The organism is Paenibacillus montanisoli, from assembly GCF_003268025.1.
In the GTDB taxonomy this organism is placed as follows: domain Bacteria; phylum Bacillota; class Bacilli; order Paenibacillales; family Paenibacillaceae; genus Paenibacillus_Z; species Paenibacillus_Z montanisoli.
Window position 1 is genome coordinate 919,319 of record NZ_QLUW01000002.1, and the last position, 56,516, is coordinate 975,834.

General features: G+C 54.1%; 63 protein-coding genes and 1 riboswitch (2 of these 64 running past the window's edge). Of the genes, 4 read left to right on the forward strand and 59 right to left on the reverse strand.

The window, feature by feature from the left end:
* The 25 genes from DL346_RS13670 to ald form a co-directional block, all read right to left on the reverse strand.
* A protein-coding gene (locus DL346_RS13670) for a D-alanyl-D-alanine carboxypeptidase family protein (RefSeq protein ID WP_112882653.1) crosses the window boundary here: on the reverse strand, positions 1-981 show its 5' portion. Its footprint begins 264 nt before the window's first position; only the first 981 of its 1,245 coding nucleotides appear in the window; the start codon lies at positions 979-981; the stop codon falls past the left edge of the window.
* Between the two features lie 127 nt (positions 982-1,108).
* Complete coding sequence (gene ytfJ, locus DL346_RS13675) at positions 1,109-1,561, reverse strand: GerW family sporulation protein (protein ID WP_112882654.1); 453 nt, start codon at positions 1,559-1,561, stop codon at positions 1,109-1,111.
* A 144-nt stretch (positions 1,562-1,705) separates the two neighbouring features.
* Positions 1,706-2,401: a DUF2953 domain-containing protein gene (locus DL346_RS13680; protein ID WP_112882655.1), complete on the reverse strand. Its 696-nt coding sequence runs from the start codon at positions 2,399-2,401 to the stop codon at positions 1,706-1,708.
* Between the two features lie 69 nt (positions 2,402-2,470).
* Complete coding sequence (gene scpB / locus DL346_RS13685; RefSeq protein WP_112882656.1) at positions 2,471-3,100, reverse strand: SMC-Scp complex subunit ScpB; 630 nt, start codon at positions 3,098-3,100, stop codon at positions 2,471-2,473.
* Positions 3,069-3,851: a segregation and condensation protein A gene (locus tag DL346_RS13690; RefSeq protein WP_112882657.1), complete on the reverse strand. Its 783-nt coding sequence runs from the start codon at positions 3,849-3,851 to the stop codon at positions 3,069-3,071. Before DL346_RS13690 ends, scpB begins: the two co-directional genes overlap by 32 nt.
* A gap of 31 nt (positions 3,852-3,882) precedes the next feature.
* Entirely contained in the window at positions 3,883-4,353 is a 471-nt protein-coding gene (gene ribH, locus DL346_RS13695; RefSeq protein WP_112882658.1) for a 6,7-dimethyl-8-ribityllumazine synthase, read from the reverse strand.
* A 45-nt stretch (positions 4,354-4,398) separates the two neighbouring features.
* On the reverse strand, positions 4,399-5,619 hold the full coding sequence (locus DL346_RS13700; RefSeq protein WP_112882659.1) for a bifunctional 3,4-dihydroxy-2-butanone-4-phosphate synthase/GTP cyclohydrolase II: 1,221 nt from the start codon (positions 5,617-5,619) through the stop codon (positions 4,399-4,401).
* 44 nt (positions 5,620-5,663) lie between these two features.
* Positions 5,664-6,356 carry a riboflavin synthase gene (gene ribE / locus DL346_RS13705; protein ID WP_112882660.1) on the reverse strand — a complete coding sequence of 231 codons (693 nt, stop codon included), beginning with the start codon at positions 6,354-6,356 and terminating at the stop codon, positions 5,664-5,666.
* Between the two features lie 38 nt (positions 6,357-6,394).
* Positions 6,395-7,528 (reverse strand): bifunctional diaminohydroxyphosphoribosylaminopyrimidine deaminase/5-amino-6-(5-phosphoribosylamino)uracil reductase RibD, encoded by a 1,134-nt coding sequence (gene ribD, locus DL346_RS13710; RefSeq protein ID WP_112882661.1) that lies wholly within the window; start codon positions 7,526-7,528, stop codon positions 6,395-6,397.
* A 152-nt stretch (positions 7,529-7,680) separates the two neighbouring features.
* Positions 7,681-7,862: riboswitch (FMN riboswitch) on the reverse strand.
* 128 nt (positions 7,863-7,990) lie between these two features.
* Positions 7,991-8,422, reverse strand: a complete 432-nt coding sequence (locus DL346_RS13715) for a peptidylprolyl isomerase (protein ID WP_112882662.1) — start codon at positions 8,420-8,422, stop codon at positions 7,991-7,993.
* Between the two features lie 26 nt (positions 8,423-8,448).
* Complete coding sequence (lysA, locus tag DL346_RS13720) at positions 8,449-9,780, reverse strand: diaminopimelate decarboxylase (RefSeq protein WP_112882663.1); 1,332 nt, start codon at positions 9,778-9,780, stop codon at positions 8,449-8,451.
* Between the two features lie 134 nt (positions 9,781-9,914).
* On the reverse strand, positions 9,915-11,675 hold the full coding sequence (locus DL346_RS13725) for a spore germination protein (RefSeq protein ID WP_240633157.1): 1,761 nt from the start codon (positions 11,673-11,675) through the stop codon (positions 9,915-9,917).
* A gap of 32 nt (positions 11,676-11,707) precedes the next feature.
* The gene (locus DL346_RS13730) at positions 11,708-12,154 is read right to left on the reverse strand and encodes a stage V sporulation protein AB (RefSeq protein WP_112882664.1); all 447 of its coding nucleotides are present in this window, start codon (positions 12,152-12,154) and stop codon (positions 11,708-11,710) included.
* Entirely contained in the window at positions 12,147-12,821 is a 675-nt protein-coding gene (locus tag DL346_RS13735) for a stage V sporulation protein AA (RefSeq protein WP_112882665.1), read from the reverse strand. The genes DL346_RS13730 and DL346_RS13735 overlap by 8 nt, the downstream gene beginning before the upstream one ends.
* A gap of 130 nt (positions 12,822-12,951) precedes the next feature.
* Entirely contained in the window at positions 12,952-13,707 is a 756-nt protein-coding gene (gene sigF / locus DL346_RS13740) for an RNA polymerase sporulation sigma factor SigF (RefSeq protein WP_112882666.1), read from the reverse strand.
* 20 nt (positions 13,708-13,727) lie between these two features.
* Positions 13,728-14,174, reverse strand: coding sequence for an anti-sigma F factor (gene spoIIAB / locus DL346_RS13745; protein ID WP_112882667.1), 447 nt, complete (start codon positions 14,172-14,174; stop codon positions 13,728-13,730).
* Positions 14,171-14,524, reverse strand: coding sequence for an anti-sigma F factor antagonist (spoIIAA, locus tag DL346_RS13750; protein WP_112882668.1), 354 nt, complete (start codon positions 14,522-14,524; stop codon positions 14,171-14,173). The genes spoIIAB and spoIIAA overlap by 4 nt, the downstream gene beginning before the upstream one ends.
* A 164-nt stretch (positions 14,525-14,688) precedes the next feature.
* Complete coding sequence (locus DL346_RS13755) at positions 14,689-15,882, reverse strand: D-alanyl-D-alanine carboxypeptidase family protein (protein ID WP_206098517.1); 1,194 nt, start codon at positions 15,880-15,882, stop codon at positions 14,689-14,691.
* 486 nt (positions 15,883-16,368) lie between these two features.
* Positions 16,369-17,697, reverse strand: a complete 1,329-nt coding sequence (locus DL346_RS13760; protein WP_112882669.1) for a pyrimidine-nucleoside phosphorylase — start codon at positions 17,695-17,697, stop codon at positions 16,369-16,371.
* Between the two features lie 48 nt (positions 17,698-17,745).
* Positions 17,746-17,919, reverse strand: coding sequence for an aspartyl-phosphate phosphatase Spo0E family protein (locus DL346_RS13765; RefSeq protein WP_112882670.1), 174 nt, complete (start codon positions 17,917-17,919; stop codon positions 17,746-17,748).
* Between the two features lie 114 nt (positions 17,920-18,033).
* Positions 18,034-18,858: a purine-nucleoside phosphorylase gene (locus DL346_RS13770; RefSeq protein ID WP_112882671.1), complete on the reverse strand. Its 825-nt coding sequence runs from the start codon at positions 18,856-18,858 to the stop codon at positions 18,034-18,036.
* A gap of 30 nt (positions 18,859-18,888) precedes the next feature.
* Positions 18,889-20,064, reverse strand: a complete 1,176-nt coding sequence (locus tag DL346_RS13775) for a phosphopentomutase (protein ID WP_112882672.1) — start codon at positions 20,062-20,064, stop codon at positions 18,889-18,891.
* A gap of 8 nt (positions 20,065-20,072) precedes the next feature.
* Entirely contained in the window at positions 20,073-20,981 is a 909-nt protein-coding gene (gene xerD, locus DL346_RS13780; RefSeq protein WP_112882673.1) for a site-specific tyrosine recombinase XerD, read from the reverse strand.
* 107 nt (positions 20,982-21,088) lie between these two features.
* Positions 21,089-21,322: a DUF4227 family protein gene (locus DL346_RS13785; RefSeq protein ID WP_112882674.1), complete on the reverse strand. Its 234-nt coding sequence runs from the start codon at positions 21,320-21,322 to the stop codon at positions 21,089-21,091.
* Positions 21,323-21,448: 126 nt separating this feature from the next.
* Positions 21,449-22,591 (reverse strand): alanine dehydrogenase, encoded by a 1,143-nt coding sequence (gene ald, locus DL346_RS13790; protein ID WP_112883114.1) that lies wholly within the window; start codon positions 22,589-22,591, stop codon positions 21,449-21,451.
* Between the two features lie 210 nt (positions 22,592-22,801).
* Between ald and DL346_RS13795 the strand changes: the two genes are divergently transcribed.
* Positions 22,802-24,118: a S8 family peptidase gene (locus DL346_RS13795; RefSeq protein WP_165822504.1), complete on the forward strand. Its 1,317-nt coding sequence runs from the start codon at positions 22,802-22,804 to the stop codon at positions 24,116-24,118.
* A gap of 75 nt (positions 24,119-24,193) precedes the next feature.
* Here the strand turns inward: DL346_RS13795 and fur are convergent, their stop codons facing one another.
* The 4 genes from fur to DL346_RS13815 all read right to left on the reverse strand — a co-directional run bounded on the left by fur (position 24,194) and on the right by DL346_RS13815 (position 27,220).
* Positions 24,194-24,658, reverse strand: a complete 465-nt coding sequence (fur, locus tag DL346_RS13800) for a ferric iron uptake transcriptional regulator (protein ID WP_112882676.1) — start codon at positions 24,656-24,658, stop codon at positions 24,194-24,196.
* Between the two features lie 96 nt (positions 24,659-24,754).
* Positions 24,755-25,399, reverse strand: a complete 645-nt coding sequence (gene spoIIM / locus DL346_RS13805) for a stage II sporulation protein M (protein ID WP_112882677.1) — start codon at positions 25,397-25,399, stop codon at positions 24,755-24,757.
* 63 nt (positions 25,400-25,462) lie between these two features.
* Complete coding sequence (locus DL346_RS13810) at positions 25,463-26,653, reverse strand: endonuclease Q family protein (RefSeq protein ID WP_112883115.1); 1,191 nt, start codon at positions 26,651-26,653, stop codon at positions 25,463-25,465.
* Positions 26,654-26,662: 9 nt separating this feature from the next.
* Positions 26,663-27,220 (reverse strand): NUDIX domain-containing protein, encoded by a 558-nt coding sequence (locus tag DL346_RS13815; RefSeq protein ID WP_420849562.1) that lies wholly within the window; start codon positions 27,218-27,220, stop codon positions 26,663-26,665.
* Positions 27,221-27,316: 96 nt separating this feature from the next.
* Here DL346_RS13815 and mciZ point away from each other — a divergent pair, with 96 nt between their 5' ends.
* Positions 27,317-27,478, forward strand: a complete 162-nt coding sequence (mciZ, locus tag DL346_RS13820; RefSeq protein ID WP_112882678.1) for a Z-ring formation inhibitor MciZ — start codon at positions 27,317-27,319, stop codon at positions 27,476-27,478.
* 84 nt (positions 27,479-27,562) lie between these two features.
* On the opposite strand, the gene DL346_RS13825 is transcribed toward mciZ, so the two are convergent.
* Positions 27,563-28,696 carry a M20/M25/M40 family metallo-hydrolase gene (locus DL346_RS13825; protein ID WP_112882679.1) on the reverse strand — a complete coding sequence of 378 codons (1,134 nt, stop codon included), beginning with the start codon at positions 28,694-28,696 and terminating at the stop codon, positions 27,563-27,565.
* A 77-nt stretch (positions 28,697-28,773) separates the two neighbouring features.
* Here DL346_RS13825 and prli42 point away from each other — a divergent pair, with 77 nt between their 5' ends.
* Positions 28,774-28,872 carry a stressosome-associated protein Prli42 gene (prli42, locus tag DL346_RS29075; protein WP_165822505.1) on the forward strand — a complete coding sequence of 33 codons (99 nt, stop codon included), beginning with the start codon at positions 28,774-28,776 and terminating at the stop codon, positions 28,870-28,872.
* On the opposite strand, the gene lipB is transcribed toward prli42, so the two are convergent.
* The 5 genes from lipB to lpdA form a co-directional block, all read right to left on the reverse strand.
* Positions 28,843-29,562 carry a lipoyl(octanoyl) transferase LipB gene (lipB, locus tag DL346_RS13830; protein WP_112882680.1) on the reverse strand — a complete coding sequence of 240 codons (720 nt, stop codon included), beginning with the start codon at positions 29,560-29,562 and terminating at the stop codon, positions 28,843-28,845. The genes prli42 and lipB overlap by 30 nt on opposite strands.
* 17 nt (positions 29,563-29,579) lie before the next feature.
* Positions 29,580-30,953: a dihydrolipoamide acetyltransferase family protein gene (locus DL346_RS13835; protein WP_206098518.1), complete on the reverse strand. Its 1,374-nt coding sequence runs from the start codon at positions 30,951-30,953 to the stop codon at positions 29,580-29,582.
* Between the two features lie 53 nt (positions 30,954-31,006).
* Positions 31,007-31,990, reverse strand: coding sequence for an alpha-ketoacid dehydrogenase subunit beta (locus tag DL346_RS13840; RefSeq protein WP_112882682.1), 984 nt, complete (start codon positions 31,988-31,990; stop codon positions 31,007-31,009).
* A gap of 1 nt (position 31,991) precedes the next feature.
* Positions 31,992-33,023 (reverse strand): thiamine pyrophosphate-dependent dehydrogenase E1 component subunit alpha, encoded by a 1,032-nt coding sequence (locus DL346_RS13845; protein ID WP_112882683.1) that lies wholly within the window; start codon positions 33,021-33,023, stop codon positions 31,992-31,994.
* A 146-nt stretch (positions 33,024-33,169) separates the two neighbouring features.
* Positions 33,170-34,597: a dihydrolipoyl dehydrogenase gene (gene lpdA / locus DL346_RS13850; RefSeq protein ID WP_112882684.1), complete on the reverse strand. Its 1,428-nt coding sequence runs from the start codon at positions 34,595-34,597 to the stop codon at positions 33,170-33,172.
* Positions 34,598-34,762: 165 nt separating this feature from the next.
* On the opposite strand from lpdA, the gene DL346_RS13855 reads away from it, so the two are divergent.
* Positions 34,763-35,056, forward strand: coding sequence for a DUF2627 domain-containing protein (locus DL346_RS13855; protein ID WP_112882685.1), 294 nt, complete (start codon positions 34,763-34,765; stop codon positions 35,054-35,056).
* Positions 35,057-35,108: 52 nt separating this feature from the next.
* On the opposite strand, the gene clpP is transcribed toward DL346_RS13855, so the two are convergent.
* The 24 genes from clpP to spoIIIAE form a co-directional block, all read right to left on the reverse strand.
* Positions 35,109-35,681: an ATP-dependent Clp endopeptidase proteolytic subunit ClpP gene (clpP, locus tag DL346_RS13860; RefSeq protein WP_112882686.1), complete on the reverse strand. Its 573-nt coding sequence runs from the start codon at positions 35,679-35,681 to the stop codon at positions 35,109-35,111.
* A gap of 20 nt (positions 35,682-35,701) precedes the next feature.
* Positions 35,702-36,388, reverse strand: a complete 687-nt coding sequence (locus DL346_RS13865) for an RNA polymerase sigma factor (RefSeq protein ID WP_112882687.1) — start codon at positions 36,386-36,388, stop codon at positions 35,702-35,704.
* Between the two features lie 92 nt (positions 36,389-36,480).
* Positions 36,481-37,671: an MFS transporter gene (locus DL346_RS13870; protein WP_338066305.1), complete on the reverse strand. Its 1,191-nt coding sequence runs from the start codon at positions 37,669-37,671 to the stop codon at positions 36,481-36,483.
* A gap of 123 nt (positions 37,672-37,794) precedes the next feature.
* A complete protein-coding gene (spo0A, locus tag DL346_RS13875; protein ID WP_112882689.1) occupies positions 37,795-38,613 on the reverse strand; it encodes a sporulation transcription factor Spo0A in 819 nt (272 codons plus the stop codon).
* Positions 38,614-38,841: 228 nt separating this feature from the next.
* The gene (gene spoIVB, locus DL346_RS13880; RefSeq protein WP_206098519.1) at positions 38,842-40,167 is read right to left on the reverse strand and encodes a SpoIVB peptidase; all 1,326 of its coding nucleotides are present in this window, start codon (positions 40,165-40,167) and stop codon (positions 38,842-38,844) included.
* Positions 40,168-40,290: 123 nt separating this feature from the next.
* Positions 40,291-41,991, reverse strand: coding sequence for a DNA repair protein RecN (gene recN / locus DL346_RS13885; protein ID WP_112882691.1), 1,701 nt, complete (start codon positions 41,989-41,991; stop codon positions 40,291-40,293).
* Between the two features lie 43 nt (positions 41,992-42,034).
* The gene (ahrC, locus tag DL346_RS13890; RefSeq protein WP_112882692.1) at positions 42,035-42,484 is read right to left on the reverse strand and encodes a transcriptional regulator AhrC/ArgR; all 450 of its coding nucleotides are present in this window, start codon (positions 42,482-42,484) and stop codon (positions 42,035-42,037) included.
* A gap of 20 nt (positions 42,485-42,504) precedes the next feature.
* A complete protein-coding gene (locus DL346_RS13895) occupies positions 42,505-42,966 on the reverse strand; it encodes a hypothetical protein (protein ID WP_112882693.1) in 462 nt (153 codons plus the stop codon).
* A gap of 213 nt (positions 42,967-43,179) precedes the next feature.
* Positions 43,180-44,007, reverse strand: a complete 828-nt coding sequence (locus DL346_RS13900) for a TlyA family RNA methyltransferase (RefSeq protein WP_112882694.1) — start codon at positions 44,005-44,007, stop codon at positions 43,180-43,182.
* A gap of 16 nt (positions 44,008-44,023) precedes the next feature.
* Positions 44,024-45,922 (reverse strand): 1-deoxy-D-xylulose-5-phosphate synthase, encoded by a 1,899-nt coding sequence (dxs, locus tag DL346_RS13905; protein ID WP_112882695.1) that lies wholly within the window; start codon positions 45,920-45,922, stop codon positions 44,024-44,026.
* A 101-nt stretch (positions 45,923-46,023) separates the two neighbouring features.
* Positions 46,024-46,935 (reverse strand): polyprenyl synthetase family protein, encoded by a 912-nt coding sequence (locus DL346_RS13910; protein ID WP_420849563.1) that lies wholly within the window; start codon positions 46,933-46,935, stop codon positions 46,024-46,026.
* A 12-nt stretch (positions 46,936-46,947) separates the two neighbouring features.
* Entirely contained in the window at positions 46,948-47,193 is a 246-nt protein-coding gene (gene xseB / locus DL346_RS13915) for an exodeoxyribonuclease VII small subunit (protein WP_112882696.1), read from the reverse strand.
* Positions 47,194-48,549, reverse strand: a complete 1,356-nt coding sequence (xseA, locus tag DL346_RS13920; RefSeq protein ID WP_112882697.1) for an exodeoxyribonuclease VII large subunit — start codon at positions 48,547-48,549, stop codon at positions 47,194-47,196.
* Between the two features lie 11 nt (positions 48,550-48,560).
* The gene (folD, locus tag DL346_RS13925) at positions 48,561-49,421 is read right to left on the reverse strand and encodes a bifunctional methylenetetrahydrofolate dehydrogenase/methenyltetrahydrofolate cyclohydrolase FolD (protein WP_112882698.1); all 861 of its coding nucleotides are present in this window, start codon (positions 49,419-49,421) and stop codon (positions 48,561-48,563) included.
* A gap of 112 nt (positions 49,422-49,533) precedes the next feature.
* A complete protein-coding gene (gene nusB, locus DL346_RS13930) occupies positions 49,534-49,986 on the reverse strand; it encodes a transcription antitermination factor NusB (RefSeq protein ID WP_112882699.1) in 453 nt (150 codons plus the stop codon).
* A 129-nt stretch (positions 49,987-50,115) separates the two neighbouring features.
* A complete protein-coding gene (locus tag DL346_RS13935; RefSeq protein ID WP_112882700.1) occupies positions 50,116-50,346 on the reverse strand; it encodes a DUF2273 domain-containing protein in 231 nt (76 codons plus the stop codon).
* Positions 50,347-50,357: 11 nt separating this feature from the next.
* Entirely contained in the window at positions 50,358-50,921 is a 564-nt protein-coding gene (amaP, locus tag DL346_RS13940; protein ID WP_112882701.1) for an alkaline shock response membrane anchor protein AmaP, read from the reverse strand.
* Positions 50,922-51,021: 100 nt separating this feature from the next.
* Positions 51,022-51,429 carry an Asp23/Gls24 family envelope stress response protein gene (locus tag DL346_RS13945; protein WP_112882702.1) on the reverse strand — a complete coding sequence of 136 codons (408 nt, stop codon included), beginning with the start codon at positions 51,427-51,429 and terminating at the stop codon, positions 51,022-51,024.
* Positions 51,430-51,572: 143 nt separating this feature from the next.
* On the reverse strand, positions 51,573-52,928 hold the full coding sequence (accC, locus tag DL346_RS13950) for an acetyl-CoA carboxylase biotin carboxylase subunit (protein WP_112882703.1): 1,356 nt from the start codon (positions 52,926-52,928) through the stop codon (positions 51,573-51,575).
* Between the two features lie 56 nt (positions 52,929-52,984).
* Positions 52,985-53,482 carry an acetyl-CoA carboxylase biotin carboxyl carrier protein gene (gene accB, locus DL346_RS13955; RefSeq protein ID WP_112882704.1) on the reverse strand — a complete coding sequence of 166 codons (498 nt, stop codon included), beginning with the start codon at positions 53,480-53,482 and terminating at the stop codon, positions 52,985-52,987.
* A 191-nt stretch (positions 53,483-53,673) separates the two neighbouring features.
* Positions 53,674-54,372, reverse strand: coding sequence for a SpoIIIAH-like family protein (locus DL346_RS13960; protein ID WP_165822506.1), 699 nt, complete (start codon positions 54,370-54,372; stop codon positions 53,674-53,676).
* 38 nt (positions 54,373-54,410) lie between these two features.
* Positions 54,411-55,046, reverse strand: coding sequence for a stage III sporulation protein AG (gene spoIIIAG / locus DL346_RS13965; protein WP_112882706.1), 636 nt, complete (start codon positions 55,044-55,046; stop codon positions 54,411-54,413).
* A 19-nt stretch (positions 55,047-55,065) separates the two neighbouring features.
* Complete coding sequence (gene spoIIIAF / locus DL346_RS13970) at positions 55,066-55,785, reverse strand: stage III sporulation protein AF (protein WP_112882707.1); 720 nt, start codon at positions 55,783-55,785, stop codon at positions 55,066-55,068.
* Positions 55,786-55,813: 28 nt separating this feature from the next.
* On the reverse strand, positions 55,814-56,516 hold the 3' portion of the coding sequence (spoIIIAE, locus tag DL346_RS13975; RefSeq protein WP_240633158.1) for a stage III sporulation protein AE. 554 nt of this gene lie beyond the right edge of the window; 703 of the gene's 1,257 nt are visible here — the last part of the coding sequence; its start codon lies off the right edge, out of view — the gene reads right to left on this strand; the stop codon is at positions 55,814-55,816.

The window sequence follows — 56,516 nt, forward strand, 5'->3', positions numbered from 1 at the left end:
CAGTCTCGAACGCAGCTGCTCCTTCTCTCCTTCGGCAAACGGATAGCGCAGCGTCCGTCCGACAGCCAGTGCATAACCGTTAATCGGCTGGCCTTTATGAGCGATTTCGCTCAGGTGATAGTTCCTAAAGCCATAATCAAGCAGCTTCCGGTGATCATTCCAATCATCGCCGTCGTTGAGCGTAACCGCTACAAGCTGCTGGCCGTTACGCGTTGCGGAGGTAACCAGCGTCCGCAGCGATTTCTTCGTATACCCGGTCTTTACGCCGTCAGCGCCTTCGTACATGGCCAGCATTTTATTTTTGTTGCGCCACTGATAGTCCCATTCTTCGATCGGATTCGGCGCCTTCTTCTCCTTGGTCTTTACGATTTCTTTAAACACCGGGTTTTTCAGAGCGTAAGCCGTTAATCTAGCCAGATCATTCGCTGACGAGTAGTGGCCTTCCGCATCCAGCCCGCTTGGATTCATGAATTGCGAATTCGAAAGTCCCAGCATTTGCGCCTTCTCATTCATCATGTGGACGAAGCCTTCCTCCGAGCCCCCGACGTGCTCGGCAATGGCCGTTGCCGCGTCGTTGCCCGACCTGAGCATCAGTCCGTAAAGCATATTATGCAGACTCATTTCCTCGCCGAGGCGCAAATAAATGGAGGACCCTTCTTTGCCGGCGGCCCGCTTGCTCGTCTTGACCATATCGGACAAATTCCCGTGCTCGATGGCGACGATGGCAGTCATAATCTTCGTCAAGCTGGCAATTAGCATCGGCTTGTCCCCGGCATGGCTGTAAAGGATCCGTCCGGACTCGACATCGATAAGCGCCGCGGCTTTGGCATGTGTAGCGACGGTTTCCTTCTCGTCTTCTGCTGCCGCAGGAGCTTGCAGAGCCGATGCCGATGCCGCTGGAACTACCAAAGGCAGAAGAAGCAGGGCCGCGGCAAATCCGGCAAACAGCCGGCAAAGATTGCGGGTAAACCTGAACCTCATACATTTCCTCCTTCGAAACATAAGGACAAGAGCATGGTCTTGTACCAGTATATGAACCGGGACAGGAGATATACTGGCCCGTCCCTAAAAAAAAGAAACCGCCCCGCAGGGACGGTTCCAGATGCAATTAGTGGCCATCCATACTTTCGATGAGGACTGATTCCAGTCCGCTGTCACTGCTTTGCGAGCTTTTTTTGAACATGGTTTGAATTTTATCGAAAACCTGAGGCGCAGAATCGATTACGCGCTCAATCAAATGCGTTTGGTTGTCGAGCGGTACGACACGAACGCCGTGCGTGCCTACAACCAGAAAGGCGATCGGCGTAATGGAGACGCCGCCGCCGCTGCCGCCGCCGAAAGGCAGCTGCACCGAGGCATTGTGCGCATCCCCCTGCTTATGTTCGTCAAATCGGATATCGCTTCCGCCGGCGACAAAGCCGAATCCTACTTTTGAAATCGGCATGATGACGCTGCCGTCCGGCGTCTGGACCGGATCGCCGACGATCGTGTTTACGTCGACCATTTCTTTAATGTTTTCCATTGCCGTTTGCATTAAGCCTTGAATCGGATGGTCTGCCATCTTAATTACGTCCTCCTTGGTTCAAAATCGTCAGCTGTACCTTGCCGTTCATATCGTTCCCCCGGTTGAACCTCATTATGTAATTAAGCTGTGAGTCATAATGCGGTTCACCCCGGACAACCTCATTATGTAATGAGGCCCTAATCAACCGCGAAGCAAAATGCGCTGCAGGCCGATCATCCCGCCGGGAACCCCCTTTGCCCGCTTTATGCGGATGAACAGCAGCATGATCGCGATGATCGCATAACCGAAGGAGACCTTAGCCGTAAATTGGCCTTCCGTAGCGAAATACGTTTTCTGATACACCGGCTCGACGGTCAGATTCGGTTCCGCCGTCAGCCTTACCAGCTGGGAGATAATGCCAAGCGCTGTCGTTTTCACCGACCACACCATGCCTGTCAGCATCGCGGTCCACATGGCATCGTCCGTTCCGACCGCCGTTTTCCAGCGCAGCTCCGTTAGCTGAATATGGTTCAACGTTTTGCGAACCCAACCGAGCAAATCGTCCGTATGCTTCAGCATCATTTGCGTCATGTCAATGGAGCGCATGATGGTCTGAGCGTCCATGCGCTGCATTTTCACGTCGCTGCTGCCGCCGCCCGCATTTTCCGCGGTCATTTCTTTCTTCAATTCGACACTCATGCCTTTGAACCGCATTACCGGCAGCTGCCAATGGTAATGAATAAGCCCTAGCAGCGCACGGATGCGCAGCTCGGCGTCGTCGTCGGTTCCGATTCGCTTCATATGTCCCTTTATCACGACGGGAGACAGCATTATAATCAGCAAAAGCAAAAAAAAGAGACCTGCCCCGATCATCCATCCGAGCGGGTAGCCAAGCATGGCGATTTCCCCCGTTTCCCTAATTTGGTCGGATATAGTATGACCTTGCGGACAAATCTCATTCTTTTCTTACTCTTCATTCGCGCTTTCTTCAAAGAGCGGTTCCGGCATCTCCTCGATCGTCAATTGACGGTTTTCAAGCTTCTCGAAGAGCGCCTCGGTATGCTCATCCAACGAATCGACAGTGACAGCAGACGGCTCCGGCAGCGCATCCAGCCCGGCGAGCCCGAAATAATCGAGGAAGGACTTCGTCGTCCCGTATAGAATCGGCCGCCCGATCTGTTCAGCACGGCCCACTTCCTCGATCAAATCTTTATTTACTAGCGATTGAATGGCCCTGTCGCTCTTCACGCCGCGGATTTCTTCAATCTCGACCCGCGTAATCGGTTGCCGGTAGGCAACGATAGACAACGTCTCCAGTGCTGCTTGCGACAAGCTTGACCGTGTCGGCGAATGAGCCATCCGCTCGAAATAGGCGGCATGCGCAGGATTCGTCGTAAGCCGGTATGCGCCCGCAACGAAGGACACCTGGATGCCTCGCTTCTTGCTTTTCAATTCCTTCGTCAAATCTTTTACGATATCCGAGGCAACAGCCGCATCGAGCTCAAGGATGTCGGACAGCTGCTTTGGCGTCAGCCCCTCATCCCCGGCCATGAATAGCAAACCCTCAATAATCAACTTCAGTTTCGAGAAATCCACCTTCGACTGCTTCTCCTCTCCAATGCACAACGATATCTTCAAACAGGCTGTGCTGATAGCAGCGGATATGCTTCATCTTCATCAGCTCGAGCAGTGCCAGGAAGGTTACGACCACCTCGTGCCGGCTCATGTCTTCACGGATCAGCTTGGAGAAGCGGACCGTTTCGTTCTCGCGCAGCACCTCGATAATATCGCGTATGCGGTCCTTGACCGAGATTTCGTCCCGCTGAATGGTCGCGACGACATTCCTTCTTGCCGCTTTGCGGAGCGCCTTCTGGAATGCCGCGATCAAATCGGAAACATTCAGCCCTTTCACGGGATTTTCCGGAACGGCTTTCATGAAAGGGGTCAGGTCCTCCGGCTCCTTCGTATAAACCAAGCTCCGCTCGAACTCCTGCTCGCGCAGCTGTTCGGCAATTTGCTTGTATTTCCGGTACTCGATCAGCTTTGCGATGAGCTCGTCACGGGGATCCAGCCCTTCATCGGACCAATCATCGTAATACTCGTCCTCAATGACAGGCGGCTTCGGAAGCAGCTGTTTGCTCTTGATGGACAGCAGAGTGGCCGCCATAACGAGAAACTCACTCGTTACCTCCAGCTCAAGCTCTTGCATCGCATTCAAGTAGTCCATATATTGATCCGTAATTTCGCTGATGGACACCTCGTGAATGTCGATTTCCGCCTTATCGATTAGATGAAGCAGAAGATCGAGCGGTCCTTCGAACGTTTCCAGCTTATACGTCACCGCCATGGTGAGAGCCAACTCCTACATCGATGTATTCTTAACCTTGAAGCACTTTCGTTAGGTTCGCCATTTCGATAGCCGTTACTGCCGCTTCCCAGCCTTTGTTGCCGGCTTTCGTCCCTGCGCGCTCGATAGCCTGCTCGATGGAATCTACGGTGAGGACGCCGAAAATCGTCGGTACGCCCGTTTTCAGGCCAATCGCGGCAACGCCTTTCGCAGCTTCATTGCACACATAGTCGAAGTGAGGCGTTGACCCCCGGATAACGGCGCCGAGCGTAATAACGGCGTCGTATTTGCCGCTCTCCGCCAATTTTTGCGCGATCAGCGGGATTTCGAATGCGCCCGGCACCCACGCGACGTCCACTTCGCTGTCGGCTGCGCCATGGCGCTTAAAGGCGTCAAGCGCGCCGCCGAGCAGCTTGCTGGAAATAAACTCGTTGAACCGTCCAACGACGACTCCATATCGTAATCCTTCGGAAATTAAGTGACCTTCAAATACTCGAGGCATTGATTATTCATCCTTTCGGTAGTCCTTGCTGGCAAGGGAAGTTAGTTATTGCGGCATATCATCAAACTTCAGCAGATGGCCGAGCTTTGATTTCTTGGTATGCAAATAGTTGTTGTTGCTTTCGTTGGCGTCCATTTGAATCGGCACGCGCTCGACAACCTCGATTCCGTAGCCTTCCAAACCGCGGATCTTGCGCGGATTGTTCGTCAGCAGGCGCATTTTGCGGATGCCAAGATCCTTCAAAATTTGAGCGCCTATGCCATAATCGCGCAAATCGGGCTTAAAGCCCAGTTTAATATTCGCGTCGACCGTATCCAATCCCTGCTCCTGAAGCTGATAAGCTTTCAATTTGTTAATAAGACCGATGCCGCGGCCTTCCTGGCGCATGTAGAGCAGAACGCCTTTGCCGGCTTCGTTGATCTGTCTTAGCGCCGCCTCCAGCTGAGGGCCGCAATCGCACCGGTGCGAATGGAAGACGTCGCCGGTTAAGCATTCGGAATGAACGCGCACGAGCGTCGGCTGCGCGGGATCGATTTCGCCTTTCACGAAAGCGACATGCTCCTTGTTGTCGACTTCATTCGTGTAGGCAACCGCGCGGAATACGCCAAAATCGGTCGGCATCTTCACATCGACAACGCGCTCCACCAATTTCTCTTTCTCATTGCGGTAGTGGATCATCTCTTGAATGGAAATCAGCTTCAAGCCATGCTTCTCTTTGAACTCAATCAAATCGGGCAGACGAGCCATCGAGCCGTCTTCTTTAATGATTTCGCAAATGACCGCTGCCGGCGCGGAGCCGCACATGCGGGCCAGATCGATTGCCGCCTCCGTGTGGCCGGCCCGGCGCAAAACTCCGCCTTTCTTGGCGATCAGCGGGAAAATGTGACCCGGACGCCGGAAATCATCCGCTTTCGTATTCGGATCGATCAGCGCTTGGATCGTTTGCGACCGTTCATACGCAGAGATGCCTGTCGTCGTCGAAACATGGTCGACGGACACCGTAAACGCCGTACCGTGGTAATCGGTATTGCGCTGCACCATCGGCGGCAGATCGAGCTCCTCGGCTCGATCTGCCGTAATCGGCACGCAGACGAGGCCGCGGGCTTCCGTTATCATGAAGTTGATGATCTCGGGCGTCGCTTTGCTGGCCAGTGCGATCAGATCGCCTTCGTTTTCCCGATCCTCGTCATCGACGACAATGACCGCTTTGCCCAGGATCAAATCATAGATCGCTTCCTCGATCGTATCAAACGCTTGGCTATTCATCGTCTCTCACTCTCCTCGTTAAGGATTATCCGCATTCCTGCCGGTTAGAAAAAGCCGTTCTCCGCCAGAAACGCTGCCGTAATGCCGCTCTTAGCCGGGGCGGATCTCCCGCCTCCGCTGCTGTCGACGCCTGGCCCGGCACCTCTAAAATGAAGCAGATGGTCTACATATTTGCCGAGCACATCGCACTCCACATTGATGACGCTGCCCGCTTGCTTGACCTGCAGCGCCGTCTCGCGGAGCGTATGCGGAATGATGGAGACGGAAAAGCTCGCATCGCTTGCGTGTACGACCGTAAGACTGATGCCATCGAGCGTGATGGAGCCTTGCGGGATGATATAACGCATCAGGCCGACGTCGTTCGGCCTGATGGTAAATACGACCGCGTTGACATCGTTCTCCCTCGCAAGCACTTCGCCCGTGCCGTCGACATGGCCTTGCACGATATGGCCGCCGAAGCGCCCGCCCGCCTTCATGGCGCGCTCCAGGTTCACCCGCTCGCCCGGGCGGATATCCCTCAAGTTCGTATGGCGAAACGTTTGCGGCATGACATCGACCGTGAAGACGGAAGAGCCGTGCAGCTCAGTCACCGTCAAGCAAACCCCGTTGACGGCGATGCTGTCGCCGATCGCGGCATCCTTAAGCACATGCGGCGCTTCTATGGTTAGCACCATGGCCTCGCCTTGCTTGTGAGCCTTCTTCAACGTGCCGATCTCTTCGATAAGTCCGGTAAACATTCCATTCTCTCCTCCTCTCCCCTAGCCCTTTCGCACGTTTACTCGGCTCCACCGGAGTGGTCGCCGAAAGGGCTGCGAAAGTATCCGCTGATCAGAATGTCGCTGCCAACCTGCTCGACCGACATCTCGCGGAGCGGGATGGCATCAGACATCTTCTCGAAGCCGCCGAATTGAAAAACACCTGGTGCGTCGGTCCCGCCGATCACCTTCGGGGCAACGAAGATCATGACCTTATCAATGAGTCCAAGCTCCAGCATCGCACCGTTCAGCTTCCCGCCGCCCTCGAGCAGAATGGAGCCGATTTCGCGCACGCCCAGCTCCTGCATCGCAAGCTTCAAGTCGACTCGGGTTCCAGCGCCGCAAGCTAGCACTTCTGCACCGGCTTCCGTGAGCGCGTTTCGCTTCGCTTCATCAGCGCCGGCAGTCGTCAGCACGATAACGCGGGACGTACGGTCTTGGAGCATTCGGGCTTGCGGGGGCAGCCGCAAGGATGAGTCCACGATAATGCGGACGGGATGAACAGCCGGCACGGATAGCCGTGTCGTCAGCTCCGGATCGTCCGCGAGCGCCGTTTCAACGCCGATCATGATGCCCATGTGGCGGTGACGCAGCGAATGCGTCAGCTCTCTTGCCGCCGGACCGCTCACGTACCGGCTGTCGCCTGTTTTTGCCGCCAGCTTCCCGTCGAGCGTCATTGCCGATTTCATCGTGACGAACGGCAGCTTCGTAACGATGTATTTGTTGAACATTTCGTTCATCCGCATCGACTCTTCGCCTAGCAGACCTACGTCGACGGCAATGCCCGCCTGTCTGATCCTCTCGATTCCGCGGCCGGCGACCTGCGGGTTCGGATCTGTGCAGGCGACGACGACCCGTGCCGCCTTCGCCTCTATAATCCGTTCGCAGCAGGGAGGCGTTCTCCCGTGATGGCTGCAAGGCTCCAGCGTCACATAGACCGTCGCGCCCTCCGCCTGCTCGCCAGCCATCTTCAATGCATGAACCTCGGCATGGCCTTCACCGCGCCGAAGATGGGCGCCGAGACCGACGATGCGGCCTTCCTTGACAACGACGCAGCCGACGACCGGATTGATCTCCGTCTGCCCTTGTGCCTTAGAAGCCATATCCAGTGCCAGCCGCATGTACATTTCATCGTTTAGGATTGCAATCGACATAATAAAAAATCACCCCTCGGCAGTCAGCCAACGGGGTGATGGGTGCATGAATCATGAAAGGGACGCATACGAAGACACATTCAAACAGACTCAGCAACAATGTGAAAAAAAGAACAAAGTTGGCGAGACATGAAAAAATGGAATTCGCGCAAAATCTCCTTCTCCCATCCAGACTGTACTGTCGGTCCCGGATTTGCACCAGGTCCACCGCTTCGCATGCCGTACGCCTCTCGGCGCTACACCAATGCGAATCGGGTCACGGACTGACAAAGCGGGCTTAGCGCCCCCTTTGATCACCGCCGGTTGGGAATTTCACCCTACCCCGAAGGAATAACGCAAATACTTTGAAGAAATGTTACCATTTCACCATGGAAATTGCAACTTGTTTTGTAGGCATTAACCGGACAGCTAGAAGAAAACCCGCAAACCGGTGCAGGTTCACCGATTTGCGGGTTCCTTGTCTTACAGTTCTTTTACTTCAACCTTGCTCATTTTGTCGCGGCCTTTGAAGGCATCGATATGCTCCATGCCTTTTGCCACTTTGCCGAAAACGGTATGTTGGCCGTCCAGGTGCGGCTGCGGCTGGTACGCGATGTAGAATTGGCTGCCGCCGGTGTTGCGGCCGGCATGCGCCATTGCGAGCGATCCGCGCTCATGCTTGTTCGGGTTGATTTCGCAGTTGATTTGGTAACCGGGACCGCCAGTGCCTGTCCCGTTCGGGCAACCTCCTTGCGCTACGAAACCCGGAATGACGCGGTGGAACGTCAGACCGTTATAGAAGCCTTCGTTCGCCAGCTTCTCGAAGTTTGCAACCGTGTTCGGCGCATCCTTGTCGAAGAGGTCAAGAACGACTTCGGCGCCGTTCTCCATTGTAATGAATGCTTGCTTTGCCATTGAATTGCTGCCTCCTCAAAACACAATTATTTAGCAGCCGACGTTTGCTGCATGCGCGCAGGAATGACGTCATTGCCGATGATATCGTCAAGCGACTCCCGTTTGACAGCTAGGTCAGCCGCGCCGTCTTTAACGAAGACGACTGCCGGACGGCGAATGCGGTTGTAATTGCTCGCCATAGCATAATTGTACGCTCCCGTGCAGAATACAGCAAGCAAGTCGCCGCTTTCCGATTTAGGCAGCTCAAGATCGATAATCAATTTATCGCCGCTCTCGCAGCATTTGCCCGCAACCGTAACCGTTTCTTCGAGCGGAGCATTAGCGCGGTTGGCAAGAATCGCTTCGTATTTCGACTCGTACAGAGCCGGACGCGGATTGTCCGTCATGCCGCCGTCAACGGCAATGTACTTGCGCACGCCCGGAATCTCTTTGCTTGTCCCGATCGTGTACAACGTTGTACCTGCATCGCCGACCATGCTGCGGCCCGGCTCAACCCAAATCTCAGGAAGCGGATAGCCCGCGTTCGAGAAGTTTGTTTTGATGGAATCGGTGATCGCCTTCACGTATTGCGAGATCGGAAGCGGCGTATCGCCCTCCACGTAGCGGATGCCGAAGCCGCCGCCAAGATTGATGACGCGGAACGTAATGTTCAGCTCTTCGCGAACTTGTACCGCGAAGCCTGCTACTTTATCTACAGCCATCTGGAAGCCTTCGACCTCGAAAATTTGCGAGCCGATATGCGAGTGAACGCCAAGCAGCTCAAGATTCGGTTGCGCATCCGCTTCTTGGATGGCTTTATAAGCTGTGCCGTTGCCCAGGTCGAAGCCGAATTTGGAATCGGTTTGACCAGTCGAGATATATTCATGCGTATGTGCTTCCACGCCAGGCGTGATGCGAAGCAGTACGTTAACTTTCTTGCCTTTGTCGCCTGCCAGCGCGTTCAGAAGGTGCATTTCATCGAAGTTGTCGACTACGAAGCAGCCGATGTTCGCGTCAAGCGCCATGTTGATCTCTTCCGGCGTTTTGTTGTTGCCGTGGAAGTGGATGCGTGCAGCCGGGAAGCCGGCTTTAAGCGCCGTATACAGCTCGCCGTCGGAAACGACGTCAAGGGACAGCCCTTCCTGCTCGGCGATGGCGCACATCGCCATAACGCTGAATGCTTTGCTTGCATAAGCTACTTGGAATTTCAAACCGGAAGCACGGAAAGATTCTACGTACTCACGCGCTCTTTGGCGAACGAGCGCCTCGTCGACGATGTAAAGAGGTGTTCCGAATTGTGCCGCCAGATCGGCCGTGTCGCAGCCGCCGATTTCAAGATGGCCTTGTGCGTTGATTTTGCTGGTACCGTGTAAGTACATTCAATTGCCCTCCATATTCTCCCATGAGTTTCCCAATCATTATGTTTTGCACCATTTAACATCAGTATAGCGCTTTTCGTCAATGGCCGAAATGGATAAATCCACATTTCATTTGCATTTATTGCAAACCAGCATCAGCGATGCTTCCCGTTCGGCATCCGGTCACGCTGCTGCGGCTTGAGCAGATTCGGCCGAGTACGGTTCGATAAAACCGGCACACGGAAGAGGATGCTCATGAGGCCCCGCAGGTCAAACGGAATCAGCGGCCACATATAAGGTCTGTTGAAGGAACGCTCCTTGACCAGCATAATGAACACGACCGTAGTCGCGATCATGAATCCGGGAACTTTAAACACGGCCACGGCGACGATCAGTAAAAGCCGTACGATCCGATTGGCGAGACCAAGTTCATAGCTTGGCGTTGCAAACATTCCGATTGAGGCGATCGCCATGTACAGAATGACCTCATTGACGAACAGTCCCGTTTTGACCGCGATATCACCGATCAATATCGCGGATATCAGCGCCATTGCGGTTGCCAGCGGGCTCGGCGTATGAATCGCCGCCATCCGCATCAAATCGACCCCGATCTCCGCCAGCAGAAACTGTACCACCATTGGGATCCGCCCGGCCTTCTGCGCGCCGATGAAATCCAGTGCAGGCGGTTTGAGCTCCGGTTTGAGTGTAAACAAAAACCACAACGGAAGCAAGAACAAGGATGCTGCAATGCCGAAAAATCGGACCCAACGCAGATACGTACCAATAAAGGGCGACTGCCGATTCTCTTCCGCGTGCTGGACGAGATTGAAGAAGGACGTCGGCAATATGATAACGCTCGGTGTCGTATCCACGAATAAAGCGATATGGCCCTCCATTAGGTGAACAGCCACCGTATCTGGTCGCTCGGAATACCTCACGAGCGGATACGGGTTCCATCCGCGCTTCACCGTCGCTTCCTCCAGCTGTTTATCGGCAAGCGGCAGACCGTCCAGCTTGATCGCTCTGATCTTATCTTTAATGCCCTTCAGCATCTCTTTATCGACGATATCGTCGATATAGGCAATACATACATCGGTCTGCGTACGTTCACCTACACGCATGATTTCGTAACGGAGCTGCTTGTCGCGCAGCCGGCGGCGGACTAAGGTTACGTTGACGAGCATCGTTTCCACGAAACCGTCCCGTGCGCCGCGGACGACACGTTCGAGTGACGGCTCATCCGGACTCCTGGCAGGAAAAGCCTTTGCGTCGATGATGAGCACAATCGGTTCCCCTTCGATATACATCGCAGTACCGCCGGCCAGAACAGCCGACATCATTCTATCCCAATCCGACTCCTGCGCCACTTGAATGGCAGGCACATAAAGATCGAGAAAGTCATGCATGACATGCGAGGAAAGATCGTCGGTCTGCAGGTAGGTCAGCCGCTTTAACACCTCGGTCAGCATCGTTCCATGGGCGAAGCCGTTCATGAATAAGAACGATACCCGCTTGTTGGCGTAGGTCATTTCGCGCACGACCACATCAAAGCTTTTCTTATAGCCGAGCTCTTCCTCCAGCTTCTGCAGGTAGGCTTCCATTTGAAGCGGGATCGGCACCTTCGGCTTCTCATTCTCTTTGCTAGGCTGCTTGCGGTGTCCCATAATCGGCTGCTGATCCTCATCGTGAGGGAATTCGGAGATTCGGATGTCTTCGTACTCCTCCGCCTCCTGCCCCGCTCCCGCGCCCGCCTCCAAGCCGGCATCAGCGCTTAGAATCATCTCGGATTCCAAATCAGCATCATCGATCTCCGGCGTGTTCTTCAATATTCCTTCACTGTCGTACCAAAAAACATGAACGGGCTTCTTAAATCCCGATTCCGGATGATTGTCTTTGCCATGCTCACGTTCGCTCATCGCTTCTCGATCCTTTCCTCAGCATAGATTTGTTACGATCCGTCATCCATCCACTGAAACACGAGCCAATCAAACAAGGACCCCGTCACTTTCCCAAGCACCATAGCATAGACCAGGCTGACCAAATAATTGCTGAGCCGCAAACGCTTTGCCAGGATCGGCAGCACATTCATCACTTCGGTCAAGGCAGCGCCGAGCATGCCGACAAAAATGCCGTCGAATGTTCCGATCAATGGCAATGTCAGCCATTTCGGCAGCCAAAAGCGAAACTCCAGAAAATCCGCAAACGACCAGAAAACCGCCCCGCTCACGACAGCCGTTTCAAACCAGATGGATTTGCGGTACGCGTAGGCAATTTGCGCCAATCTCGGAATGAGGTCCAGCACAATCAAGAGCGCGACGAGCGCACTGCCTACGCCGAGACCGCCGGCAAAGCCGAGTATCGCGACAAATAGGTTCGCAGCGTACGTTCTAGCCATCGCTTGTCTCCGCTTCCGGCCGCTTCTGTACCTCTGCCGTCCCGCCGGATGCCGTTTTCTTGCGCATTTCGTCGGCGATCACATAGGCGTTGACATTTTCCTCGTACATATACAGCTCAACCTCCAGCGGATTGGGCTCCTCATTGAATCGTTTGCGGAACAGATGGTTGAAAAAAATTAGCATGCCGACACCGATCCCAACGGAATACGGGACCTGAAACCAGAGCGGATGCTTCGTCTTCTTGCCGGTGACCAGCTCCGTGATCCGCACATGGACCTCCTTCATGCTGACATCGGTATGGAAATTCATGATCGCGAGCCCGGAGCCGAAAAACAGCAGCAGCCACGTGGTGAGGAGCAGCGCGAGCCTTGGCTTTTTCGGCGCATCCGCGACAATGACGAGCACCTCTTGGTCACCGTAGGTGTCAATGACAATCTCCGGTTCCGCTTCTCGGACCAGCTTCACGATCTGGAGCAAATCGATGACAACCCGATTGCCGTCCTTCTGGGTGTGGCGGTGAAGCACTAACGCCGACAGCCGCTTCTCCGTCTCGGGGTTGCTGGCAAATAATCGAGCTGCCCGACCTAAAGTGATATGTTCTCCGGGTTTGATGCCTATGCGCTTTCGCAGCCGCAAATGAAGACTGGATGGCATATTGGAGCTCATGCGGCACTCCCCCCTTGCAGTCATGATTTCCTTGTTAGTATGATTAAAGGAGCGCAAGGATAAACAGAGCAAACACAGCAAAAAAAGCCAAATCGCCCCGAGGGACAATTTGGCTTTTTCGCATGAACGTTCACTGCGCAATTTGATTGCGTATGAGCTGCAATATTTTTTTCTCCAGCCGAGATACCTGCACCTGTGAGATGCCCAGCCGGGCCGCGACCTCCGATTGGGTCTGGTCACGGTAATACCGGAGAAATACGATGAGCCGCTCCCGCTCCGATAACCCGCCGATCGCTTCGTTCAACGCAAGCTTATCGAACCAGCGCTCCTGCGAATCGTCGGCGATTTGATCCATCAGCGTAATGGGATCACCGTCGTTCTCGAACACCGTCTCATGAATGGACGTTGGCGGCTTGTTCGCTTCCTGGGCGAAGACGACGTCCTCGGGCGTGATGCCGAGGTGGTCCGCCACCTCTTTGATCGTCGGAAGACGGCCAAGCACCTTGGACAGCTCGTCCTTGGTCTTGCGCACCTTATTCGCGGTTTCCTTAAGCGAACGGCTCACTTTGAGCGTGCCGTCGTCCCGAAGAAAACGCTGAATTTCGCCAATAATCATCGGGACGGCATAGGTCGAGAACTTCACCTCATAGGAAAGATCGAATTTATCGACTGACTTGAGCAAGCCGATACAGCCGATCTGGAACAAATCTTCCGGCTCGTAGCCCCGGCCCATAAACCGCTGAACAACGGACCAAACAAGCCGGATGTTGCATTGCACGAGCGTGTCGCGCGCGAGCGTGTCTCCCGATTGACTTAGCGCAATGAGCCGCTTGACCTCGGAATCATCCAAATAAGGCTGCGCCGTTTGTTTCATATCGACTTCCATGCGGTCCAACCCCTATGCGCCTAATTAAAAAGCGCTTTTTTCGATTCGATGCGCTTCGTCATCGCAATAGACGTCCCTTGGCCCGGCTCGCTGCACACGTCGAAGCCGTCCATGAAATTTTCCATGATGGTAAAGCCCATCCCGGAACGCTCCATATTCGGTTTAGAGGTGTACAGAGGCTGGCGCGCAAGCTCCAAGTCCTCAATGCCTCTGCCCTTGTCTCTCACCGTAAGCTTCACGACATCGCCTTCGATAACGCCCTCGATCGTTACCATACCGCTCGGATCGCTGTCATAGCCGTGAATAATCGCATTGGTCACTGCCTCGGAGATGGCCGTCTTCAAATCATTCAGCTCATCCATCGTCGGGTCCAGCTGGGATACGAACGCGGCAACCGCAACACGCGCGAACGCTTCATTTTCCGAACGTGCGGAGAATGAAAGTGTCATCTCGTTTCTACCGTTCATGAAACGACCTCCAAACTTGTGAGCGCGAGCCGCTCGTTCTCGTGAATCGGCAATATTTTGAACAAACCAGACAGCTCGAACAGCCGGTAGACGCTTTGGTTCACGTCGCATACGACCATTTTGCCGCCTTTGGCTTTCAACTGTTTGTACCGGCCGAGAATCACGCCAAGTCCTGAGCTGTCCATAAACAACAGGTCTTTCAGGCTGAGAATGACATGGGCGCTGTTGCCGTGCAATATCGCTTCTTCCATCTTGAAACGGACAACATCCGCGGTATGGTGATCAAGCTCGCCCCGCAGTCTGACGATGAGTACATCACGGTAATGCTCTAGTTCAACCTGAAGGCTCATACTCTTGTTCACTCCTAAACTTCAATTTTTCGGAGCACAAGCTATCCTCGGAACACTCGGATAGGTTAGTGTTGAACAAGCAATTCTACGCCTTGGCTTTCTTTTCCTGCCACCCGACAAAACTAGAAGCAGAGCGCTAAGAGCAGACAAAAACCATCAACTTTCTAGCTGAACAAACTGCCGCAAGACCGCTTGAACAAGGTCCACCAGCCGGCACGTTTGACCGATGCAGGGGAATCGACCGCAAACTCGGTCAGCACCTGATCGCCCTGGAACACAATCAGCTTGCCGATCGGCTCGTTGATCGTAATCGGCGCTTTCAGCGGCTGAAGCTGCAGCTCATAGCGGATGTCTTTCACGGAGCTGCCTTTCTTGAGCAGAACGCTGTAGGAATGCTTCGCCGTCAGCTGAAGCTTCGGCAAGACGCCTTTTTCGACCGAAACGACGCCCATCTGGTCGCCCTTCTTGAAGATCGTGTGGTTCATATATTGCGCGAACGAATAATCGAACATTTGGGAAACTTCGGCGTTGCGTGTCTTCGTATTCGGCTCGCCCATGACGACGGCGATTACGCGAAGGTTGTCCCGGCGTGCAGTTGCGGTCAAGCAAAATTTCGCTTCGCTCGTAAAACCGGTTTTCAGCCCGTCGGCACCCGTATAGAAGCGGACCAGCTTGTTCGTATTGACGAGCCAGAACGGCTTCTCGCTCGATTTGCGCAGGTAATCCTGGTAAAGGCCGGTATATTTCGTAATTTCGCTATGCTTCAGCAGCTCTCTCGACATGATGGCGATGTCATGCGCCGAGGAGTAATGATCGGTTGCCGGAAGCCCGTTGCAATTGGCAAAATGGGTATTCTTCAAGCCGAGCTCCTGCGCGCGTTTATTCATCATGTCGACGAATGCCGCTTCGGTGCCGGCGATTTTTTCAGCCATCGCGACGGATGCGTCGTTGCCGGAGGCAAGCGCGATGCCCTTCAGCATCTCTTCCACGCTCATCTGCTCGCCCGGCTCCAAAAAGATCTGCGAACCTCCCATAGAAGCGGCATATTCGCTCGTGGATACTTTATCCGTCAGCTTGATGCGGCCTTCATCCAGCGATTCCATAATGAGCAGCATCGTCATGACTTTCGTGATGCTGGCCGGCGGCAAGGCGGCATGGCTGTTTTTCTCGTAAATGATCGTACCGCTGTCCGCATCCATCAGAATCGCGGATCGTGCGGACGGCGCCAAATCCGCTGCGCTTGCGGCCTGTCCCGCATTCGGAGCGGCTCCTTCTTTGGCCCAAGCTGCGGCCGGTGCTGTCAGAACGAATATCGCCGTTATACTTGCGGCGAGCATTTGCTTCCATTTGCTGTTCATCGATTGTTCTCCTCCTGAAAAGATGCCCGCGGCAAAGCAAGGCCGCAACTCGGCTAATATCTCATTCCTATTGTGGACTAGTGGCGTGCAAAATATTCCAATTTTTTCATTGAAAATGAAAACGGTGGGGAAACAGATGTAGTACTCACAGGACACCTCTTACGTCGTTTCCGCGTAAATCGATCCAATGTAGTGCTCTCAGGGCACCTCTTGCGTCGTTTCCGCGTAAATCGAGCCAATGTAGTGCACTCAGGGCACCTCTTGCATCGTTTTCGCGTAAATCGAGCCAATGTAGTGCTCACAGGGCACTACTTACGTCGTTTTCGCGTAAATCGAGCCAATGTAGTGCTCACAGGGCACTACTTACGTCGTTTTCTCCTCCAATAGAGCAGATGTAGTGCTTTCTGGGCGCTCCATGCGATCTGTCAAACAAAAAAAGACCGAACAGGACATCAGCCCTGTTCAGCCTCTTTCAAAAACACCTGTTTAAAACCGCTGCACGCCCTGCTCCGTCACGACGGACAATAGCAGCGGCGAAGGCGACACGGGCTCGCCGCTGAACGTGTACGCGCTTTGCACGCGCCGAATGACGTCGCGGACGGATGCGTTGTCCTCGCGTACATGAAGCAGCGCAAGCGTTTCGCCTTTCCGCACGTGATCGCCGACTTTACGCTGCAGCACAACGCCTACGGCATAGTCGATGACCGACTCCTTCGTCGCGCGGCCGGCGCCAAGCAGCATCGCCGCAAGCCCCAGCTCCTCGGCTTGGATGGCCGCTACATAGCCGTCCGCCTCGGACGGCACCTCGAGCACGAGAGGTGCCTGCGGCAGCAGCGACGGATCATCCGCTACGGCCGGGTTACCGCCCTGCGCCGCTACGAACACCTTAAACTTCTCCAGCGCTGCACCGGAATACAACCGGTCACGCAGCATCGCATCCGCTTCCGCCAGGCTGCCTGCCCGCCCGCCCAGCACCACCATGTGCGAGCTGAGCGCCAAGCAGAGCGTTGTCAGATCCTCCGGTCCTTTGCCATGCAGCGTGTCGATCGCCTCCTGCACCTCGAGCGCATTGCCGATCGCGTAGCCGAGCGGTTGATCCATGTCGCTGATGAGCGCCGCCGTCTGTCGGCCAACCTCCGTTCCGATCTCGACCATCGCCTTGGCCAGCTTCTCGGAATCCTCCAGCGTCTTCATGAAAGCGCCGCTGCCTGTTTTCACATCGAGCACGATGGCATCCGCGCCGGCTGCAATCTTTTTGCTCATTACGGAGCTCGCTATAAGCGGAATGGATTCCACGGTTGCGGTTACATCGCGAAGCGCGTACAGCTTCTTGTCGGCAGGCGTCATGTTGCCGCTCTGACCGACAATCGCCAGCCCGATGTCATTCACTTGCGCGATGAACTCGTCCCGAGTCAGCTCGGTGCGGAAGCCTGCCATAGCCTCCATTTTGTCGATGGTACCGCCCGTATGTCCAAGGCCCCGGCCGGACATCTTCGCTACAGGAACGCCGCAGGAAGCGACAAGCGGGCCGATAATCAGACTTGTTTTATCGCCGACGCCGCCGGTGCTGTGTTTATCGACCTTAATGCCGTGAATCGGGGACAAATCGACTTGATCGCCCGACTCCGCCATCGCCATGGTTAAATTAGCCGTTTCCTCCGCGTTCATGCCGCGAAAAAAAACAGCCATTGCCCAGGCCGAGAGCTGATAATCAGGGATGTCGCCTTGGCAATAGCCTTTTATAAGAAATGACAGCTCGTCCTTCGACAAGGCGCCGCCATTTCGTTTCTTGTGGATGATATCGACTGCTCGCAAGCGGATGAGCCTCCTTATGTATTCACCATATCTGTAAACGGCCCCGGATCATCGCCTGGCACTCAAAGCCTTGGTCTTTTCTGTCTGCACCTTGACGATCAACTGGTCAAGCGTTTGGGAAAGCTGGATGACGTCCCGGTCCAGAAACGAATCCTTTCTCATCGCAGCGTCAACTAATTGCCCGCGGAGTCGTTCCAGGCGGCGATAACTATGATTGTCCATGAAATTCCAATCCCCACTTTTATAGTGTACTTTCAGTCACGGACATTATACGACGACAAGCGGACAAAAGAATGTCACAATCAGTCGAGGCATTTGTTACAATTTTGTTACAACCTACAACAACGAAATAACCCCTTTTACGAGACCAAGGAACTGGGTTTTCACGCGCTCCGTCGTTTCCATCACCTCATCATGCGACAGCGGCTGATCCAAAATGCCCGAAGCCATGTTGCTGATGCAGCTAATGCCGAGAACTTCCATGCCGGAATGGCTGGCCGCGATCACCTCGGAAACGGTCGACATCCCGACGGCATCCGCGCCTAAAATACGCATCATGCGAATTTCCGCAGGCGTTTCGTAAGACGGTCCGAGCACGGCGATATAAACGCCTTCTTGCAGCGAGAACCCTTGCTCCGCGGCAACGCCTCTCGCAAGCTCGCGCAAACGTTTGCTGTACGGCTGCGACATATCCGGAAAACGGGCGCCAAGCTCCTTGTCGTTTGGTCCGACAAGCGGGTTGCGGCCTTGGAAATTGATATGGTCGCTGATGAGCATCAGATCGCCCGGGTTATAGCTGGTGTTGACGCCGCCGGCGGCATTCGTGACGACGAGCTTCGAAGCGCCGATCGCTTTCATGACGCGCACCGGAAAGGCGGTCAAATCCGGTCCATAGCCTTCGTACAGGTGGAACCTGCCGCGCATCAAGACAACCGGACGGCCGGACAGCTTGCCGATCATCAGCTCGCCCGCATGGCCTTCAACCGTCGATAGCGGAAAGTGCGGAATTTCATCATACGGAATCGTAACCGCCTCTTCGATGTGATCGCCAAGAATGCCAAGCCCGGAGCCCATAATGAGGCCGACCTCCGGTTTTATCGCGATTTTCGAATTGATATAGGCTGCTGCTTCTTGAATATGGGATGCTTTAAGATTGTTCATCGACGAACCTCCTGTAAATGGGATTAAGACTTATACGAGCTGATCCAGAAACGACTCGCCGTTGTCCGGACGTTTAACGCCAAAATTGTCGGCGATGGTTGCCGCCACATCCGCGAACGTGGAACGGACCCCGAGCGAGCCAGGCGACTTAAACGACGGCCCGAACGCCAATAGAGGCACGTATTCCCGAGTATGATCGGTACCTGAATAGGTCGGATCGTTGCCATGGTCAGCCGTAACTATTAGCAGATCCCGATCGCCAAGCCGTTTCGTCAGCTCCGGTATGCTCCGGTCGAACGCTTCGAGCGCGCCGGCATAACCCTGCGGATCGCGGCGATGGCCGTACAGCGAATCGAAATCGACAAGATTCGTGAAGAGCAGCCCTTTGAACGGACGATCTAACGCAGCGATCGTTTTCTCCACGCCATCGTCGTTGCTCTTCGTGTGCAGCGCCTCCGTTATGCCTTCGCCGACAAAAATATCATCGATCTTCCCGACTGCGATGACGTCGAAGCCGCCGTCCTTCATCGCGTTGAGCACGGTCGGCGCAGGCGGCTTTACGGCATAATCATGCCGGTTCGGCGTGCGCTTGAAGGAGCCGGGCTTGCCGACGAACGGCCTCGCGATAACCCTCCCTACCGCATAACGCTCGTCCAGCGTAAGCTCCCGGGCAATTTCGCAGGCGCGGTAAAGCTCCTCCAGCGGAATGATTTCTTCATTGGCCGCGATCTGAAAGACGCTGTCCGCGCTGGTATAGACGATCCATTTGCCGGTGCGCAGCTGTTCTTCACCCAGCTCGTCCATAATTTCCGTGCCGCTGGCCGATTTATTGCCGAGCACGCCGCGGCCGGTTCGATCTTCAAATGCCTCCAGCAGCTCGGCGGGGAAACCGTCCGGGAACGTCCGAAACGGCACCGTTACTTTCAGCCCGGCGATTTCCCAGTGTCCGGTCATCGTATCTTTCCCGACGGACACCTCAGCCATTTTCCCGTAGTAGGCGAGCGCCTCCCCTTCCGGCTTCCAGCTGCCGAGCTCTGCGATGCGGTCAAGCCCCCAGCTGCGAAGATGCGGCAGCTGCAGCTGCGGAACCTCCTGCAAAATATGCCCGAGCGTGTGAGAACCGGCATCCCCGAAGGACGGGGCGTCCGGCAGCTCGCCGATGCCGACGCTGTCAAGCACGATAACTGCGATGCGGTCAAACTTCATACCTTTAATCACTCCGAATTCATAGGTTTACTTCTAGCCCGCGGATGCGCCAGGTTGTACATTTCCTTAATGCGCGGCTTCGTCACCTGCACGTAGACCTGGGTCGTTGAAATGTCGGCATGTCCCAGCATCTCTTGAACGGAGCGCAGGTCTGCGCCGTTCTCGAGCAAATGCGCGGCGAAGGAATGACGTATCGTATGCGGGGTGATGTCTCCTTCGATGCCCGCCTCCGCTGTGTATTTCTTCATAATTTTCCAAAAGCCCTGTCTGGTCATGCGCGATCCTTGCTGATTGACGAACAAGGCCGGTTCGCCGTCGCTCCTAAGCTTCTCCCGAACCTTCTCCAAGTAGACGGTCAGCGCTTCTTTGGCGACAGCGCCAATCGGAATAATCCTTTCCTTGGCCGCAGAACCGATACAACGGATAAAGCCCATAGGCAAATTGACATGTTCAGCATCTAATGAAATGAGTTCCGATACGCGGATTCCCGTTGCATAGAGTACCTCCAGCATAGCAAGATCGCGGATGCCGGCATTCGTGCCGGAATCGGGCGCGGCAAGCAGCTTCTCCACGTCATCGATAGGCAGCACCTTCGGGATTCGCTTCTCTTGCTTTGGCATCTTCAGATGCATGGACGGATCGCTCTGCACGTGCCGCTCCATAATCAAATAATGAAAGAAGGCGCGAATCGATACCATATGCCTGGAGACAGTCGCAGCCGCCCTGCCCTGCTGCTTCAGCTGAAGCATGTAGAGGGAGAGGTGGTGCTTCTGAATGCTGTCCACGCCTGAAATGGCCTGATTCTCCGCATAATCGAGAAACAAGGACAAATCTCTTTCGTAAGAGGACAGCGTATTGGCAGACAGTCTTCGCCCTTCTTGTAAAAACTGAATAAATGCTCGCAGATGCGCTCTCATAGGTCGTTCCTTTCCCGGATCACAAATGAACAGCTTCGGCAGGTTTCCCTGCTATATTCCACAAAGCCGTCCATTCTCCTGCCAAAGGAAGCCAATTTTGTCGAACCCTATTCGCCGTACCAATAAAATAACTTAAGCCGGTCATAAATGCTGCCGGAATCGCTTTGAAACGGTTCCGTCTTAAAGACCTTCAGCGCCTGGCCCTGAGGCACGCGATAGGGATTTTCAGGCGCAATCCACACCGCGATAAACCGGCAGCCGCCGTACATCGTGATCGTAAAGAAACTGAGCAGCAATACGAAAAAGATCCGTCTCAGCCACTTGCGAACCGATACTACCATCGACACGCAGCCCCTTTCCTAAGCGAAGAAAAACGGACAGCCGCCGCCCGAATCGCAGGTCAGGCCTATGGTTGTCCTTTACAACACCATATGAAAGAGGGGATCGATTCATGCCTGGGCGGCAGGCTAGCTCAATTTATCGAAGGCAACGCTCTCCAGCAGCTGATCCATGCTGATATAAGGCATATTGACGGCCTGTGCGACCTGCGGGTGAGTGACGCGGCCTTTATAGGTGTTAATGCCTTTGCGCAGCGGCTCATTTGCTCTGACCGCATCCTCCAGTCCTTTGTTAGCCAGCTCCAGCGCGTACGGCATGGTCACGTTCGTGAGCGCCAGCGTCGACGTGCGCGGAACGGCGCCAGGCATGTTGGCAACGGCATAGTGAAGGACGCCGTGCTTCTCGTAAACCGGACTCTTGTGCGTAGTAACGCGGTCGATCGTTGCAATCGTGCCGCCTTGGTCAACGGCTACGTCCACGATGACGGCGCCCTTCTTCATCGTTTTCACCATCTCTTCGGTAACGAGATGCGGTGCTCGCGCGCCTGGAATGAGAACGGCTCCGATCAACAGGTCCGCCTTCTTTACCGCACACGCAATGTTGTACGGGTTGGACATCAGCGTCCGGATCCGTCCATTAAAGACTTCGTCGATATAACGCATCCGATCCGCGCTGCGCTCCAATATAACAACGCTCGCTCCCATGCCAAGCGCGATTCTAGCCGCGTTCGTCCCTACAATGCCGCCGCCTAGAATAATGACCTCCGCCGGGGGGACGCCGGGAACGCCGCCAAGCAGAATGCCTCGTCCGCCGTAGAACGCCTCCAAAAATTGCGAGCCGACCTGAACCGCCATTCTGCCGGCGACCTCGCTCATCGGCGTCAGCAGCGGCAAGCTGCCATTCGGCATTTGAATCGTCTCATACGCAACGCCTGAAACATCTTTCTCGACGAGCGCTTTCGTCAGCTCCGGCGCCGCCGCCAAGTGCAGATAAGTGAACAGCAGCAGCCCTTCGCGGAAATAACCGAACTCCTCCGGAAGAGGCTCCTTCACCTTCATAATCATTTCCGCCTTGGCCCAGACCTCGCTGGCCGTAGCGGCGATGGCTGCGCCCTCCGCCGCATAAGCGTCATCCATGAAGCTGCTGCCTTCGCCGGCGCCGCTTTCAATCAGCACCTCGTGTCCGGCCGCCTTCAGCATTCCCGCCCCTGCCGGGGTAAGCGCAACCCGATATTCGCTAGCTTTGATTTCCTTCGGCACGCCGATAATCATATGCATCTCCCTCTCCGTCTCCTTGATTCTTCATATGCAGGCAGAGGACGGGTTGACAGTCCTCCTTGATACTTTCTCTCTCCGTACGGAAAATATGTACCGGCGTATCAGCGTCTACCCATGCCCTTGTACGAATGTCTCCATACACTGGAGTATTGGTGCAGACATCGAAACGAACGCCAGAGTCTATCGTTAAAGGAGGAGCATCTTTTGCCAAACGTTGAAAGGCTGCTGCTCAGCTGCTCAAAAGGCAGATCGTCCGATCACACCGCGCGCAAGCTGATCGGGCTCAAGAGCCAGTCCCAATACGCGCAGTGCCTCAAGGAGCTTGCCAAATACGGCATTCGGCCGGTAAAAAGCATTCGCCGCAACCGGGTCATCTGCTGCCATGTAGACAGCCGCCGGACGCAGCAGCTTCAATCGCTAGCCGAGCATCCGAATGTCAGCTATGTCGAGCCGGATTTTAAACTCCATGCCCACGGCTTTCCCGCGAAAGGGGCGTTTAAAATCCCGAAGCGCCGCATCAAGGCGAAGTCCGCTCCATACATGAAGAAAAGATTGCGGACTCAAAGCATCGGTAAAGGAAGGCTGCTCTCGGATACGTCATCAAGCGGCGTCAGCTGGAATATGGCGCAAATCGAAGCGCATAAAATATGGCCGATGACCAAAGGCAAAGGCGCCGGCATTGCGATTATCGATACGGGAATCTCTAAGCATGCGAATTTAAGCATATCCGGCGGCGTCAACACGATGGGCGGCTCGACCTACTATGATGATAACGGTCATGGCACGCATGTCGCCGGCATCGCGGCAGGGATCGGCTATAACGGCGCCAGGCCAGGCGTTGCGCCGCGCGCGAAGCTCTATGCCGTCAAAGCGCTGGACGCGAACGGAGCCGGCTACGTCTCGGACATTATCAAAGGCATCGACTGGTGCATTAATAAGAAAATTCCGGTTATCAATATGAGTCTCGGCCTCGAAGGCGAAACAAGCAGCGCGCTGAAGGAAGCGGTTCAGCGGGCCCGCCAGAACGGCGTTATCGTCGTCGCCTCGGCCGGAAACAGCGGCTCAGGCACGAAGCAGATCGATCAGCCGGCCCGGTATTCCAGCGCTATCGGCGTAGGCGCTTCCACGCGCAAAGGGAAAATCGCCGAGTATAGCAGCCGGGGCTACGGCGTTGATGTTACCGCCCCTGGAAGCTACATCAAATCGACATGGCCCGGAGGGAGCTACCAAGTCTTGTCGGGCACCAGCATGTCGAGCCCGCACGTGGCAGGCGGCGTCGCGCTGCTGAAATCGCTCAACCCTTCGCTCAGTCCGTCGACGATCACTAAACGTCTGCGTGCCTCCGCCAAAAAAATATCAAGCTGTTCCTCTAAATTGCAAGGATACGGCGTCATGCAACTTTCGGGGGCAGCCGCATATTCCTCCTACGAACAGCCCGCGGAAGCGGCATCCCGCTCCTCATCGAAATCCCGATCTTCATCGAAATCCCGCTCTTCATCGAAATCCAGAAAGTCGAGATAGGTTTACGGCAGCACAAAAAACTCCCTTTTACAGCGTGCTCGGCAATCGTGCCGAGTACACTGCGGAAGGGAGTATTTATTGTTCGATTTTTGGCTGATCGTTCTTGGCCTTGCAATCGGCGCAAATCCCCTGAAAGTCCAGCCGGTGATCTTTTACCGTGAAGCCGTATTCCTGCTCAATTCGTTCCTCGAGCGGTCCGAGCCAATCCTCTAATATTTCACTCATGGTGCCGCACTGCAAGCAAATGAGGTGGTGGTGATGATGCTTGTTGTTGTCCGCGCGCAAATCGTACCGCGCAACGCCGTCCCCAAAGTTCATCTTCTCCACGACATGCAGCTCGCTAAGCAGCTCCAATGTCCGATATACGGTTGCCAATCCGATCTCCGGCGCGATGTCCTTGACGAGCATGAACACGTCTTCCGCGCTTAGATGATCTTCTTCGTTTTCCAGAAGCACGCGAACTGTAGCTTCTCGCTGCGGGGTGAGCTTGTACCCCTGCGACTGCAGCTGCTGCTTGATCTTATCAATCCGGGATTCCATGGCTTCCCCCCTCACACCTGACTTGTGCTATCACGGAATCGGTTTGACTTCATTATAGGTGCAGTTTGCGAGCAAAGTCAATTTTTTTTAGAATGATTACAATCCAGCGGAAGCCTCCAAGATGAGGGGCGCGGCCCATTGCAGCAGCAGCGGGGTTACATAGCATTCCACAGCCGCAGCGCCGAGAATTAGCAGCAGCATCCCGACGGCGCTTGAAGTAAACGTTAGCAGCGGCTGACTTAATGTGCCGAACCGGCCGAGAAGCCGGTTTTTCACGACGTAGAGCCCGAACGAAATCGCCGAGACGCTAATGATGAGAAAGGCCGGAACCGCGATTAAGTTGGCCGGGGCAACGGAAGCCAGGGAGAATACCAAGCCCTTCCAGGCAAATTGCCTTACCAGCGTGCCGATGGCAAACCCTACCAGAACGCCTTTGAGAAAATCGAGCGCCAGCACTAGCGGCATGCCGACGACCGTTAAGCCGAGCACCCAAATCAGCAGCAGCCATTTGGCATGGAACCAGGCCCGGTCCCAGAACGTGTCCGCTCCGCTTTGCACGATCCCGTCTTGGATATTCTTAATAAACTGCTGCAGGTCGCCGGCTAGATTTTGCTGCTGATCCAGCGTCAACGCATTCACGAGCAAGGCGCCGAACACGACGCCTACGACAAAAAGCACCGACACGAATACATATAAGGTTAATTGGTCCTTCATAAACGGTTGAAGCGCGGATGATCGCATGGCACATACCTCCAAAAACCAGGGTGGTACAGTTTATGTCCAAGCCTCTCCGGCTATGACCCCTTAGTTCCGTTGTACAACCTTCCCGTATCGGCCTCCTCCGCCGGCCTGCAGCTCTATTGACCCTCCTCGTGCGGCTGCTATGGCAGCCGCCGGCGTCTCTCCGGCTATCTCCGCAATCGCTTCGCGCGGCGCATTGTGGAGGATGTTCATCTCCGTCCCGAAGCGGTCCAGCAGCTTGCCTAACGTCACTTTGCCGATGCCGGGAATAAATTCGAGCGGGACTTGATAAATATAGCGGGGACGATCCTCAGGCACATGGGGCACAGTACGTCCCGCTAACGCCCCAAGCTCTGCAATCCGCTCCATGACGCCCCGCACCTGCTTCAGGCTTCCGCACTGTTGGCATCGCTCGGCATCCCGATCCCCTTCCGCGAGCGAGCCGCAATTCAAACAATACGTCCGATGGTATTTGCCAAGTGCGGGATTCAAGCCATAATTCGCCGCGATCGCCCGGCCTTCCGCTGCCGTAAGCGCAAGCTTCAGTTCCCGGAAAGACGGTTCCTGCAGAAGCAGCTCATTATATTCGCGTCCGATTTTCGAAAGCGAATGGGCATCCGAGTTCGTCAAAAAAGGCAGCTTGTCCAAATCCGGGATAAGCCCCGCCATCTCGCTGTCCGCGCTGAGCCCCAGCTCCACCGCATCGACAAGCGCCGGATCCAGCGTATCGCCAAGACGGTCGGAGCAGCTGCCGAACAAGCTCTTATGGGGCGTGAAAATATGGGCGGGGATAAACAAGCCGCCTCTCCCCTTGACCTCCTCCTGCAGCTCGCGTGCCGGTACATAGAGGCGCTGCGAGCTCAGCTGCACGTTGCGCATCGATTTGGACAGCCACATTGTAAAGGACTGCATTCCGGCGAAATCCGGCAAATAAACAAGATGGTGCGCCGTGCCGAAGCCGGCATCACGCACCTCGATTTCGGAACCGAGCAGTATCGTCGTATTCCGGTAGCGGATGCCCCCGCCGCTGATTTCCTCCATCTCGCCGGCATCGAGCAGCCCCGCAATATCCCGCTGCACGCCGGGGGAGTGGCAGTCGATTACCCCCAGCAAGCCGATTCCTTTGCGTACCGCGGCCTCATGCGCGATATTGCGGAACGTCAGATCGCGGCTGCCGCTTATTTTGACCGGCACCCCCCGCTCCGTCCGGCCAATATGCAAATGCAGGTCGGCGAACACCCTATTCAGCTTCAGTGCCACTTTTTAAATCTCTCCCGTAAGTCTATAAATGTGCCATGCGTATACAGCCAGGATCGTTTTCGCGTCGCTGATCCGCTCTTCCTTCATGTACTGCTGGGCCTGGTCGAAGGTGATCGCTTCGACGGCCAAGTATTCGTCCTCATCGGGCGAGCTTTCCCCTTTGACGAGATCCTCCGCGATGTAGATGTAAAGCTTCTCGTCGGCGAAGCCTGGCGACGTATAGAACGCGCTTAAAGGGCGTAGCTTTCCCGCGCGGTACCCCGTTTCTTCCTCCAGTTCGCGAGCGGCAGCCACCATCGGATCTTCGCCCGCATCGAGTTTGCCTGCCGGAATTTCAACCTGAAACTTCTCCATCGGCTTACGGTACTGCTCCACGACCAGCATTTTATCCTCGATCAACGCCAGCACGGCTGCGGCGCCCGGATGTCTGACAATTTCCCGGGTCGCGGTTTTGCCGTCCGGCAGCTCTACCGTATCCACCTGCAGCGAAATGATTCGGCCTTCGAATATTGGTTCGGTCTTAATCGTCTTCTCGCGGAACTGTTCGGTTTTCTCCATCATCCATCTTCATCTCCTTGGCTTAAAAATGATGTAAGCATATCCGGCCTTGTCCCCACATATCTATCTATCAGTCTAGCAAAAAAGGGGAGAACCACTGTGAAACAATATACAGTGAACGGTAAATTGACGCTCGTCGGCAAGGCTTGGGAAATTCGCCACCAGCTGAAGCTAATGGCCAAATCCAGTTCAAAAGGCCGCACGCTTGCCGGCAAATCCGGCAGAACGCTCGGCGATTACTTGCGCTCGTCCGCTGACTAATGCACACCGCCGCAGGCTGGCTCTCGAACGATAGAAAGGGTTGCCACGGTAGATCCCTCTACGCCGGCAACCCTTATTTGTTTGTTACGCAGTCTTCTCCGCTGCCTGCGCGATGATTTCCACAACCAGCTCCGCTGTTTTTACGAGATCATCCGCTTTAATTTGTTCGTTCGTCGTATGGATATGCTCGTAGCCGATCGCCAGATTGACGGTAGGAACGCCATGGCCGTTGAAAATATTCGCATCGCTGCCGCCGCCGGAATGGAACAGCTTCGGCGTTCTGCCCATCTTGACGATCGCCGCTTTCGCCAGCTCAACGACCTCGTCGCCGTCCGTGAAGTTGAACGCCGGGTAAATCAGCTTGCTCTCGAACTCCGCCTTCGCCCCGAATTCCGATGCTACCGCCATAACGGCTTCGCGCATCGACTCCACCTGCTTGTCCAGCTTTTCCTGCACGATGCTGCGCGCTTCGGCGTCCAGCTTGACGAAGTCGCAGACGATATTCGTCGCGCCGCCGCCTTCGAATCGGCCGATGTTCGCCGTCGTTTCGTGATCGATCCGGCCTAACGTCATCCGGGAAATCGCTTTGCCCGCAACCTGGATCGCGCTGATGCCGTCCTCCGGATTCACGCCGGCGTGAGCCGATTTGCCATGGATTTTAATCGTAATCTTCGCTTGCGATGGAGCCGCTACGGCAATATCGCCGATCGGACCGTTGGAATCGAGCGCGTAACCGAACTTCGCCTTCAGCTTTTTGCTGTCGAGCGCCGCAGCGCCAACCAAGCCGCTCTCCTCGCCAACCGTAATGACGAGCTGGATCGGACCATGCGGAAGGTTCTGCTCTTTAATCACTTTGATCGCTTCGAACATGGCGGCAATCCCGGCCTTGTCATCGCTGCCGAGAATCGTCGTGCCGTCGCTTCTTATGTATCCGTCCGCATCCAAACGCGGCTTAATGCCTTTGCCCGGGACGACCGTATCCATGTGCGAAGTGAAGAAAATGACCGGTGCCCCCTCCTTGCCGTTCGCCTCAAGCATCGCGATCAGATTGCCTGCGCCATGCCCGGTAATGCTTGCGGCATCGTCTTCTTCCACCGAAAAGCCGAGCTCCTTCAGCTTTCCTGTCAGTACATCGCAAATCTCCCGCTCATGCTTCGTCTCGCTGTCGACCTGGACAAGCTCCATAAATTCATCAATTAGTCGTTGATTGTTAATCATCGGCTTTCCTCCGTTCATCGGTTTCGATTACAATAAGGACATACTTGTTTTATCTTGTACGAAAGGAGCATGCCAACATGCGTCCCAACCGGATTATGAAAGTATTTATTTGGGTGCTGATCGCTTCGCTGTTGCTCTCTACGCTATTAATGGGCATCGGCTGGATTTTCCAATAACCCGGAAGACTCCGCAACCTCGCAGCCGAACTGCCTGCAGAAATGAGGCAGCAGCTCGACAGCCGTTTGCTCGACCGTCAAGTGAATGCCGGTTACGTCGGCGAACGAAGTCACCGCATAGTCTTGAATGCCGCAAGGAATGATCCCCCGAAATCCATCCTGTGCAATGCCCGCCTTAATATTCAGCGCAAATCCATGGCTCGTCACAAATCCCCGGCGAGTTCTGGCTTTATTGAATTTCACGCCGATCGCCGCGATTTTCTCGTCGCCTACCCATACGCCGGTATATTCCGGCTTCCTTCCGCCCTCGATGCCATAGCCTGCAAGCCAGTCGATGATGGCTTGCTCCAATTGACGCAAATACCCATGTAAATCAAGGTTCGCCCCGTCGAGGTAAAGAAGCGGATAACCGACCAGCTGACCCGGGCCATGATAGGTAATATCCCCGCCCCGGTCGATTTGAAACAGACCGATGCCGCGGGCCGCCAGCTCTTCCTCGGAATAGAGCAGATGCTCGGGATGGCGCTGGGAGCCGACCGTGTACGTCGGCGGATGCTGAAGAAGGAGCAGCGTTTCACGGCGCTCCTCCTTGTCGATTTGTTTCACATATGCCTTCTGCAAATCCCATGCTTCGGCATAGCCGAGCATAGGCGTATAGCGGACATCAATCCGTTTCGCGTCCGTTGTCATTGCATGCAAGCCCCGTTTCAATACAGCTTCGTATCCAGATTGAAGCTTTCCAAATTTTCTTTTACCCGCTGCAAGAACCGTCCGCAAATAACGCCGTCGAGAATCCGGTGATCCAGCGACAAACAAATATTCGCCATCGAGCGGATCGCGATCATGTCGTCTATGACGACAGGACGCTTCACGATCGATTCGCAGGTGACGATGGCCGCTTGCGGATAGTTGATGATCGGATAGGAAAGGATCGAGCCGAAGGAGCCCGTATTGTTCACGGTGAACGTGCCGCCTTCCATATCGGAGAGCGTCAGCTTGCCATCGCGCGTTTTGCGGGCAAGATCCTCGATCTCGCGGGCCAATCCGGCGATATTTTTTTGATCGGCGTTTTTGATGACCGGTACTTTAACGGCATCTTCCGTTCCAACCGCAAGGCCGATGTGAATATCGCGCTTGACGATAATTTTGTCTACGGCCCATACCGAGTTCATGATCGGGAAATCCTTGATCGCGTTGACGACGGCTTTGACCCAGAAAGCGAGATAAGTCAGGTTGACGCCTTCCCGCTTCTTGAAATCGTCCTTCAGCTTGTTGCGCAGGGCAACCAGGTTCGTTACGTCGACTTCCATCATCATCCAAGCATGCGGAATTTCGGTGACGCTCTGGCGCATGTTGCGCGCAATCGCGTTTCGGACCGGCGTTACGTCGATGAAATATTCGCTTCTTCCCGGCACCTGCTTCTCGACGTCGACGCTCGGAATGCGCGGCGTTTCGGACAGATGCAATCCGGACGAACGCACCTCGCCGCCGCTCTTATTCCCCTGCAGCGCGCCGCCGCTGGTGTTCCCGTTACCGTTGGCAGGACGCGACGCACGACCCGACTCCACGAACGCCAGCACATCCTTACGGGTAATACGACCGCCAAGCCCGGTTCCTTCGATCGCGGACAGGTTGACATTATGCTCTGCCGCCAGCTGCTGAACAGCGGGGGAATACCGGTAGCGCATGCTGTCGTTCCCATCGCCGCCGGATGCGGCTGCTGCGCCTTGGGCGCGGACTGCCGCGCGCTCATGGCTGCCAACGGAAGATGCAGGCGCTTTCGGGGCACTGCTGCTTCCGGCAGCAGGCGAAATGCCTGGCGTCCCGGCTTCCACCTCATCGGCTTCGACGAGGCAGATCGGCGTGCCTACTGGGACCGTTTCGCCTGGGCCGACCAGTATTCGAATCAGCTTCCCTTGAATGGTCGCGGGTAGTTCTGCATTTACTTTGTCTGTTAGAATTTCACAGATCGGCTCATACATTTCGATGACATCGCCAGGCTGCTTGAGCCATTTGTCAATCGTCGCGGAAACAAGCGATTCTGCGAGCTGTGGCATGACGACTTCCGTCACTTTTTTCATTCCGACCACTCCTAAAACGTTTTGCGAAGCCTTTCACCGCTTCTGCTGCGTGCTTAATACAATGCCAGCTTCTTCATGGCTTCCTTTACTTTATCCTTATTCAGCATAAAGAACTTTTCGCCCGGTGGATTAATCGGCATCGCCGGCACGTCAGGTCCGCACAGGCGCATGATCGGCGCATCCAGCTCATAGAGCATTTCCTCCGCGATAATCGCCGATACCTCTGCGCCGATGCCGCCGAACTTATTATCTTCGTGTATGATCAGCACCTTGCCTGTACGGCGGGCCGCTGCCAGGATCCCTTCTTGATCAAGCGGCTGAAGCGTGCGAAGGTCGAGCACATGCGCCGAAATGCCCTCTTCTTCAAGCTCCTCGGCTGCCTCCATCGCGAAATGAAGCGGAAGGCTGTAGCTGATGACGGTAATATCGTCGCCTTCGCGAAGCACGTTGGATTCTCCGATCGGCACGACGTAATCGCCGTCAGGCACGTCGCCGGATACGAGTTTATAGCATTTTTTATTTTCAAAATAAATGACTGGGTCCGGATCGCGGACAGCCGCTTTCAGCAGCCCTTTCGCATCATAGGCCGTGTATGGCGCTACGATCTTGAGGCCGGGCGTTCCGAAGAAAACCGACTCCGGGCACTGCGAATGGTACAAGCCGCCGAAGATGCCGCCGCCGATCGGCGCGCGGATGACAAGCGGGCATGTCCAGTCGTTGTTGGAGCGGTAACGGATCTTGGCCGCTTCGCTAATAATTTGGTTCGTAGCCGGGAACATAAAGTCGGAATACTGCATTTCGGCGATCGGCTTCATGCCGTACATTGCCGCTCCGATTGCCGCTCCGACAATCGCGGATTCGGATAGCGGCGTATCAAGCACGCGCTCTTCGCCGAATTGTCCGATCAGCCCTTTGGTGGTCGTAAATACGCCGCCTTTATGGCCGACGTCCTCGCCCAAGACGAAGACATCGTCGTCGCGTTCCATCTCTTCCTTCATAGCCAAGCGGATCGCATCAATATAGTCCATTTTCGGCATGTTAGCGTCCTCCTTCGCTATGATCGTCGGCATACACATGCTTCAAAATATCTTCCGGTTCCGGGAACGGCGCACGGTCGCCATAGGCCGTCGCCTCGTCGAGTGCCGCCTTGACCTGCTGCTGCATCGCTGCATCGCGCTCTTCGTCCCAAATGCCGCAATCGATCAAATATTGCTTGAATTTCGGCAGCCCGTCTTTGCCCCGGTGCTCATCCACTTCTTCTTTCGTGCGGTACGCCAGATCCTCGTCGGATGTGGAGTGCGGCGACAGCCGGTACATGACCGCTTCAATGAGAGTCGGACCTTCGCCTCTCGCTGCGCGCTCGCGCGCTTCCTTGACGACGCGGTACACCTCGAGCGGGTCATTGCCGTCCACGCTGTAGCCTGGGAAGCCGTAGCCGAGGGCACGATCGGCGATTTTGCCGCCGACCTGCTTGTGAAGCGGTATCGAAATCGCATATTGATTGTTTTCGCACATGAAAATAACCGGCAGCTTATGAACGCCGGCAAAATTGGCGCCCTCGTGGAAATCCCCCTGATTGCTGGAGCCGTCGCCGAAGGTGACAATCGACACGAAATTTTTCTTCTTCATCTTGGATGCCAACGCGAAGCCGACGGCATGTGGAACCTGGGTCGTAACCGGGCTGGATCCTGTAACAATGCGCAGGCGCTTGCAGCCGAAATGACCTGGCATTTGGCGTCCGCCGCTGTTCGGATCCGCGGCTTTCGAGAATAGGGAAAGCATGAGCTCGCGCAAAGTCATGCCGCAAGCTAGAACGAATGCATAATCACGATAGTAAGGCAAGAAATAATCGTTTTCGCGGTCAAGAGCGAATGCGGCGCCCACTTGAGCGGCTTCCTGACCGATACCGGAAACGTGAAACTTGATTTTGCCTGCCCTCTGAAGCAGTAGGCAGCGTTCGTCATAACGACGGGCGGTCGTCATAAACGTATACATTTCGATGGCTTGCTCGTCCGTAAGCCCAAGCGCAGCATGTCTGGATTGCTGCACGGCGGATTCGGATTGTGTCATGAGGGATGCCCTCCTTTTAGCTGCTATTATAACCAGGTACTAAGACTTGACTATACCCATTATAACCGACTTTTACCGAAAAAGAAATGCTCCGTCAAATGCCGCGTCTTGCGATCTGGCTTACTATATAAAGATGCAGCTCCGGGCTAAAATGCGATTGATTTTCCGTTAACCGCTAACATTGCTTCACCCATGACCTCGGACAGCGTCGGATGCGGATGAATCACTTGTCCGACTTCCCAAGGCGTCGCATTCAGCAGCATCGCCAGCGATGCCTCGGACAGCAAATCGGTTGCATGCGGCCCGATCAGATGAACACCCAGCACATCATTCGTTTTCTCATCCGCGATCACCTTCGCGAATCCTTCCGTTTCGCCCAGCACATGAGCTTTGCCAATCGCTTGGAACGGAACTTTCCCGACTATAATAGCATGCCCCTGTTTGCGCGCTTCGTCTTCGGTCAGCCCGATTGAAGCAATTTCCGGCTTCGAGTAGATCGCTCTCGGTACGCGAGTATGGTCAGGCGCCTGTTCCTTCCCGCCTAGAATATGGTCAACGGCTACGATTGCCTCATGCGCTGCCGCATGGGCCAGCTGTAACCCGCCGTTTACATCGCCGACGGCATAGATGTGCGGCTCGTTGGTTTGAAAATAACCGTTTACGCGAATTACGCCCTTCTCGACGCGCACATCCGTATTTTCGAGTCCGATGCCTTCCACGTTCGCTTGACGGCCAACGGATACGAGCAGCCTTTCCGCATTCAAAATAACGGAGCCGTCCGCCGTATCCGCCGCAATCGAAGCTTGTCCTTCCGTATAGGTATACGTATCAAGCTTCAATTGGATGCCGGTTAGGATCCGAACCCCTCTTCTTCTTAGCTGCTTCGTCAGCTCAGTAGACGCTTCGGCGTCTTCGCCGGGAAGCAGCCTGGAAGCCGCTTCGACGAGCGTGACTTCCACGCCGAAGTCGATGAGCATTGACGCCCATTCGACGCCAATCACGCCGCCGCCGATAATCAGCACCGACGCCGGCAGCTCGTCCATTGCAAGCGCTTCGTCGCTGGTCATGATTTCATCCGGCTTCGGCTCCAAGCCCGGAAGAAACCGCGGGCGCGAACCTGTCGCGATGATTAGATTTTTCGGCACAATGGTTTCCATTTCGCCGTCCGGCAGCTCCACCGCCACGCTGCCGCTCTTAGGCGAGAATATCGACGGGCCGATTACTCTGCCGCTCCCACGCATCACGGTAATCTCATGCTTGCGCATCAAATATTGCAGCCCTTTGTACAGCCCTTCGACCGTATTGTCCTTTCTGCGCTGCACCTTCGTAAAATCTAGCGATATCGCGCCTTCTTCCACGTTGATGCCATATGTATCTGCCTTTAACATCGTTGAGTACACTTCTGCGCTGCGAAGCAGCGACTTGCTCGGAATACAGCCTTTATGTAAACATGTGCCGCCCAGTTTTTCTTTCTCTACCAATATGACTTTCATACCAGCTTGAGCCGCTCTAATGGCAGCCGTATATCCAGCAATGCCTCCGCCGATGATGGCTATATCGCATTGAATCGTCATTGCACGTGCTCCTCTCCGTTTCGTTACGCCTGTACAGTTCTATTGTACCTTTTTTCGATGCGTATTGAAAACAGCCGCTTTGGCCGCGAAATGGACAGCACTGCGGGAAAAAGGTATGATTAAGGCATACTTGTCGCGTTTAGCATACAGGAGGATTTTATTCGCATGAAGCAAGTCATCGCCCGTTTTATTGCCGTTTTATTGCTTGTCATTCCGGGCTTAGCCGCCACTTACGGATTTCTTCTTATGAAGGATGCCATTTTTCATTATTTTTCTTCATTCGGCAACGAGACCGCCGTACGCGACTTCGAATGGTGGACGTTTATTTTGGGCATGGCGCTCTTCCTGCTTGGCGTTGGTTTTATCGGGGGATGGACGTTCTTCCGTGACCGCAAGCGCAATTATGTATCCGCCCGCTTCCGGGAGAAGCGGCCAAGGCCGCCGCGTCCGGGCGTCTAAGACGAAATAAGGCAGGCTCTCCGATCTCTGGAGATGCCCGCCTTTTTTGCTTTTATAGAACGCGATCCGCTAGCCCGTAAGCCACCGCTTCCTCTGCGCTCATGAATCGATCCCGGTCCGAATCCCGCTCGATCTGTTCCTTCGATTGGCCCGTATGCTCCGCCAGCAAAACATTGATTTTCTCGCGCGTCTTCAATATCCAGCTGGCGTGGATTTGAATATCGGATGCCTGGCCGCGCGCTCCGCCGAGCGGCTGGTGAATCATCACTTCGCTGTTCGGCAGGACGAACCGCTTTCCTTTGGCCCCTCCCGCAAGCAGAATGGCTCCGAAGCTTGCCGCGAAGCCGGTACAAATCGTCGAGACATCCGGTTTTATAAATTTCATCGTGTCGTAAATGGAAAAGCCCGCCGTAACGGAGCCGCCTGGACTGTTGATATAGAGCTGGATATCCTTTTCCGGGTCATCCGCAGCGAGGAACAGCAGCTGAGCGACGATCGCATTGGCCATCTGATCCTCGATTTCCCCGCTGACCATGACGATCCGATCCTTCAGCAGCCTGGAATAAATGTCGTAGCTCCGCTCTCCCCTGTTCGTCGACTCGATAATATAAGGTACTAAATTCATGCCGGTGCCTCCTTATTCGTTTATGCGGCATACAGCATGCTAACGGTTGAGCGGTTGCCCTGCGACTTATGAAGCTGACCGATCGCCTGAACGGAATCCATTAACTGCTCCTCGGCATTGGCTAGAACGATTAACGCTTGCGAATCGCCGTCGCGAACCGCATTGACATATGCATAGAGCAAGCTTTCGTCAACCGGCTTTTCCGCTTCCCGCGATAGCTGGGCACGCTCCGATTGCTGCTTGAGCTTGGCGATTGCCGCTCTTGCCCGATGCAACGCCGCTTTTACGGCTCCTTCGGACATCGACAGCTTTGCCGCCACGTCTTGGCCTTTGTATCCGAACAGCTCTCTCAGCAGATAGACCGTTCGTTGGAGCGGCGACAAATGGTGAAGCAGCAGGCGAAGCGCATATTCCAGTTCGTGCTGTTCATGCGAATCGCTAAACAAACGGCCTAAAGCAGCTTCTTGCAGCTTTAGCGTTTGGCTTGCCAGCCGCTTTCGGCGTAACTGATCCACTGCGATGTTCTTCGCAATCCGCAGCACATAAGCTGTCGGATTCGGATGAGTAATAGCGCCGTTCATGACCGGCAATGCCTTTAAGCATGTTTCCTGAGCAAGATCCTCCGCATCCCACGTCGAACGGGTCAGCGATAAACAGTATCGGTAGAGGACAAATCTCATTTCCTCAACATCCGGCTTCGTCGTCATTGTGGCACCTCCTCACTGTTAGCGTTCTGTTGTCATGACGTAAACGAATGAAGCGGCATAAAGGATACGCATGATTGAAAATTATTTTGATATCAGGCAGATGCAGCCTCTTCCGGCCGAGGCGGGGCTCCTCTCGTAAGTAACCCGATGACCGCGAACAGACTAAAGGCACAGCCGAGCATGATAAACATACTGTTGGTCGATACATATTGTATGCCGAAACCGCTTATGCCGGGACCAAGCAAGCTGCCGACGCTGAAATGAATCGAAGCTATAATGTTAGCTGCCGGCAGAAGACCGCGTGGCAGGAGATCCGCCGCGTAGGCTAAACCGAGAGAGAAGAACGAGCCGATGAAGCCGCCGATAAAAGCCAACAAAACGAGCAATAAGAATACGCGATTGCCTGCAAGCGGAATGATCAGGAACATCAGTCCCGCGAACAGCGCACAGCTTATCAGTACCGGTTTGCGTCCTATTCTGTCGCTCAGCATCCCTAGCGGAAACATCAGCAGCAAGCTTCCGACGCCTAGCGAGGGCAATAGCAGCGCGATCGATTCTTTGCTTAGCCCTACGCGCAATCCGTACAAAGGGAAGTTACTGTTCATCGTTGCTTCCATGAGACCATACAGGATAGCTGGCAATAAAGCGAACCATGCCAGCCGGTACGTAGCCGCATAACGGTTCGAAACTGCAGCTTGCTTGGCTGCTTGTTCAGGATAGGCCGTTTTAAGTGAGCTGACGAAAAGCAACACCAGCAAGAACAAGACGGCATTTAAACAAAATGGCGCCCAGTTCGCGATCGTCAGCAGATGGATGCCGGTTGGTCCTAAGCTGAAACCTATCCCGTATGCCATTCCATACAGAGAAATATATCGGCCGCGAGTTTCCGCCGGACTGCTGCTGACAATCCAAAGCTGCGTGCAATAATGAAGTGCGCTGTCTCCAATTCCAACGATGATGCGAAGAATAAACCAAACCCCTAATGAAGTTAGAAAAGGGAACAAACTGGTCCCTACTGCCGCGAGCAGGATGCCGAAAATAATCCCTTTCTTATAACCAAGCGTTCGGATCGGCTTCTCGATAAAGAACATTGTGCTGAAAGTGCCGATGTACAAGGCCATCGAATTAATCCCGTTCACATCCGAGGACACGCCGCGTTGATCAAGCAGAATGGCAAGCAGCGGCAATACCAGGCCTTGATTAAAGCCGGACACTAACGTAACGGACAATAAAATAAACAATCGCTTATGTGAAGGAGCGGCTGTTAATGCAATAGGTGACAAAACAATCCTCCTGTACCGTCTATAAGATAAAAGCAGAGCAAGAAAAGCGCCACATTCGCAGCTTACACGAAAGTGGCGCTCCCCGTATCGTCGATCCATCGTTGTGCTTTATTTCGGATCCTCTCAAGAAACTTTATGTTCAATGCGCAGCTTGTCGGCAACCATTGCAATGAACTCGGAGTTGGTCGGTTTCGACTTGCTGATATTGATCGTATAGCCGAACAGATGCGAAATGCTGTCGATGTTGCCGCGCGTCCAAGCGACTTCAATCGCATGGCGGATTGCACGTTCGACGCGAGAAGGCGTCGTTTTGAATTTTTCGGCAATTGCAGGATACAACGTCTTCGTAATTGCGCCAAGAATTTCGATGTTGTTATACACCATTGTAATCGCTTCGCGCAAATACTGATAGCCTTTAATGTGGGCAGGTACGCCGATTTCATGGATGATGCTCGTAATATTGGCATCCAGGTTTTTGCCTTTTGCGAGTGGCACAACATTCGATTTCGCTGTCGTTGCGGCTGCCGTCGATGTGGAATACGTTGACGAAATAACGGTCGGATTTCCAACCAACTGGCGAATGCGGTTCGCTAAAATCTCCATGTCGAAAGGCTTCAATATGTAATAAGAAGCGCCAAGCTGAACAGCCTTTTGGGTGATGTTCTCTTGACCGAATGCCGTAAGCATGATGATTTTCGGCATGGATGGCAGATTCATCTCACGAAGTCGCTCAAGTACGCCAAGTCCATCGAGATGAGGCATAATAATATCCAAAATCAAGATATCAGGAATTTCACGCGTTTCTTCCAATAAGCGAAGCACTTCCTCGCCGTTATAGGCGACACCGGTAACGACCATATCGTTTTGTTCCGAAATATACTCCGACAGCAAATTCGTAAATTCCCGATTGTCATCAGCCAACAACACTTCAATTTTTTGCAAGGTAAAGTCCTCCTTAGACTAAGTAATTCACGCTATTGTTAAGCAACGCTAAAATCCTATGCGTTCTCTTGTTTGTCTAATTTAAGTTTTCGACACAAGGAATGAAATTCCTTCTGTCGAAAAATTTTTTTCTTTATTTTTATTTTGATCTGATTTATAATGGATAATTTATTACAGTTTCTTTCAGAATTCGTTTATTTTCGACAAAAAACAAAAATCTTAAGGTGGCTAGGCCGCCTTAAGATTTAAGCTTGCCGGTTTAAGTAACACTCCTGCATCCTGCAGCATCCATTCAATGAAGCAGCCATAACCGGATGTTGGATCATTGACGAATACATGAGTGACTGCACCGATCAATTTACCGTCTTGAATGATTGGACTGCCTGACATCCCCTGTACGATTCCGCCGGTTTGTTCAAGCAAACGCTTGTCCGTAATCTTGATGACCATTCCCTTTGTTGCCGGAGATTGCTGACGGGTTACATGGACGATCTCGACGTTGAACCGTTCGACTTTCTGTCCATTGACCACTGTAAGCAGCTGCGCCGGTCCTTCCTTCACTTCTTCAGCGAACGCAACAGGAACCGACTGCTGATTGTAGCTATGAGACGGAAGCTCCTTCATTTTACCGAAGATGCCAAACGGAGTATTGCGTTCAATATTGCCAAGCACTTTGCTTTCCTTGATGAAATGCGCTCTTTTCTCGCCGGGTTCGCCGTTTTGGCTTTTGTTGATGGACGTCACATTGGACTGCAAAATCTGACCTTCACCAACTTCGATCGGTGTTTGCGTGTCCATGTCCGTAATGACATGGCCCAACGCTCCGTAAACCCCTTGATCAGGCGCGTAGAATGTTAGCGTTCCTACCCCTGCCGCTGAATCCCGGATGTACAGTCCTAACCGCCAAGCCTGGTCCTCCGAGTCGAATACAGGAGCTAGCTTTGTTTCAAACAAACGTGTACCGCGTTTAACGGTTAGATGTAACGGCTGCTTGGAGCCGCCCGCTTCTTCGGCCAATTGGGCCACTTTATGAACTTCATTTACATATTTCCCATTAATGCGGACGATCAGATCGCCAAGCTGCAGGTTGGCTTGTTCGCCAGGCGATACTTTCGTGCCCTTTCCATCGACAACTTGATGATGGCCTACAACCATAATACCGGCAGATTTCACTTTAACGCCGATGGTTTGTCCGCCCGGAATGACACGTAAGTCTGGCACGACGTTCACTTTCACGGTCTTAAACGGAATTTTGCCGAATAATTTCAATTTCATCGTGGTCTTACCGCTATGCGACGATTGAATGGAAAGCGGCTTGTTTAAATTAATGGAAAGCGAACGGTCAGTTGACCCGTTGACCTGCAGCATTTGTGGATCAACGGTCACTTGAGCATGTACAGGCATACCATAGTCTAATTGCTTCAACTGGCCGGAAAACAAACGAACTTCGTTCGGAAATGCGGCGAAATGTTGAATTGGAGAGGATAGACCAAGCATGCAAACGATGATAACGAGAAGTAGACCCAGCCACCGTTTCCGCTGATTGGCATTCAATGACTTCACGCTCCCTGTTGCAAAATCGCTTGACGAGAAAGGTGGTTCGCCATTTGCGTACCTTTAAGGTATCCCTGCCCCTAATGTTTTATGTCGCCAAAAACATTCCCTGAATGCCTTCCATTACGCCCCCTTTTGTCTGTCAGCCAAGTCAAGCATTTCTTGTGCATGATGGCGGGTTTTTTCCGTTACTTCCACGCCGCCCAGCATGCGGGCAAGCTCTTCAATTCGCGTCGCCGAGCTCAGTTCCGTTACCATTGTAGAGGTTCGTTCAGCCACGATCGATTTCTTAATTTCATAATGATGATCTGCCATGCATGCCACCTGCGGCAAATGCGTTATGGAGAATACTTGGCAATGGGTGGACAGCTTGGACATCTTCTCGGCAATCGCTTGAGCCGCCCTGCCGCTTACGCCGGTATCAACCTCGTCGAACACAAGGACAGGCACTTCATCGATTGATGCGAAGATGGTTTTGAGCGCCAGCATTATACGTGACATTTCCCCGCCGGAGGCAATTTTACTGATTGGTTTGAGCGGTTCGCCCGGATTGGGCGCGATAAGGAAAGCCGCCTCGTCAAATCCGGTCGCATGCAGCTTATAGGATTCCCCATCACGGCTTTGCTGCAGCTGTACATGGAATGTCGTACGCTCCATTTGCAGTTGGCGCAATTCGCTTTCGATCGCACTGGATAAGCGGTCCGCCGCTTCTTTCCGCAAGGAAGAGAGCTTCATTCCAAGCACGACCGCCTCCGCAAATAAGCGCGACAGATCCGCCTGCAGGCGGGTCAAATGCTCGTCACGATTCTCGATCTTGTCCGTTTCCGACTGAATACGGCTCAAATAGGATAAAATATCAGGAATCGTTTCCCCGTATTTACGCTTCAGGCTGTTGATCATATCCAATCGGTCATCGATATAAGTAAGCCGTTCCGGATCGGATTCAACGCCGTCCCGGTAGTCGCGGATTTGGAATACGGCATCCTCAAGCTGGTAAAAAGCCGATTGCAGCTGTTCCAATAACGGGTCAAGTATGGCCGGATCATATTCGCGAATATCCGTCATCCGGTTCACAGCCCGGCTTACGGCATCCAAGCCCTTGCTGCCGTGCAGCAAGCTATAAGCCTCCGAAGCGGAGTCTCTGCGCTTGACGGCATGCATCAGCTTCTGCTTCTCCTCCGCCAGCGATTCATCTTCTCCTGCCTTTAGACGGACTGCTGCAATTTCTTCGATTTGAAATCGGAACAAGTCGAGCATCTGCATATTTTGCCGGGAAGAATCTTCAAGCTCCTTAAGATGAACGCGCGCCTTCTCGTACTCTCTGAATGCACCGCGGTAAGCATTTAACGTTTCTGCAACGGCCCCGCCTGCATAAAGATCAAGCCATTCCAAATGCTTCTCCGTGCGTAGCAGCGATTGATGCTCATGCTGCCCATGTATGTTTACGAGACACTCTCCGGTTTCGCGAAGCATCGATAAGGTTACGATATGCCCATTGACGCGGCTGATGCTCTTGCCTTGGGAGGAAAGTTCCCGCCGAATGACGAGCCCTTCTTCCGGCGAAGCATGAATGCCGAATGATTTCAACGTGTACCAGACCGGATGCGTGGCCGAAAGTTCGAACATCGCTTCAATCTCAGCCTTATCGCAGCCGTATCTGACCATGTCGGACGCGCCTCTTCCGCCGACGACTAAGCTCAGCGCATCGATTAGAATCGATTTGCCGGCACCGGTTTCGCCCGTCAGTACATGAAACCCGTCGTGAAATTTCACCGAAACATTCTCAATAACAGCCAGATTGCGTATAGACAGCTCGCTTAGCATAGTTGCTCTCCCCCTTATAGATTCTCCGCGCCCGTCAAACTTATTAGTTCATCAAGCCAAGCAGCCGATCGACGATATCGCTGCTTTGCGGCTTCGTGCGGCAGATTAGCAGAATCGTGTCATCGCCGCAAATCGTTCCCATGACCTCAGGCCATTCCATATTGTCGATCATGGCGCCGATTGCATTAGCGGTACCCGGCAAGCATTTCATGACCACTAAATTATCCGTAAAATCAATATGCAGAAAGTGATCGGACAACGTCCGCTTCAGCTTATGGATAGAATTCGATTTTGTCTCTTGCGGCAGCGAATATTTATACCGGCCGTCTTCGATCGGTACTTTGATCAGCTGCATCTCTTTAATATCACGCGACACGGTCGCTTGCGTGACTTGAAGGCCTTCCGCTCGCAGTGTATCCACCAGCTCGTCCTGTGTTTCGATGATCCCGCTTGATATTAGCTCACGAATTTTCATTTGCCGTACGCTCTTCATAATTTCCTCCTATAAATGGGTTAGGAACCGTATCGAAAAGTAATGGTGCGTATCGTAAGCTCCTTATGGTCAACGAACAAAATGCCATCGCATTCGGGCATCATCAGCGCGTATACGAGCAATCGGTCACGAACACCGCTGCCTGTCCAATCTATAGGCGTACGCTCGCGCGCTGTTTTCACAATATAATGTTTGCCATCTTTCTCCGCAAATAAATCGATAATTAATCGGCTGTTTAAGATGGAGCCGTCCAAGTCAATCGTGAGCGGTATTCGGTATTTGCCATGCGTTACCTCATAGCCGGCATCCTCAAGAAACTGCACCGCTACATCATCCTCAGGCACATCATCCGCATCGCTAAGCACCAGCTTAGCTTTCATCCCCGGCGGCTCATGCAGCCAGCGATAGTAGACGCGATACAGCCAAAACAAGATCAGCCCGCCGGCAATGAACATGACCAGCCAGTCCCCGAAATTTCCCATCCGGATCCCTCCAGCAGCTTGATAAAGGCATTCCTTAATCATTTCGCTTTCCGGAATAATTATCCTCTACCTGCTTGTCCATATCATACCGAACGTTTGTTTGGTTCCGTTCTTAGTGTACCAAATAATGCTCGTACTGCAAAGAGCCCTCGAGAAAAAACATAAAATAAAAAAGTCTTTCCTCCCGGCATTATGCCTGGACGAAAGACTTCTTTATACACCTTGGGCAAATGTCGCCGCGGCATCTCCCACTACGGCAGCGATCGTTTCCTCACCGGGAGGCTCGGACCGGCTGCCCGGCTCCCAACGCCAGAAAGCCAAAAATTCAATGTTACCTTCTCCGCCCGTAATCGGCGAGAAGGTCAGCCCCTCGAGGACAAAGCCTTCCCCGGCAGCCATCCCCAGCACGTGATGCAACACTTCCCGATGCACGCTTGATTCGCGCACGACGCCGGATTTTCCAACCTTCTCCCTGCCTGCCTCGAATTGCGGCTTGATCAACGCAACGACGCCTGCTCCTTGTTTAAGGAGCGTGCCGAGCGTAGGCAAAATCAGCTTCAAGGAAATAAACGATACGTCGATCGTGGCGAATGTCGGCTGCGGCCCCTTCAAATCTTCCGGCACCGTATACCTAAAGTTCGTACGCTCCATAACGTTGACGCGTTCATCCTGGCGCAGCGACCAATCCAACTGATTATAACCGACATCGATCGCGTAAACGTAAGCTGCGCCATGCTGCAGCGCGCAATCGGTAAAGCCGCCCGTGGAAGCGCCGATATCAAGCATGACCGCACCTTCCAGCCGCAGCTCGAAATGCTTGATTGCCTTCTCGAGCTTCAATCCTCCGCGGCTCACATACGGATGCACCGCGCCTTTTACGACGATCGAAGCCGTTCTTGGCACTTTCATGCCGCTCTTCTCGATCCGCTCCCCGTCAACCAGGACGAGACCGGCCATTAAAGCCGCTTTCGCTTTGACCCGGCTGTCGTAGAAGCCTTGCTCGACCAACAATATATCGATTCTTTCTTTCGCAATCGTCATCGATTTCTCCCGCTCTTTACACTTGGCCCGTTACGCGCTTGCGCAGACGCGGCAAGAGCGTACGCAGTTCGGCTGCAACACGATCCGCCGTGAGGCCGACTTCCTGCCGCTGCTCTTTTATGGAACCGTGTTCGATGAACTCATCCGGCACACCCATAATGCGAACCGAAATATTATGTTCTTTATGCATCGAGTAGAATTCCAGCACCGCGCTCCCTAGACCGCCGAGAACGGATCCTTCTTCCAGAACGAGCATGCTCAGGCCTTCCTTGGCAATTTGCAGCAGCATCGCTTCGTCCATCGGTTTGATAAACCGAGCGTTCACGATGCGAACGTTAAGTCCTTCCCGCTTAAGCAAATCCGCCGCTTCCTCGGCAACCTGTACCATAGGCCCGATTGCCGCGATGACTGCCGAATCGCCTTCCCGCACCGTTTCCCACGTGCCGAACGGAATCGGCTTCATGTCTTTCTCAATCGGTACGCCAAGCCCGTTGATCCGCGGATACCGGATGGCAATCGGGCCTTCGTTATAATCGATCGCCGTCTTCATCATGCGGCGAAGCTCATTCTCATCCTTCGGCATCATCAGCACCATATTCGGGATATGGCGCAAATACGGGATATCGTAAACCCCGTGATGCGTCTCGCCATCCGGACCGACGAAGCCGGCGCGGTCAATCGCGAATACGACATTCGTGTTCTGCCGGCAAATATCATGCACCACTTGGTCGTAAGCGCGCTGCAGGAACGTCGAGTATACCGCGTAGACAGGCTTCAGCCCTTCCAGCGCCATCGCTGCGCACATCGTTGCCGCATGCTGCTCGGCAATGCCGACGTCAATCATGCGATCCGGATATTTTGCCGCGAATTTAAGCAAGCCGGAACCTCCGGGCATCGCTGGAGTCACGGCAACGATTCGCTTATCCTCGTCAGCCAGGTCCATCAGAGCATCGCTGAACACTTCCGTATACATCGGCGGGCCTACCGCCTTAAGAACTTGGCCGGATTCGATTTTGTACGGCGAAATGCCGTGCCATTTATGTGAATCGGCTTCCGCCGGCGAATAGCCCTTGCCTTTGACCGTAATGACATGCACGAGTACGGGTCCCGGCACATTGCTCGCCTGCTCCAGAAGCTCCGTCAATTGCGCCAAATCATGACCGTCTACCGGTCCGAAATAAGTAAAGCCGAACTGTTCAAACAAAATACCGCTCATCAGCAAATACTTCACGCTGTCTTTCAGCCGTTCCGCCGTCTTGGCGAGCTTGCCGCCGATCGCCGGAATTTTGTTCAGCAGCTGGTTCAGTTCTTCCTTGGCCTTCTGATAGTGACGGTCCGTTCTGATCTTGCCGAGATAATGATGCAGCGCACCGACGTTCGGCGCGATCGACATTTCATTATCATTCAAAATAACCATGAGGTTCTTCTTCTCATGCCCAATATGATTAAGCGCCTCAAGCGCCATGCCGCCCGTTAAAGCGCCATCGCCGATAACAGCGATCACTTTATTTTTCTCGCCCTTCAAGTCGCGCGCAAGCGCCATGCCCATCGCGGCGGACAACGACGTGCTGCTGTGACCGGCCTCCCACACGTCATGGGGACTTTCGGAGCGTTTAACGAAACCGCATAGTCCTTTGAATTGGCGAAGAGTATCAAATTTATCCATGCGTCCGGTCAGTATTTTATGGACGTATGATTGATGTCCTACGTCAAACAGAAACTTATCCTTCGGGCTGTCAAATAAATAATGCAGCACAAGTGTAAGCTCGACGACGCCCAAATTCGGCGCAAGATGTCCACCCGTCTCCGACAGCTTTTTGATCAAGAACGTCCGAATTTCGGAAGCCAGCTGCTCCAGCTGCGAAATCGAGAGGGATTTCAAATCTTTAGGCTCATGAATATGTTCCAGTATCACGATAGTTCCTCGCTTTCCCGGCCAACTAACCCCGTTGTCCATTAAACGTCAAATGTGGCTAAATTATAACATAGAACGACAATAAATCCCAAGGCCCGCTTTTAATGGTCTCTGCGCATCAGGTAATCCGCAATGGCGAGCAAATAGTCCGGCATCGCAAGCTTAGCATCAGCAAGCGCCTTCTTCGCTTCTTGAGTTAACCGTTCCACTAGCGCAAGGCTTTCCTCCATACCGATCAAATACGGATAAGTCACCTTTTGCTGTTCCACATCGCTTTGTACCGGCTTTCCCAGCTTCGCTTCGTCACCGATCAAATCAAGAATATCGTCCTGGATTTGAAACGCGAGTCCCAGCTTCCGTGCAAATTGCTGCAGTGAATCCAGCTGCTGCCGGTTTGCTCCTCCGATCCGGGCGCCGGCGAGCACCGAGAAGACAATTAAATCGCTCGTTTTATGCAAATGAATGTATTCGAGTTCTTCGAGCGACGTCACGCCTTGTTCACCCAAAATATCGGCGGCCTGACCGCCGACCATCCCCGGTGCGCCGGCCAGTTTCGCCAAATCCGAGACGATCGCCAGCGTGGTTTCCGCCGACGCGCCAAGAGCGGCCGCCCAAGTTACCGCGTAAAAGGCATGCGTGAGCAGCCCGTCGCCGGCCAAAATTGCCATAGCTTCACCGTATACTTTATGATTCGTCGGTTTGCCGCGGCGGTAATCGTCATTGTCCATTGCAGGCAGATCGTCATGGATAAGCGAGTACGTATGAATCATCTCGACCGCACATGCAACCGGGAGCGCCTGCTTTCGGGCTTTCTTCTCTTGCGCCACAGCCTCGGCTGCCGTCAGCACGAGAATGGGCCGAAGCCGCTTGCCTCCCGCTTCCAAGGAATACATGATCGCCTCGCGAAGCTTAGGCGGGATATCCCACTCTTGCGGCAGCGACATTTGCAGCGCCTCTTCGATTTCCAAGACGGAGCTTGCTAAATAGTTGGCAGTAGAAACCGAAGTTTTCACTGTTAAATCCCCTCAGTCTTCATTTGCTTGCGCAAAAGGTTTTTTATGTAGGCCGTTTTCCGTTTCGATGAGCACTTCGATCTTCCGTTCGACCTGCTCGAGCTTAGAGCCGCACAGCTGGGAAAGCTTCATGCCTTCCTGGAACAGCTCGATTGCGGTTTCAAGTGGGACATCCCCGCTTTCCAGCTTGCTTACGATCGACTCAAGCCGCTCCATTGCCGCTTCGAAGCTGATTGATTCTTGTTCATTGGCTGCCATCTACGATCCCTCCCCTTTCATTCCCCAAACCTGACATTCCAGCTGGCCATCGGCTACTTTCACGTGAAGCAGGTCGCCGAGCTGTACATCGGAAATCGATTTAATGAGCCGCTTATCCTTCTCATCGTAAACCAAGCTATATCCGCGCGACATGACTTTCAAAGGGCTAAGCGCATCTAATTGCCGGATGGATGCCAGCAATTGCGCGCGTCTCTCTTTCATTCCCGCTGACATTGTCGATTCCAATCTATCCGTAAGCCGCTCCAGCTGCTTTGCGGCAAGCGCCGCTTGAGCGCCCGGATGAACGCGGGTAAGTGCGTGATGCAGAGCAGCATGCTTCTCGCGGTTTCGTTCCGAAACGCGCAGCACCCTTGCTTTAAGCCGCTCCTCCATCCGGTCGAGCCGTTCGGCTTGCTGGAGCAAATATTTACGCGGATTCACGAACAGCGGCGATTTATGCAATCGCGCAAGCCGTTCCTTCCGGTTCTGCAGCGTCAGCCGAAGATTCTGCACGAGCCTCGCTTCCGTTTGCGCAAGCTTGGATTTCATCTCTTGCATGCTGGTAACAGCCAGCTCCGCAGCAGCCGTCGGCGTGGCGGCCCGAAGATCCGCAACGAAATCGGCGATCGTAAAATCCGTCTCGTGGCCTACCGCGGAAATGACCGGAATCATCGATTTGGCTATGCTCCGCGCAACGGATTCCTCATTGAACGCCCACAGCTCCTCCAAAGAGCCTCCGCCCCGGCCAATTATTAATACGTCGACTTCGGCTAAACGGTTCATGGTTTCGATGGCTTTGATAATCGATGGAGCCGCGCCTGTCCCTTGTACGAGCACGGGAAAAAGAAGCACCGGCACGTAAGGGTGGCGGCGCTGCAAGGTAATGATGATATCTCTTACGGCTGCGCCCGTCGGCGACGTAATGATGCCTACCGCTTTCGGGAAGCGGGGAATTGGACGCTTGCGCGCAGCATCGAACAATCCCTCGTCCTGCAGCTTCCGCTTAAGTTGTTCATAAGCCAAATAAAGGCTGCCGATGCCGTCCGGCTGCATCTTCGTGCAATAGAATTGATAATTGCCATCGCGTTCGTAGACGGAGATATTGCCCCTCGCCAGTACCTTCGCGCCTTCCTTCGGTATAAAAGGAAGCCGCTGATTATGCGACGCAAACATGATGCATTTCAGCCGGCTGTCCTTATCCTTCAGCGTGAAATACATATGTCCGCTGGAATGATGCGTAAAGTTGGAAATTTCGCCGCGCAGCCATACATCGCTGAGCAGTTCGTCCGATTCCAGCTTCTTGCCGATATAGCGGTTGATTTCCTTGATCGATAAGATACGCGCCGGTTCAGCCATCTTCGAAAAGCTCACTCCTCGATTGCGTGCTGTTGTTTTGCCGCTTTAAGCGTATTTTGCATTAGCATTGTAATCGTCATTGGACCGACACCGCCCGGAACCGGGGTTATATAACCCGCTGTTTCCAGCACGTCATCATAATCCACGTCACCGGCAAGCTTCCCGTCTTCAAGCCGGTTAATGCCGACATCGATGACGATGGCGCCCGGCTTGACGAACTGCCGTCCGATCGCTTTCGCTTTGCCGATCGCAACTACGAGAATATCCGCCGAGCGGCAAATCTCTTCCATATTGGCAGTTTTGGAATGACAGATCGTTACGGTCGCATGCTCGCGAAGCAGCAGCATCGAAACCGGTTTGCCGACAATGTTGCTGCGGCCTATAACGACGGCATGCTTGCCCGCGATCGACAAGCCGGACCGCTTTATAAGTTCGATGACCCCTGCAGGCGTACAAGGCAGCAGGCTGTCGTCGCCAATTACGAGATTGCCTACGCTTTCAGGATGGAAGCCGTCAACGTCCTTCTTCGCGCTAATTGCGTCGATAACCGCCTTCTCATCGATATGCTTCGGAAGGGGCAGCTGAACAAGAATTCCGTGAATGCTGCTTTGATGATTCAGTTTATCAATAAGGGCAAGCAGCTCGTCTTGGGTCGTCGCAGCATCGAGTCGATGAACTTCGGAATAAAAGCCAAGCTGTTGGCAGGCTTTCTCCTTACTGCCGACGTAAACCTTAGAAGCCGGATCTTCGCCGACTAGAACGACTGCAAGGCCTGGCTTGATATCCCGCTCGGCAAGCTTTGCCGCAACTGCGCTAATCTCTTTGCGAATGGCATCCGAAATTACTTTACCTTCGATACGTTGCGCTGTCATACGATCACTCCTGATTCGATTCTGATATGTAAATTATCGCAAGCCCCTCAGAGCCCTCATCGAATGAGGGCTCTGAGGGGCTCGTACCACCAATTATATCGTGCGATACCGCTTAAGCTTTGGGCTTAAGCTCGTCCAACGCTTGAAGCAGCCGGCCCAGAACGCCGTTGACGAATTTGCCGGATTCGTCGGTGCCGAAGTGCTTCGCCAGCTCGATCGCTTCGTTGATAATGGCCTTCGGCGGCACATCGTCCCGAAATACGAGCTCATAGCATGCGAGCCGCAAAATCTGCCTGTCCACGCGGGACAAGCGATCGACCTGCCAGCCCGTCAAATAGTGCTGCAGCATGTCGTCAATCGCAGCCTTGCGCTCCATAACGCCGCGGACCATCTCACGGACGTACTCATCGATCCGGTCTACGTCCGCCGCGTTGGCTTCGATTTCGTTTTCCTCGCGTACTTCGTCCACAAGCATATCTACAGCGGATGCAGCCGTAGCCTCTTCATTCATTTCCAGCTGGTACAAGCTCTGTACTACAATCTCCCGCGCTAACCTACGTTTCATGGGTCCTCCTGACAAATTCGCACAAATTCAATCATCCAGATGAAACGGCCGATGCCATTTCAAAATATGATCTCCTCCCTGCCCCGAACAAAATCATGCCGTGTCCGGGGTACGGAGGAGACCATAGCGCTATTTAAACGGCCTCCATCTTTCCATCAACCATTCGGTTAACCGATGCCATGGAATTACCGGACCGCTTTGCTCGTCTTTCATCTTACCGATTGCATAGCCGATCCAAAGCAGCAATCCGAAAAACAGCATATCCCAAAAGCCTACGATGAAATAAAGAAGTCCGAGTAAGAATCCTACTGAAACCCCGGCAATCCTCCCGCCATAGGTTGTCCAGATTTCCTTCCACATCCGCACCACCTCTATTCTACGCGACTCTTGAAGTTCGCGGTTTGGATGATGTTCGCAACGTATACGGATACACCCGCTACAGGAATGCCTGTAATCTCTTCCACGTGGGCTTTAACGGCTCGCTGGATCTCTTCCGTCAAGGTCGGAATCGAGCTCTCGCCATCCGCAATCGCGCGCAGCGAAATGTCGATCCCCGCTTCGCTGATCCGAATGCGCGCTTTCAGATCTCTCACGCCGCGCTGTCGGCTGGCCGCTTTAAGCGCCAGATTCTCCACCGTTTCAAGCGAAATGCGAATGTCGCCGAAATCGGTTCGCTGATCGATCGAAGGCGCCGAAGCATTGCTGCGCCGAACCGAAATGTAGAAGAAGCGCAGACTGACTAACAGAACGATTGTGGATGCAATTATAACCGTCGCTTGCAGCCAACGGTATTCACCGCTGTACAGATTATGTACCAGATTGCTCAGCCATTCTTCCGGAAACCAGTATACGCCTGCACTAAACGCGATAACGGCCACTGCTCCCATCGCAATGCTGTATAGAAATAGCACAAGCTTGTCCAACACTCTAATCAACGAGAGTTCCTCCTTGGGCGGACTAGATAAAACCCCCTAGTGCCGAGCGGCAAGCCCAACCACTAGGGGGTATGTCGTCATTCATACACGCATGATCCATCTATTTGACTCGAGTTTGGATCTCTTCTTCCTCCGGCTTCTCAGCCGTCTTGAAATGAACGTCGTGAATATGCACATTCACTTCGACGACATGCAAGCCTGTCATCATTTCGATCGAGCGTTTGACATTGCTTTGTATGTCGGCTGCAATTTCCGGAATCCGGTGGCCGAATTCCACGATGATGGACACATCAACCGCAGCTTCCCGCTGACCGACTTCAACCTTGACGCCTTTGGACAAATTTTTGCGACCCAGAAGTTCTGCAATGCCGCCGGCAAAGCCGCCGCTCATGCCTGCTACGCCATGAACCTCGATTGTCGCAAGTCCAGCGATCACTTCAATGACTTCGGGTGCGATTTGAATAGTGCCCATGTCTGTTTTCTCATAGTCCGCTGCTAGCGTACTCATGGTTATCCTACACCTCCCGTAAAAAGTAGCTCGCCATCGGGGCTAAAGCCGATAGCTTATCCGCTTCTTATTCCTATACTATAGCATTCCAAAGGAAATATGACAAACCATCCGATTCTGTCCGCTTGGCACGGCAGCTATGATTAGCTCGGATTGTTGATGTCATGTTCCTCCAGAAACTTGATGTCGAAATTGCCTTTCAGGAATTTCGGGTGATTCAGCAGCTTCATATGGAATGGAATCGTCGTGCGAATCCCATCGATGGCAAACTCGGCGAGCGCCCGTTTCATCCGCGAAATCGCGTCTTCGCGCGTTGCGCCCCACACGATCAGCTTCGCGATCATGGAATCGTAATGCGGCGAAATCGTGTAGCCCGGATACGCCCCGCTGTCTACCCGCACGCCCAAACCGCCCGGCGGCAAATAGAATTGAATTTGGCCCGGCGACGGCATGAAGTTGCGCTCGGAATCCTCGGCGTTAATCCGGCATTCGATCGACCAGCCGTTAATCTTCATGTCCTCCTGCTTGAACGAAAGCGGGTTGCCTTCCGCAACGGAGATCATCTCTTTGATCAGGTCTACGCCCGTGATCATTTCCGTAACCGGATGCTCGACCTGGATACGCGTATTCATCTCCATGAAGTAAAAGTTGCCTTCGGGCCCGAGCAGAAACTCCAGCGTACCGGCGCCCGCATAGTTAACTGCCTTTGCCGCGCGTACCGCCGCTTGGCCCATCCGCTCGCGCATGGCCGGGCTAAGCACCGGACACGGCGCCTCCTCGACAAGCTTCTGGCGGCGGCGCTGCACGGAGCAGTCGCGCTCGAACAGATGGACGGCATTGCCGTGCTTGTCCGCCATAATCTGAATTTCGACGTGCTTCATGCCCGTCAAATATTTCTCGAGATATACGCCCGCATTGCCGAACGCCTTCTGCGCTTCCTGCTGAGCCGTCGTAATCTGCGAAATCAGCGTTGCTTCGTCCTCCGCGATCCGAATGCCTTTGCCGCCTCCGCCCGCAGTTGCTTTGATGATGACCGGATAGCCGATCTCGCGCGCGACGCGGACCGCCTCATCCAAATCGTCGATCAGGCCGTCGGAGCCCGGAATGATCGGCACGTCGGCTTGCTTCATCGTCTGCTTCGCAACCGCTTTGTCGCCCATCTTGCTGATCGCCGTCGGGGACGGACCGATGAAGGTCACGTTGCAGGATTCGCAAATATCCGCGAAATCCGCATTCTCCGCCAAGAACCCGTAGCCCGGATGGATGGCGTCGCAATCGGTCAGCGTCGCAACGCTCATAATATTCGTCAAGTTCAAATAGCTGTCTTTGGAGGCAACCGGACCGATGCAATACGCCTCGTCCGCCAAACGGACGTGAAGCGATTCGCGGTCAGCCTCGGAATAAACGGCCACGGTTTGAATGCCGAGCTCGCGGCAGGCGCGAATGATGCGGACGGCGATTTCACCCCGGTTAGCGATCAAAATTTTGTTGAATTTCACGGTAAAAGCTCCTCTCGTGCGCTATGGTTCTCGGTGTCGCTTTCGCGTTTGCTCCGCTACTCCGGTTTAACCAGGAACAACGGTTGTCCAAACTCGACAAGCTGTCCATTCTCAACGAGGATCTCGACGATTTCGCCGCGCACTTCCGCTTCCAGCTCATTCATCAGCTTCATCGCTTCCAAAATACATACGATCGACTTCTCGTTGATCCGGTCCCCTACATTGACATAAGGCCCTTTCTCAGGCGAAGAAGCACGGTAGAACGTCCCAACCATCGGGGACACGATCTGGTGGTAATTCGTTGCCGCCGCAGCCGGAGCTTGAGCCGCCGCTGCCGTAGGCGCTGCCGCCGGCAGGCTTGGCGCCGCTTGGGCTTGAGGCTGTACAGCCTGCGTATATGTAGGAACGAGAGACGCGGCTTGTACATTCACCACTTCCGTTTTGCCGGGTTTGCGGATCATCAGGCGGGCGCCATCGTTTTCAATTTCAAGTTCGTGTACCGAAGTACCGTCAACCAGCTTGATCAATTCTTTAATCTCGCTCAGCTTAAACATCGTTTCACTCCTATAAGTTTTTGCGCGCTCCTGGGTGAAGACGCTTCAATTCGGTGTTATTTTACCAAAACCTGCACATACCGAACCTTATTATAGCATAAACCTTCCGGAACACGAACCCATTTTTTATACATGCCTGATGGGAAAAAGCCCCATTGCCGCTTGCTTCGGCATCGGGGCCCTCCGTTTCCTTACTTCACATACTGGATCATAACTTGCTCCGGCGCTACGCCAAGTTCGGTGATGACCATCGTCAGGATGCTGTCGGCTTGGCTTTTCTCCAGCTTGTCGCTTTGCACGACGACTTTATAGCGCTCGCCGTCCGGCACGATGGCTGCGTTGCTGAACTGCTTCACGAGCTCTTCCTCGAGGCCGGTAATTTTGGAGCTCTTATCTTCCAGCAGGTTCAGCTGCTCGACGGCGGTTCCGGCTGCTTTGTCATCTTGCTTCGTATCGGAAATCTGGCTGTACAGCTTATTATACTCATCGTATAATTTCTGATCACGCTTCTCTTGCATTTGGCTGAATACGCTCGCCGTAATGCCGCCCGCTTCTTCAAGCTGGCGAAGCACCTCTTGATCGGTTTTGTCGGCCGCTGCCGCATCATCCGCCGCTGCAGCATCATTCCCCGCTGCCGTGCCGTCCGCCGCCGGATCTTTGGATGCATCCGCATCAGCTGCGCCGTCCGTTACATCGGTAACCGTAATGCCATCTTCGGTCGTCGTGCCCGACGCTTCGGTCGCGCCATCCTTCATCTGCTCCTGCTGCGTTCCGTCGGTTACCAGATCCGTCGAAGGATTGACGTCCTCGGTAAACAAGTAGTAAGCCGACAAAATCACCATCAAGCTCAGCATCGATACCAGCCAAATCGTTTGTCTTTTGTTGTTCATGAACGAAACAGCCTCCCTTTTCATTTTCCAATTGGATTTTATTGATGCTTGCGCGGAACTACCGAAATCCGATTAATCGGGACATTAAGCCCCTTCTCCACCGCATCGATCAGCAGCGTTCTTACGGTGCCGTTCTCTGCGCCTTTGGCGACGACCAGCACGCCGCGAATCTTTGGCTGAATCTTTTTGACAATAATGGGAGCCGTGTCGCCTTCCGTATTGTAGAGCACCACTTTTCCTTCCTTCGTGATGGAGGTGATGCTTCGTTTGCCGCCGTTCTTATCCGTTTCGTTCGTGATTTGCTGCGATTCCTTCTCGTCTACATGAACCGTTACCTCTTCCGTCGAATCGACCGTGACGAGCACGTCTACCTGGCCGACGCCGACGATTAACTCCAATATATCTTTAAGCCTCGCTTCAAGCGGCTGCTCAATCTCTTCGAAGGAGGACGGCGCGACAGCAGCTTTGCCCAAGACGGTTTCGTCGGGAGGCGCCGCTCCGGAGGCCGCTTGATCCGCTGCAGGCACTCTCTGATAGGACAGAAAGGAGTTCATCAGCATGAGCGCCACTCCGATCGAGCCGATTATGAGCAGCCATCGCAGCGTCTTGACCCGCCTTGGGCCGCCCTGCCCCTTGCCAACGCTTGACTCCAGTCCCTCCAGCCATTTGGCCAACGTCGTTCTCCCCTTTCAGTTAGTTAGCCGTACCTGCAGCTTCGCCCTGCACCTTGACGTCGATCAGCTTCGGCGCCACGCTCCATCCTTGTTGAAGCACGCCTCTAACCGCTTGGATGACTGCATCCGGCGGGGCTTGTTCTGGCGCCTTTTCCTCGGCAGCCCCCCCAGCGGTACCCGGCGCTTCGTCAGGCTGGACGATGACCTCAACCGCATCGACCTCTTTGACCGCTTCCTCCGCCTCTTGGGCCGCCGAGCTTTCTTCGGCATGCTCCTCGCGCGGCGCCAGCGTGACCGTAACTCCTTCGATTTTGTCCGCTTGTCCGGCCTGATTCAGGCCAAGCTTGACTTGGACCGCCGCAACTTGCAAACCCGTGCTCTGCGCGATGCCGTCTTTCATCGACTCGGCGAGCTTCTGCTCCGTGAGCGCCGCTGCAGCCGACTGCTGCTTTCGCTGCATGTCCTTTGCCTGCTGCTGGATATCTTCAATCGTCGGCATATGGAACTGCATGGCTGCGCCGCCTTTGACCCAGCTCTCCACCTGCTGATCCAGCCGCGCATTAAAGTCGCCTTGCAGCAGCCTGATAATCGGCGTCAGTATCGTCAGCAGGATGATCAAGCCCGCAACCAGCCTGACGTAGCGCTGCATCGCCTTGTTCGGCAGCAGCAGATCGATAAAGCCCGCCAGCAGCACCACCGCGATAATTTGCTGCAGCCAAACCGCAAGCCAGGTCATCATGTTCGAATTCCACCGCCTAACGTTACGTTTACCGCATCATGATTGCGGCGTTCCCGGCTGTGAGGATGATCGTGATGGCCAGGAAGAACATCAGTCCGACCGCCGCAAGCGCGCCGAAGACATAGATGAGCGTTTTGCCGATCGTCTGCAGACAGCTGACGATCGGACTGTCGCCGAGCGGCTGCATGATGGCTGCGGCAACGTTGTAGATCAGGGCGAGCGTAATGATTTTGATGGCCGGAAACGCGCATAGAAACAAGATGATCACGACTCCTGCGAGGCCGATGGCGTTCTTCATGAGCAGCGATGCCGACATCACCGTATCCGCCGCATCCGAGAAGGTTCGTCCGATGACGGGGACAAAGTTGCCCGTAACGAATTTCGCCGTTCGCATCGTGACGCCGTCGGTGACCGAGCTGGTCGCCCCCTGCACCGAAATCACGCCCAGAAACACCGTCAGCATGATGCCCATTACGCCGACGCTGAAATTGCGGAGCACGTTGGCAAGCTGCGTCACCTTGAACTTATCCGAAATCGCGCTCGCGATATGAAGCACCGCCGAGAAGAAGAGCAGCGGAAACACGAAGGTGTAAATGACCGTTCCCACTGCGTTAATCATGAAAATAATGAGCGGGTGCAGCACCGTTACGGTCACGACATTGCCCATCGTAGCAAGCAATGTCAGCAGCAGCGGTACCATCGCGAGCATGAATTGGATCATTCCGGTAATG

Excerpts from the sequence above, each read along its gene's own strand:
- ytfJ (WP_112882654.1), bottom strand. The coding sequence starts at position 1,561 with ATGGCAGACCATCCGATTCAAGGCTTAATGCAAACGGCAATGGAAAAC.
- DL346_RS13680 (WP_112882655.1), bottom strand. The coding sequence starts at position 2,401 with ATGCTTGGCTACCCGCTCGGATGGATGATCGGGGCAGGTCTCTTTTTT.
- DL346_RS13690 (WP_112882657.1), bottom strand. The coding sequence starts at position 3,851 with ATGGCGGTGACGTATAAGCTGGAAACGTTCGAAGGACCGCTCGATCTT.
- ribH (WP_112882658.1), bottom strand. The coding sequence starts at position 4,353 with ATGCCTCGAGTATTTGAAGGTCACTTAATTTCCGAAGGATTACGATAT.
- DL346_RS13700 (WP_112882659.1), bottom strand. The coding sequence starts at position 5,619 with ATGAATAGCCAAGCGTTTGATACGATCGAGGAAGCGATCTATGATTTG.
- ribE (WP_112882660.1), bottom strand. The coding sequence starts at position 6,356 with ATGTTTACCGGACTTATCGAAGAGATCGGCACGTTGAAGAAGGCTCAC.
- ribD (WP_112882661.1), bottom strand. The coding sequence starts at position 7,528 with ATGTCGATTGCAATCCTAAACGATGAAATGTACATGCGGCTGGCACTG.
- DL346_RS13715 (WP_112882662.1), bottom strand. The coding sequence starts at position 8,422 with ATGGCAAAGCAAGCATTCATTACAATGGAGAACGGCGCCGAAGTCGTT.
- lysA (WP_112882663.1), bottom strand. The coding sequence starts at position 9,780 with ATGTACTTACACGGTACCAGCAAAATCAACGCACAAGGCCATCTTGAA.
- DL346_RS13725 (WP_240633157.1), bottom strand. The coding sequence starts at position 11,675 with ATGAGCGAACGTGAGCATGGCAAAGACAATCATCCGGAATCGGGATTT.
- DL346_RS13730 (WP_112882664.1), bottom strand. The coding sequence starts at position 12,154 with ATGGCTAGAACGTACGCTGCGAACCTATTTGTCGCGATACTCGGCTTT.
- DL346_RS13735 (WP_112882665.1), bottom strand. The coding sequence starts at position 12,821 with ATGAGCTCCAATATGCCATCCAGTCTTCATTTGCGGCTGCGAAAGCGC.
- sigF (WP_112882666.1), bottom strand. The coding sequence starts at position 13,707 with ATGGAAGTCGATATGAAACAAACGGCGCAGCCTTATTTGGATGATTCC.
- spoIIAB (WP_112882667.1), bottom strand. The coding sequence starts at position 14,174 with ATGAACGGTAGAAACGAGATGACACTTTCATTCTCCGCACGTTCGGAA.
- spoIIAA (WP_112882668.1), bottom strand. The coding sequence starts at position 14,524 with ATGAGCCTTCAGGTTGAACTAGAGCATTACCGTGATGTACTCATCGTC.
- DL346_RS13755 (WP_206098517.1), bottom strand. The coding sequence starts at position 15,882 with ATGAACAGCAAATGGAAGCAAATGCTCGCCGCAAGTATAACGGCGATA.
- DL346_RS13765 (WP_112882670.1), bottom strand. The coding sequence starts at position 17,919 with ATGGACAATCATAGTTATCGCCGCCTGGAACGACTCCGCGGGCAATTA.
- DL346_RS13770 (WP_112882671.1), bottom strand. The coding sequence starts at position 18,858 with ATGAACAATCTTAAAGCATCCCATATTCAAGAAGCAGCAGCCTATATC.
- DL346_RS13775 (WP_112882672.1), bottom strand. The coding sequence starts at position 20,064 with ATGAAGTTTGACCGCATCGCAGTTATCGTGCTTGACAGCGTCGGCATC.
- xerD (WP_112882673.1), bottom strand. The coding sequence starts at position 20,981 with ATGAGAGCGCATCTGCGAGCATTTATTCAGTTTTTACAAGAAGGGCGA.
- DL346_RS13785 (WP_112882674.1), bottom strand. The coding sequence starts at position 21,322 with ATGGTAGTATCGGTTCGCAAGTGGCTGAGACGGATCTTTTTCGTATTG.
- ald (WP_112883114.1), bottom strand. The coding sequence starts at position 22,591 with ATGATTATCGGCGTGCCGAAGGAAATCAAAGCTAGCGAATATCGGGTT.
- fur (WP_112882676.1), bottom strand. The coding sequence starts at position 24,658 with ATGGAATCCCGGATTGATAAGATCAAGCAGCAGCTGCAGTCGCAGGGG.
- spoIIM (WP_112882677.1), bottom strand. The coding sequence starts at position 25,399 with ATGCGATCATCCGCGCTTCAACCGTTTATGAAGGACCAATTAACCTTA.
- DL346_RS13815 (WP_420849562.1), bottom strand. The coding sequence starts at position 27,220 with ATGATGGAGAAAACCGAACAGTTCCGCGAGAAGACGATTAAGACCGAA.
- DL346_RS13825 (WP_112882679.1), bottom strand. The coding sequence starts at position 28,696 with ATGATTAACAATCAACGACTAATTGATGAATTTATGGAGCTTGTCCAG.
- prli42 (WP_165822505.1), top strand. The coding sequence starts at position 28,774 with ATGCGTCCCAACCGGATTATGAAAGTATTTATTTGGGTGCTGATCGCT.
- lipB (WP_112882680.1), bottom strand. The coding sequence starts at position 29,562 with ATGACAACGGACGCGAAACGGATTGATGTCCGCTATACGCCTATGCTC.
- DL346_RS13835 (WP_206098518.1), bottom strand. The coding sequence starts at position 30,953 with ATGAAAAAAGTGACGGAAGTCGTCATGCCACAGCTCGCAGAATCGCTT.
- DL346_RS13840 (WP_112882682.1), bottom strand. The coding sequence starts at position 31,990 with ATGCCGAAAATGGACTATATTGATGCGATCCGCTTGGCTATGAAGGAA.
- DL346_RS13845 (WP_112882683.1), bottom strand. The coding sequence starts at position 33,023 with ATGACACAATCCGAATCCGCCGTGCAGCAATCCAGACATGCTGCGCTT.
- lpdA (WP_112882684.1), bottom strand. The coding sequence starts at position 34,597 with ATGACGATTCAATGCGATATAGCCATCATCGGCGGAGGCATTGCTGGA.
- DL346_RS13855 (WP_112882685.1), top strand. The coding sequence starts at position 34,763 with ATGAAGCAAGTCATCGCCCGTTTTATTGCCGTTTTATTGCTTGTCATT.
- clpP (WP_112882686.1), bottom strand. The coding sequence starts at position 35,681 with ATGAATTTAGTACCTTATATTATCGAGTCGACGAACAGGGGAGAGCGG.
- DL346_RS13865 (WP_112882687.1), bottom strand. The coding sequence starts at position 36,388 with ATGACGACGAAGCCGGATGTTGAGGAAATGAGATTTGTCCTCTACCGA.
- recN (WP_112882691.1), bottom strand. The coding sequence starts at position 41,991 with ATGCTAAGCGAGCTGTCTATACGCAATCTGGCTGTTATTGAGAATGTT.
- ahrC (WP_112882692.1), bottom strand. The coding sequence starts at position 42,484 with ATGAAGAGCGTACGGCAAATGAAAATTCGTGAGCTAATATCAAGCGGG.
- DL346_RS13895 (WP_112882693.1), bottom strand. The coding sequence starts at position 42,966 with ATGGGAAATTTCGGGGACTGGCTGGTCATGTTCATTGCCGGCGGGCTG.
- DL346_RS13900 (WP_112882694.1), bottom strand. The coding sequence starts at position 44,007 with ATGACGATTGCGAAAGAAAGAATCGATATATTGTTGGTCGAGCAAGGC.
- xseB (WP_112882696.1), bottom strand. The coding sequence starts at position 47,193 with ATGGCAGCCAATGAACAAGAATCAATCAGCTTCGAAGCGGCAATGGAG.
- xseA (WP_112882697.1), bottom strand. The coding sequence starts at position 48,549 with ATGGCTGAACCGGCGCGTATCTTATCGATCAAGGAAATCAACCGCTAT.
- folD (WP_112882698.1), bottom strand. The coding sequence starts at position 49,421 with ATGACAGCGCAACGTATCGAAGGTAAAGTAATTTCGGATGCCATTCGC.
- nusB (WP_112882699.1), bottom strand. The coding sequence starts at position 49,986 with ATGAAACGTAGGTTAGCGCGGGAGATTGTAGTACAGAGCTTGTACCAG.
- DL346_RS13935 (WP_112882700.1), bottom strand. The coding sequence starts at position 50,346 with ATGTGGAAGGAAATCTGGACAACCTATGGCGGGAGGATTGCCGGGGTT.
- DL346_RS13945 (WP_112882702.1), bottom strand. The coding sequence starts at position 51,429 with ATGAGTACGCTAGCAGCGGACTATGAGAAAACAGACATGGGCACTATT.
- accB (WP_112882704.1), bottom strand. The coding sequence starts at position 53,482 with ATGTTTAAGCTGAGCGAGATTAAAGAATTGATCAAGCTGGTTGACGGT.
- DL346_RS13960 (WP_165822506.1), bottom strand. The coding sequence starts at position 54,372 with ATGAACAACAAAAGACAAACGATTTGGCTGGTATCGATGCTGAGCTTG.
- spoIIIAF (WP_112882707.1), bottom strand. The coding sequence starts at position 55,785 with ATGATGACCTGGCTTGCGGTTTGGCTGCAGCAAATTATCGCGGTGGTG.